Below are 57,671 nucleotides of genomic sequence, written 5' to 3' on the forward strand. Positions count from 1 at the left end.
GGCCGGGGCCGCGGTGACCGGCGCACCGGCGGCGCCGGCGGCATCGGTCGGCCGTGCGGTGGCGGCCGCGGTGGTCGGGGCGGCGGCGGCCCGGGCGCGAGGGGTGCCGGCGGCCGGGGCTGTCGGGGCCTGGCCGCCGGCGGCGGCCGTGGTCGTGGTCGTGGTCGTGGTCGTGGTCGTGCCGGTAGTGACGGCCGCTTCGGTGGTGCCGGCGGCGGCCTGCGGAGTGCCGGAGGTGGTCGGCCCGCAGGCGGCGACCCCGGCGAGGGCGAGGGTGAGGAGGGCGGGGCCGACGGCCCTGCCCATGGAGCTTTTGAACACGCGGCGTCATGTTACTGACGGGGAATAAGTTTGTCGAAGACAGGCCAAGCAGGGTAAAAGACGCAGGTCAGACCAGCCGGGCCACGGGCAGCGGAGCTCCCGGCAGCGGGCCCACCACGGCGTCCGCCGCCAGCTCGGCCAGGTACCGGGAGCGGGGCACCGGCTCGGCGCCGAGGCTGCGGATGTGCGGACTGTCCCACTGGGCGTCGAGCAGCCGCCCGCCGGCCGCGCCGAAGCGCGCCCCGAGGTCGGCGACGGCGACACGGGCGGCGTCGGGGCGGCGGTGGAACATCGAGTCGAGGCTGAGGACGGGCCCGGCGGCGACGCCGAACACCCCGCCGATCAGCTCCTCGCCCTCCCACACCTCGCCGCTGTGGGCGGCCCCGAGCACATGCAGCTGCTCCAGTGCGGCCCGTAACTCCGCTGTCAGCCAGGCTGGTTGGCGGCCCTCGGCACAGCGGGCCAGCACCTCGCCGAAGGCCCGGTCGGCGCTGGTCCACCACTGCGGCCGGTGGCGCAGCCGCCGGGCGAGGCGACTGCCGAGCCGGACGCCGTCGGGCGGCAGGACGGGCCGGGGGTCGGGCGACCACCAGGCCAGCGCGTACGGGTCGTCCCCGCCGGGCAGCAGCACCACCTCGCCCGCCTCGACGGCCTGTTCGTAGCGCGCCTCGTTGTAGGCGCCGGCGTACTCGTCCGCCGCGGGCATCGGGAACAGGCCCCGACGGTACGCCGCCAGCAGGTCCGACGCGCCGAGGCCGGCGCCGAACGCCACCGGCCCGCCCCCGGGCCCCCGTTGGACGTCCAGCCCGTCGAAGGGGCTCATGCCGGCGGCCCGAGGAAGCCCTCCGCCGCCAGCCGCCCCAGGTAGTGGTCGAGCAGGCCGGCGTCGACGGCGGGCAGGTCGATCCCGCTGCCGGCGAGCGCGGCATCGGTGTTGGCGCGGTCGAACAGCGGGAAGACGGGCCGGAAGTACAGCTCACTGATCGACAGCGCCGATCCGGGGGCGCGGTCGACGAACAGCGGGACGAACGGCGTGACGGGGTGGGCGGGGTGCCCGGCGGCGAACCGGACCAGGCCCTGCACCCAGTCACCGTACGGGAGTTCGGCGATCGGGTGGCCCCGGGCCCGAAGCCGTTCGGCGAGGTCGGCGAGGGCGGCGGGGCGCGGCGAGGTGAGGTGGTAGACCTCGCCGTCGGCGGGGGCGTGGGCGGCGATGTGGGCGACGGCGCGCGCGAAGCGGTCGGCCGGGACGAAGTCGAGCGGCAGCAGCACGTCCGGGCAGGTGCCGCTGTCCGCCAGGTACGCGATGAGCGCGCAGATCTCGGTGCCGGTGTTCATCACGCCGGTGGCGAGGTCCCCGGTGACGTCGTTGGTGCGCAGCACGGTGACCGGGAGCCCGGCGGCGGCCGCCTCGTGCAGCAGTTGTTCGGCGACCCACTTGCTCTCGACGTAGCCGACGCCGAGCCGGTCGGGGTGGGCGAGCGGGGTCCGTTCGGTGACCTCGCGGACGCCGGCCGCGCCGAAGCCGGCCAGCACGGCGAGGGTGGACAGGTAGTGCACGGGCACGCCCCGGCTGAGCCCGGCGAGGCGGATGATCTCGCGGGTGCCGCCGACGTTGGGCGCGCGCAGCTGGTGGTACGGATAGAGGAAGTTGACCTGCCCGCCGAGGTGGTGGACGGCGTCCAAAGTCCCTGCCAGCCCCTCGAACTGACGTTGCGTCAGCCCGAGCCTGGGTGCGGCGAGGTCCCCGACCAACGGCACCACCCGGGTGTCGGTGAGGTCGTGCCGCAGGAAGCGCTGCTGGGCGGCGCGCAGGCGTTCCAGCGCGTGCTCCTCGTCGGGGGCGCGGACCAGGCAGTGGATCCGGGCCCGGGTGGTGGCGAGCAGGGCGTGCAGCAGGTGGGCGCCGCAGAAGCCGGTGGCGCCGGTGAGCAGGATCTCGGCGGGTTCGGCGCGGCTGGGCGCCGGGCTCCAGGACTGCTGGACGGGGTGGGCGAGCCGGGCTTCGGCGGCCCAGTCGACGGCGGTCTCGGCGGAGCCGGGGCTGGGGCTGGGACCGGCGCGGGCGGTGCGGGCGGCCTGGACGGCGGCCGCGAAGGCGCGCAGGGTGGCGTCGCGCAGCAGGGCGCGGGTGAGGGCGCGGACGCGGGTGACGTCGAGACCGAGCATGATCCGGGCGCGGGCGAGCATCTCCATGGCCAGCAGCGAGTTGCCGCCGAGCGCGAAGAAGTCGTCGGCGGGGCCGACGTCCTCGACGCCGAGCAGTTCGGCCCACAGCTGCCCGATGACGTCCTCGACGGCTCCCCCGCCGCCCGCCGCCCCGGTGCCGCCCGCGTCGGCCCGTCCCGGGGTGCGCGGCTCGGCGTGCGGCAGCCGGCGGCGGTCGACCTTTCCGGCCGGGGTGAGCGGCATGCGGTCCAGCGCCACGAAGGCGGCCGGGAGCATGTACTCCGGCAGCCGTTCGGCCAGGTAGGCACGGAGCCGGTCGCGGCGGGCCCCGGCACCGGCCGCGGCGTCGGCGTGGTCGGCGAGCGTGTAGTAGGCGGTGAGCGCGCGGCCCCCGTCGGGGTCGCCGCCGTCGGCGGCGACGCGGGCCTGCCGGACGTCGGGGTGGGCGGCGAGGGCCGCCTCGATCTCGGCGGGGTCGACGCGGTGGCCGAGCACCTTCACCTGGTCGTCGAAGCGGCCGAGGATCTCCAGCTGCCCGTCGGCCCGCCAGCGCCCGGCGTCGCCGGTGCGGTACATCCGCTCGCCGGGCACCGGCGCGTACGGGTCGGGGACGAAGGCCTCGGCGGTCGCCGCGGGGGCGCGCCAGTAGCCCCGGGCGAGGCCGGGCCCGCCGAGGTGGATCTCGCCCTTCTCGCCGGGCCGTACGGGGGACAGCCGGGCGTCCAGGACGTGCACCCGCACGCCGGGCAGCGGGCGGCCGATCGGCACCGGCGCGGCCGGGCCGCCCGGGCCGGCGGCGTCCAGCAGGGCGGGGGTGACCTCGCAGAGCGTGGAGGTGACGGCGGCCTCGGTGACCCCGTAGGCGTTGACCAGCCGGACGCCGGGCAGCCGGTCCAGGCAGCTGCGGCAGTCGTCGGCGTGCACGACGTCCCCGCCGACGACGACCAGCCGCAGCCCCTCCGGGCCGGGCCCGCCGGGCGGGAGCAGCGTGAGCACGTGGTGCCAGTAGGCGGGGGTGAGGTCGGCGACGGCGAGGCCGAGTCCGCGCATCCGGTGGACGAGTTCGGTGGGCGCCCAGGTGCGGCCGCCGCCGAGGACGAGGGTGGCCCCGGCGAGCAGGGTCGCGAAGACCTGCTCCAGTGCGGTGTCGAAGCCGAGCGCGGCGAGTTGCAGCACGCGTTCGCCGGGGGCGAGGCCGTAGGCGTGGACGACCCGGTCGAGGGTGAACACCAGGGCGCGGTGGGTGACGGGGACGCCCTTGGGGGTGCCGGTGGTGCCGGAGGTGTAGATCAGGTAGGCGAGGTCGTCGGGCCCGGCACCGTCGGGCTCACCGGCGCCGTCGGGCCCGCCCGCACCGTCCACGCCGTCCACGCCGTCCACCGGCAGCGGCTCGACGCCCGGCAGCGCCCCGCCCTCGGTGACCGCCACCCGCGCCCCGCTGTCCTCGACCAGCCGGGCCAGGCGCCGCGCCGGGTACGCCGGGTCCAGCGGCAGCAGCGCCGCGCCCGCCTTCAGTACGCCGAGCCAGGCGACGACCAGGCCCGCGCCGCGTTCGAGGCAGACCGGCACCACCTCCTCGGGGCCGACCCCGCGGGCCCGCAGCGCCCGCGCCAGGCGGTCGCTGCGCCGGTCCAGCTCGCGGTAGCTCAGCGTGGCGTCGTCTGCGGCGACGGCGACCGCGTCCGGGTGCTGCGCGGCGCGGGAGCGCAGCAGTCCGTGCACGGTGCCGCCGCCGCCCGCGGCCCGCCCGCGGCCGCGCTCCCCGGGGGAGCCGAGCCCGGGGAAGCCGAGCCCGGGCGGGCGCCATTCGCGGGCCACGTGGGCCCGGCAGTCGTCGCGGCCGGCCGGCCCGTACACCAGGTGCCAGCCGCCCGGCACGGTCAAGTCGCCGGGCCAGATCGCGTACTGACCGCTGTCGTTGCGAACCACGGCGTGACGCCCGGAGTTCACATCCGTTCGTACGCCCTGTGCGCTGTCTGCTGCGTCGTCCACCGGCTTGACCTCGTGCTGTGGCGGCAGTTTCCTGGGAGGTGCGACATTTCCGACTATACGCACTCAGGGCACAGGACGAACGTCCGATCGCAACCCGACCGGACGCGACGCTGCCGTGTGCCCGTCAGCCCGGGACGAGACGACCCCGCGACCGCCGAGACCCGTCCTCGCCCGAACTCCCCCGTCCCACCGGCCGGGTGGCGACGCGGAGGAGGTAGCCCCGTTGACACGTCGGCGACAACGCCTGATGGTCTGTTACCTGCTGTGGATGGTGCTGTTCACCGGCGTCTACTACATCAACCCCTCGCAGCGGATCATCTGGTGGACGGGCATCGGACTCGGCAGCAGCGCGGCCATCGTGGCCGGCGTCCGCCTCAACCGCCCCGCGCACGCGCTGTTCTGGTACGTGCTGGCGCTCGCCAACCTGAGCTTCACCGCGGGCGAGGTCGTCCAGGTCGTCCAGACCCAGTTCCTGCACCTCCACAACCCGTTCCCGTCCGTCGCCGACGGCTTCTACCTGGCCGAGTTCGTGCTGTACGCGGCCGGCGTGCTCGGCTTCATCCGCTGGCGCACGGCCCGTCAGGACCGCGCCGGCCTGCTCGACGCGCTGATCCTCACCATGGGCCTGGCGCTGCTCGCCTGGATCTACCTGATCCTCCCGTACGCCCGCAACCCCGACCTCTCCTGGTTCCAGAAGGCCGTCTCGATCGGCTACCCGCTCGGCGACGTGGTCGTCCTCGCCCTGCTGCTGCGGCTGCTGACCCCGCGCGGCGGCACCAGCCGGGCGCTGCAACTGCTCACCGTCGGCACCGCCGGCATGCTGGTCGCGGACACCCTGTACGGGCTGATCCAGCTGCACGGCAACTGGCACATCGGCACCCCCGTCGACTTCGGCTGGGCCGCCTTCTACACCGCCTGGGGCGCGGCCGCGCTGCACCCGTCCATGGTCGAGCTGACCAGACCCGTCCCCACCCAGCAACCCGACCTGAGCGCCGGTCGCCTCGCCCTGCTCACCCTGGCCTCGCTGATCGCCCCGGCGATCCTGATCATCGAGTCGCTGAACGGCAACACCAGCAACGCCGGCGTGATCGGCGCCTTCTCCGCCCTCCTGTACCTGCTGGTGCTGGCCCGGCTGGCGGTCGTCGTGGTCGCCCGCCGGCAGGCGATCGCCCGCGAGCGGGCCCTGCGCGAGGCCGGCGCCAGACTCACCGCGGCCGTCACCGTCGAGGAGGTCGCGGACGCCGTCCAGGCCACCGCCTCCACCCTGATGCCCACCGAGCCCGGGCACGTCGCCCTGCTCGCCGTCACCGAGGCCGGCGTCCTGCACGTGCGGCACGCCGAACGCGGCGCCGCCCAGCACCACCTCGGCCCCGTCACCGACTCCGACGAGGCGCTCGCCCTCGCCGCCTACCGGGAGACCCGGCTGCTGCCCGTCGAGGACATCGGCAGCGACCTCGCCGCCCGCCTCGACGGCATGCCCTCCGCCCTGCTGTGCCCGCTCACCCTCGACGAGCGCCCCTCCGGCGACCCGCTGATCGGCGCGCTCATCGTCACCGGCACCGCGCAGGAGCTCACCAGCCTGTGGGGCTCGCTGGAGATCCTGGCCGCGCAGGCCGCGCTGGCCGTCGAACGGGTCGTGCTGAGCCAGGAGGTCAACCGCCGCAACAGCGAGCTGTACTTCCGCACCCTGGTGCAGAACGCCAGCGACGTCATCCTGATCCTGGACGCCGACGACGGCGTCCGCTACGCCTCCTCCTCCGCCGAACGGGTCCTCGGCTACCCCAGCCTGGACGGCACCCTGCTCACCGAGCTCGTCCCGCCCGAGGACAGCCGGGCCGTCGGCAAGGCGCTGGCCCGGATGCGCGGCCCGGTGGACGCCGCCCCGGTGCACGCGCCGGAGCACTCGCCGCCGCACTCGCCGACGGGCGAACCGCTGCACTCGCCGACACGCGAACCGCTGCGCGAACAGCCCCGTGAGCACTGGCGGCTGCTGCGGCAGGACCGGACCCCGATCGAGGCCGAGGTCCGCTTCAACGACCTGCGCGCCGACCCGACGGTCGGCGGCCTGGTGCTCACCCTGCGCGACGTGACCGAGCAGCGCCGGATGGAGCGCGAACTCACCCACCGGGCCTTCCACGACTCCCTCACCGGCCTCGCCAACCGGGTGTTGTTCCTGGACCGGGTCGGCCACGCGCTGTCCCGCGGCGAGCGCAGCGGCGCCGTCACCGGGGTGCTCTTCCTCGACCTCGACGACTTCAAGGTGGTCAACGACACCCAGGGGCACGCCGTCGGCGACGAACTGCTGATCGCCGTCTCGCTGCGGGTCTCCACCGCGCTGCGCAGCTCGGACACCGCCGCCCGGCTCGGCGGCGACGAGTTCGCCGTCCTGGTCGAGGACGCGCTGCGCCCGGCCGACGTGGACGCCATCGCGGACACCGTGCTGACGGTGTTCGCAGAACCGTTCAGGCTGAGCGCGGGCGCCGTCCGGGTGACGGCCAGCATCGGCGTCGCCACCACCGAGGACAGCGTGGACGCGGCCGAACTGCTCACCCACGCCGACCTCGCGCTCTACTCCGCCAAGGCGGCCGGCCGCCGCCAGTGGCGCCACTACCAGCCCGCCCTCCAGACCGGGCTGGTGGAGCGGCACGAGCTGAACGAGAACCTGGACGCGGCGATCGCCGAATCCTCCTTCCAGCTGTACTACCAGCCGATCGTCGACCTGCGCACCGGTGACCTGGTCGCCTTCGAGGCGCTCGTCCGCTGGCCGCACCAGCGGCGCGGCATGGTGCTGCCCGACGAGTTCATCGCCCTCGCCGAGGAGAGCGGCCAGATCGTCCCCCTCGGCGCCTGGGTCCTGGAACGCGCCGCCCAGGAGGCCGCCGCCTGGCACGCCGCCAGCTCCGCCGACCGCGCCGCCGCCGGCCTCCCCCCGCTGCGGGTCAACGTCAACGTCTCCGCCCGCCAGTTCCGCGACGCCGGCTTCGTCGACGTCGTCCGCGGCGCCCTGCGCAGCTCCGGCATCGACCCGCACACCCTCGTCCTCGAACTCACCGAATCCGTCCTGATGCGCCGCGACGACCGCGTCCACGCCGACATGGCCACCCTCGGCGACCTCGGCGTCGGCATCGCCATCGACGACTTCGGCACCGGCTACTCCTCGCTCTCCTACCTGCGCGAGTTCCCGATCTCCATCCTCAAGATCGACAAGTCCTTCATCGACGGCCTCGGCCTCTCCCCGCAGCAGTACGCCCTCGTCGAAGGCATCACCCGCATCGCCGACACCCTCGGCGTCCGGGTCATCGCCGAAGGCATCGAACACCCCGAACAGCGCGACCTCCTCGCCGCCATGGGCTGCCCGCTCGGCCAGGGCTACCTCTTCGCCCACCCCATGACCGCCCCGCAGGCCCGCGCCCTCGTCGGCGGCACCGCGCACGAACCGGCCTGACCCCCGGTCGCAGGGCCGCGCCTCAGGCCCACGCCTCAGGCCCACGCCTCAGGCCCACGCCTCAGGCCCACGCCCAGCGGATGCCCGCGACCCCGGGCCCCAGCGCGGTCGCCACCACGTGCGCCAGGTGGTGGCTGTCCAGGGTGAGGTCGGCCAGGCTGTCGTCCGGACCCTCCGAGTCACTCGCCGTGAACCACTGGCACTGCACCGGGAGTTCGCCCGGATCGAAGCGCACCCGCAGGACGTAGTGGTCCGCCGGGAAGCGGAAGGCCGCACGGTAGCGGCAGCACTCGGCCGCGCTGTGCGGGCGCACCTCGAAGGAGAACACCTGGGTCTCGGAGCAGTGCAGCGAGCGGTCGAACAGCAGCTCCGCGAGCACCACCCGGGCCACCGGATCCCGGCGCACCCGGCCCAGCCGGCAGCTGTCCCCCGCCACGATCTCGACGGCCCCCTCGTCCACCCCCTCGTCGCAGTCGTAGATCAGCAGCGCCCGGTCGACCCCGTCCTGACGGGCCCGGACCGCCACCATCGAACTGAGCGCCGCCAGTTCACGACGCGGCCCGACCGTCACCGTCGCGTACTCGGTGACCACCTGGAGCTTCCCGGCCGCCGGGCTGTCCAGATCCGCGAGCAGCCCGCCCAGATCACCGGGGGTGCGCACCATCTGCGGGTACGGGCGGGGCCCGCCGCCGTCGCGGTCCGCCCCGCCGCGCGGCCGCGGCGCACCCAGCAGGGCGGTGAGCGCGTGCGCCGGCAGCCCGAGGATCTCCTCCAGCGCGGCCACCACCCGTAACGACTCCGGGCGCTCCGGCCGGCGCAGCCCGCGCTGCCAGTAGCTCAGGGTCGTGACGGCGATCCGCAGTCCGCGCTCGGCCAGCCGGCTGCGCAGCCGCTCCAGCGGCAGCCCGCGGGCCTCGATCGCGGTGCGCAGCGCGAGGCCGAAGGGCCCGCTCCGCAGCGCGGCCAGCACGGCGGCGCTCTCCGGGGCAGCACCGGGCGGCGGTTCCTGACGACTGGCCATCGGGGCTCCCGGGGCTACTGGCCCGGCCGGCGCGCGGCGGCGGCGGGGCCGAGGGGACACGGCGGCGGTGCGGGGGGCGAAGGGTGCGGACGGCGGCGGTACGGAGGGAGGGGGACGCGGTACGGGGGGACGCGGCGCGCTGTGAAATTACCGGCTTACCCCGGCCGCGTCCATATCCGGGAGCCCCGCTCCCGGCCACCCGTCTGCGGCGCAGCACCTCCGCCGCACCGCCCCTCTTCACAGCCCCGTTCACAGCACCGCCCGCTCCCCTCCGGGGGGTCTGGGAGCGGCCCGGCGGGCTGCCTACGCTTCCTAGCAACCCCGGTCCGGGCCCGCCGCGTCGGCCGCGCGGCAACCCCCCACACAGCACACCCCCACACAAGGCACACCCCAGGGCGGCGCCGGGTGCACACGGAGCCGCCCGTGCCCCCGCACGAAGGAGTTCCCCCATGAGCGGACCCATCCGTGGGTCGTCCCTGCGCGCCGCACTGGCCGCGCTGTGCGTGCTGGCCGCCGTCGTGACCACCGGCGCCGGCACCGCCGCGGCCTCCCCCCAGGCCGCCGCCGGCAGTTCCCAGACCTTCGCCGCCGGTTCCCGGCTCAACATCTCCATGCAGGCGCAGGAGCAGGACCAGTGGTGCTGGGCCGCCTCCGGCAACACCATCGCCACCTTCCTCGGCCACGGCACCGACCAGAACTCGTTCTGCGACCTCGCCTACGGCCAGGACACCTCGTACCAGTGCCCCAACCAGCCCGGCCAGCTCTCCTGGGTGCAGAACGCACTCTCCGCACTCGGGGTGTCCCCCGGTCAGGAGACCGGCGCCCTGTCCTTCAACACCATCGTCAGCGAGATCAACGCGGGCCGGCCGATCGAGACCGGCATCTCCTGGCTGGCCGGCGGCGGGCACGCCCAGGTCATCTACGGCTACGACCAGAGCAACAAGTCGATCTACTGGGGCGACCCGTGGCCCAGCAGCAACCGCTACAACCTGGCGTCGTACAGCTACTACGCCGGCTACAACGGCCAGTTCAACTGGAACGACTCGCTGTACCGGATCGGGGCGTGACACGATGACGCACTTCCGCGCCCCGCGCGCCCTCGCCGCCATCGCCCTCGCCGGCAGCGGACTGCTCGCCGCCGCCCCCGCCCTCGCCGCCACCCCGGCCACGGCAGTCGGCGTCCCGTCCGCCCCGTCCGCGGCCGACGTCACCGCGGCCGCCGCGGCGGCGAAGGCCGCCCCCGTCGTGCAGACCCTCGGCGGGTTCTTCGCCCACGGCTCCGGCCAGGGCTCCTCCGACGCCCGCCAGGCGCAGGCCGCCGCCCCGGCCCGGGTGGTCGGCGACACCGTCCCCGTGTACTACCTCAACCCGGACTTCGTCGCGGCGGCCTCCGCCGGGGCGCCGGTCGCGAAGTTCGCGTTCATGGCGACCGAGGCCGACGCGGCCGACGGCCGCAAGGCCTCGGTGTGGACGGCCCCCGACCCGCACGACAGCGGGTCCTGGGCCGAGATCAACATAGCCTCCGGCAGCGACGAGACCGACCACGCCGCCGCCGCGGCAGCACTGGGCCGGGGCGCCGTCGCCTTCGAGGAACCGCAGATCCGGGCCTGGTACGCCCTGGTCGACGGCCAGGTACGGCCGCTCAACCCGGACGCGGTCCGGTCCGTGGGCGACGCGGGCATCACCCTCGCCCAGTACCAGCAGGTGGTCCACGACCGGTACGCCGACAAGCTGCCCGGCACCGACTACGCCAAGGCGCACCTGCTCGGCGGCTTCGACCGGGGAACGGCCCCCGTCGCGGCGCCGGCCGGCGACTCCACCCCGACCGCCGCCCTGCTCACCGGGGCGGGCACCCTCCTCGCCGCCCTCGGACTCGGCACCGCGCTGCTGCGCCGCCGCCGGGCGGGCCGCAGCACCGCCTGACGGCACCGCCGTTCGGCTTCCACACTGCGAACGGCGCTGACGGCGGGGCACCTTCGGGTGTCCCGCCGTCGGCGGTTTGCGACGGAAAGCCCGCACGGTAATTGACGGCACATCAATTCTTAATTCACGACCATCCGGGCCCTTTCGCGCACGCGATCGGGGTCCCTCTTCGCATCTCGGACACCTCGCCCACCTGGGGTGATGTCATCGAAATGACTCCATTTCTCACGACTCCTCAGCGTAGGCGATCTGTTACGCAATCGTCATCCTGATTGGTCGCTGGGAGTCAGCTGGGGGTGAGAGATTGTGCTTCGGCTTCGATCGAGCCATTCAAAACAATGCATATCTCTTGAGAGAGTCTTTGATGAAACGACGGTCTCGGGCCTCGTCCGCTTTTGCGGGCGGGGCCTTCTCTACGCGTCGGATGCGCCCCGTATCAGCGCTCCTGACGCTCGGCCTGCTGGTGCAGGCCGGTGTGGTGGTGGACGCGGTGACGGCCGCTCCGGCCACCGCCGCACCCTCACCCGCCACTCCGCCCGCCGCTCCGGCCACCGAGGCACCTGACGAGGCTTCGGCGCTGCTCTCGGCCCGGCTGCAGAAGCGGCGGATCGAGGTCACCAACGCCCGGACGGAGTTCACCACCCTGTGGGCGAACCCGGACGGCACGCTGACCTCCGACCGCTCCACCGGGCCGATCCGGATGAAGGTCGGCGAGGCCTGGGTGCCCGTCGACACCACGCTGGTGCAGACCCCGGACGGCAAGGTGGCGCCGAAGGCGCACCCGGGCGGGGTGGTCTTCGAGGGCGGCGACGCCGGGGTGACGGTCGGCGACAGCCTGCCGGGCACCGCGATACCGACGGCCGCACCGAGCACTGCTCCGGCCACGGCTCCGAGCGCCGCGGCCACCACTGCGCCGGCCACTGCGCCGGCGACGTCGCCCAGTGCGATACCGACGGCCCCCGCTTCCGCGTCCCCGTCGTCGTCCCCGTCGTCGTCCCCGTCGTCGTCTCCGTCCGCCTCGGCTTCGGCTTCGGCTTCGGCTTCGACCTCGGCTTCGGCTTCGGCTTCGGCTTCGGCTTCGGCTTCGGCCGACGCGAACCGGGCCTCCCGCAGCGGTGCCCGCGCCGCCGCCCCGGCCGCCGACCCGCAGTCCACCCCGGCCGCCCCGGTCCCCGCCGAGCGCGAGCTGGTCAAGATCGGCTCCGGTGAGCAGCAGGTCAAGTTCGGCTGGCTGGGCAAGCTGCCCAAGCCCAAGCTGGAGGGCAACAAGGCGACTTACGTCAACGCCCGCCCTGGCGTCGACCTGGTGCTGGAGGCCACCCGGACCGGCTTCGAGCAGTTCCTGATCGTCAAGGACCGCTCCGCCATCGCCCAGACCGGCACGATGACGATCCCGCTGGACACCACCGGGCTCACCGTCTCGCCGCAGCAGGACGGTTCGATCCAGCTGCTCGACAAGGCGACCGGCAAGAGCGCGGTCAAGATCCCGGCCCCCGTCATGTGGGACGCCGCGATCGACCCGGCCTCGCAGGAGCACCTGAACCGCGGCCCGGTGACGATGGAGGTGCGCGGCCAGGGCGCGGACACCGAGCTGGTGTTCACCCCGGACGCCGCCTTCCTCGCCGACCCGAAGACCCAGTTCCCGGTCACCATCGACCCGGTGGTGGACGTCGACACCACGTTCGACACCTACGTCCAGACCAACGAGAACATCGACGCCTCTGCGTCGACGGACCTCAAGCTGGGCAGCTACGACGGCAAGGTCGTGGCCCGGTCGTTCCTCACCGTCCCGGGCGGGTCGTTCAACGGCAAGCAGATCCTGGGCGCCACGCTCAACCTCGCCAACTACCACTCCTCGTCCTGCGTCCCGAAGCAGTGGGAGGTCTGGAACGCGCCCGGCGCGGCCTGGTGGACCCGTTGGGGCAACCAGCCCGCGATGGAGAAGAAGTGGGCCACCTCGAACGACACGTACGACGTGGCGAACGACGGTGACAACCACGACTGCTACGCCCCGGACGGCACGTTCTGGGCCAAGGCCGACGTCACCGAGATGATCCGGTACTTCGCCGGGTTCGGCTACAACGACTACGGGTTCGCCCTCAAGGCGGCCGACGAGTCGAGCAACCTGTCCTGGAAGAAGTTCAGCTCCGCCGAGGGCTACTGGCCTCCGTACCTCTCGATCACCTACAACACCGTCCCGGCCACCCCGGCGACGGTGGAGGTGCAGCCCTCGCAGCAGGGCAACCCCCGCTACACCTCGGACGCGAACCCGCGCTTCCAGGTGCAGGCGGCCGACCCCGACGGCGACCCGCTGAAGGTCTACCTGGACCTGTGGCGCGGCGGCACGTTCCTCGGCAGCATCGTCCGGGACACCCCGAACGGTGCGATCGCGACCGTCCGCCCCTCCGACTACGGCATCGCCAAGCTCGACGAGGGCGTGCAGTACTCGATCTGGGCCATGCTCGACGACGGCAAGTCCCGTTCCGGCTGGGTCGGCACCAACGTCATCGCCGACACCGTCAAGCCCGGTACGCCGTTCGTGAGTTCGGCGGAATACCCGGCGGACGGGCTGTGGCACGGCACCGCCAACCAGGCCGGGTCGTTCACCTTCTCCCCTGCCCCCGGCACCGACGACACCGCCGCCTACGTCTACACCCTGGACGGCGGCACCCCGGTGACGGTCGCCGCGACCGGCGCGCTGACCACGTCGATCACGCCGACCACCGAGGGCCGGCGCGTGCTCAGCGTGCAGTCCAAGGACCGCGCGGGCAACCTGTCCCCGCCCGCGACGTACACCTTCCAGGTCGGCCAGGCGGGCATGAGCTCGCCGGTCAACGGCACCCAGTCCGCGAAGCGCGTCAAGCTCGCGGTCGACGCGCAGGCGCAATTCCAGCGCGTCGTCTACCAGTACCGCCGTGGCCCCGGCGCCGCGGAGTACAACGTCCCGCGCACCAACCTGACCAAGGCGGACAACACCGCGGTCACCGAGGACAAGCCGCGGCTCGCGGACCTCGGCCCGCACGCCAACTGGAGCGTCCTCGACACGCTCGGCCAGGTCGGCGGCGTCGTCCAGGTCCGCGCCCTCCTCTTCCCCGAGGACGGCTCCGGCAACGGCTACGCCACCGTCTGGAACACCATCACGGTCGACCGCAACGCCGACGGCGCAGCCGGCACCGGCATCGGTCCCGGCTCGGTCAACCTGCTCACCGGTGACTACTCGACCGACGTCACCGACGCCAACGAGTTCGCCATGTCGGTGGCCCGCACCACCTCCTCTCGGGACACCGGCCGCGGCTGGCAGCCCCAGGGCGAGCGCCTCACGCTGAACCAGCGCCAGGTCGGCACCGACCTGACCGGCTTCACCGCCGGCCAGGCGACGCTGTCCCGCTCCACGGTCCGCGGCCACGACAACTCGCCCGACTCGCTCCTGGTCGTCCCGGCCGGCTCCGGCTGGGGCTCCTTCGCCGCGCTCGGCCCCGAGTACACGCTCGGCCAGGGCATGCAGCCCGGCAAGACCTACCGCCTCACCGGCTGGATCTACGTCCCCGGCGCGACCGGCCTGGACAACCCGCTGGCCAATCGCGGCCTGCGGATGGTCGGCGTCTACCGCACCCCGGCCGGCTACGGCGAGACCGCTTCTCCGAAGGCGTCGTTCACCGACGGCTGGCAGCAGCTGACGCTGGACCTGACGGTGCCCAAGGACGCCACCGAGGCCTGGTTCCGCCTCTACAACGGCAACACCGCCGACAGCGGCAAGGAGGTCTTCTTCGACGACCTGTCGCTGAAGGAGATCGTCGCCCCGTTCGGCCCGCAGTGGTCCGGCGGCCCGAACGCGGGCACCGGCTCGGACTACCGGGCGCTGTCGTTCCCGCAGTCCGACCTGGTCGAGATCAAGGGCAACGACGACAGCTCGCTGACCTTCGCCAAGGGCACCGACGGGACCTTCTTCCCCGAGCCCGGCGCCGAGTCGATGACCCTCAAGGCCGTACCCGCGAAGTCGGGTTCGATGCTGCTGTCCTCGTCCGGGCAGTGCCTGGAGGTGCCGAACGGCTCGGCCGGCAACGGCGCCAGGCTCCAGCCGGCCGCCTGTACCGGTGCGTCGAACCAGCAGTGGACCCGCGGCGACGACCTGACCCTGCGCCTGCTCGGCTACTGCCTGGACAACCCCTGGGGCCAGACCGGCAACGCCACCCCGCTCACCCTGTGGGGCTGCAACGGCGGTGACAACCAGCAGTGGGAGGTGCGTACCGACGGCACGGTCATGAACCGCCACTCGGGCCAGTGCCTCGACGCCGACAAGGGTGCGTCGATCTGGGTCTGCTGGGCCGGGCCGAACCAGGTCTGGGACGTCCAGACCTCCGGCACCACCTACGAGCTGAGCGAGCTGGACGGCTCGAAGACCGTCTTCGCCCGCCAGGCCGGTTCGAACATCTACCAGGTGGTCAGCGAGACGGGGGCGGAAGCCGCGTCGACCACCCGCTACCAGTACGACACCACTGACGGCCGCTCGCTGGTCAAGCGCATCATCCCGGCCGTCGAGCCGGGCGTCGACGACGTCAACGGCTGCACCGTCGACCCGCTGCCGCGCGGCTGCGAGGTGATGGAGTACGACTACGCGAAGGCCACCACCGCCACTTCTTCGGCCCCGGGTGACTACCTGGACCGGGTGCGGGGCGTGAAGGTCTGGTCGTGGAACCCCGCCACCTCCAAGCAGGAGGCCGTCGAGGTCGTGCACTACGTGTACGACGACCGTGGCCGCCTGGCTCAGGTGTGGGACCCGCGTCTGGCCACCCCGCTGAAGACCGCGTACAGCTACGACGACGCCGGCCGGGTCACCCGGATCGGCGCTGCCGGTGAGCTGCCGTGGAACTTCGACTACGGCAAGGCCTCAGCCGATCAGGACCCGGGCCGTCTCCTCAAGGTCCGCCGCGGCACGCTCGCGCCGGGCAGCAAGGACCAGGTCAACGGCGAGATCGCGACCAACGTCGTGTACGAGGTGCCGCTGACCCGCGGCGCGGGCGGCCCGTACGACCTGTCCGGTGCGGACGTGGCCAAGTGGGCGCAGACCGATGCGCCGACCGACGCCACCGGCGTGTTCGGCCCCGAGGACGACCCCGGCACCAACACCGCCTCGGCGGCGAAGCCCGGCCCGGACGGCTACAAGCCGGCCGGTGTCCACTACCTCAACGCCTCCGGCAGCGAGGTCAACACCGCGACACCGTCGGTCACCCCGGGCGGTGACATCGACACCAAGGAGTACGACCGCTACGGCCACGTCGTCCGCGCCCTGGAGGCCACCAACCGCTCCATCGCGCTCGGCACGCACCCGGACGCGGACAAGATCGCAGCCGAACTGAACCTCACCACGGCCGACTCCGCGACCCGGGCACGCCTGCTGGACTCCCGCACCGTCTTCACGGCAGACGGCCTGGACGTGGCGGAGACGCTCGGTCCGGTTTACCGCGCGTCGCTCGCCGAGCAGGTCAACGGCCAGACCAACCCGGTCGTCGTCACGGCCGAGGCCGAGAAGCTGCCGCAGCTCGGGACCAACACCAAGGTCCAGATCGACAACGACTGCTGCGGCGTCACCTGGTCCGGCGGCGCTCACCTGAGCATTCGCGGCACGACGGCGGGCGCGTTCGACGCGATGCGCGTCACCGTTCCCGAGGAGGGCGAGTACGTCCTCTCCGGCCAGCTGACCAAGAACAGCGACCACGGCGTCATCCAGTGGGCGATCGACGGCAAGGACGTCGGCCAGCGGATCGACACCTACAGCGCCAGCGCTGCGGTGGCCCCGTACACCACCGGCGCACCCGTGAAGCTGACGCGCGGCGACCACGAGCTGAAGCTCACCGTTGTCGACACCAACGCGGCCAGCGGCGGCGAGCGGTTCCACACCGGCATCGACACCGTCACCCTCACCAAGGCGACGGTCAACCCGACCCTGGCCGCCGGGACTTCGGTCGTCGCCCGCGACCACAACACCAACACCTACGACGAAGGGAAGCCCGACGGCCAGGCCTACCACCTGGTCACCACTGCCACCGACGGCGCCCGCATCGACGGCTACGCCGACGACGTCGAGCTGCGCGTCACCAAGACCGGCTACGACACGCCGATCGGCGGCACCTCCGGCTGGACGCTCAAGCTGCCCACCGCGGTCACCACCGACGCCCTCGGCACCAAGCCCACCTCGACGGTGAAGTACAACGCCTCCGGACGCGCGCTGGAGTCCCGCAAGCCCGGCTCGAACGGTGCCGACGCCGGAACGGTGAAGTCGGTGTTCTACGCCGCCGGAGCCAACCCGGACGACGCCGCGTGCGCCAACCGTCCCGAGTGGGCGGGCCTGCCCTGCGTCACGATGCCGGGTGGCGCGATCACCGGATCCGACGACACGCGGATGCCGACCACCCTGCCGGTCAAGCGGGTCACCCGCTACTCGGCGTTCAACGAGCCCGAGGAGACCACCGAGACCAACGCGGGCAAGAGCCGAAAGACCGTCACCGTCCACGACGGGCTGGACCGGGTCGTCTCGACCGAGATCACCTCGGACGAGGGCAAGCCGCTGCCGAAGGTCACCGTCGAATACGACCCGGCCACCGGCGACGCGGTGAAGACCACCTCCAGCGGCAAGTCCCTGACCAGGGTCATGGACCAGCTGGGCCGACTGATCTCCTACACGGACGCCGACGGCGCCACCACCACCTCGGAGTTCGACAAGTTCGGCAAGCCGGTGAAGCTGAGCGACCCGACCGGGTCCACCAGCTACACCTACGACCGCGCGAAGGAGCCGCGCGGATTCCTCACCTCCGTCACGGACAGCGTGGCGGGCGAGTTCACCGCCAAGTACGGCACGAGCGGTCAGCTCGTCGAGCAGACCTACCCCGGCGGCATCGTCCGCAAGGACACTTTCAACGCCGTGGGTGTGGCCACCGGCCGTACTTACACCCGCAGTTCCGACAACACCGTGGTCTGGGCCCAGACCTCGGACATCTCCACCCAGGGCCAGGTGGCCAAGGACACCAGCTCCACCGCCACCCGCTCCTACCAGTACGACCGGCTCGGCCGGCTGGTGAAGGCCGAACAGACCACGGTCGCGGCCGGCTGCGTCACCCGGCAGTACGCCTTCGACGCCCACTCCAACCGCCTGTCCAAGCAGACCTCCCCGCGCGGGGCGGCCGGCGAGTGCAGCACGGCCGGGGCCACGGCGGAGAACCACACCTACGACAGCGCCGACCGGCTCACCGACGCCGGCTTCGTCTACGACGCCTTCGGGCGCACCGTGAAGACGGCCACCGGCGCGACCAACACCTACTGGGCGAACGACCGCGTCGCCGCCCAGGAGAAGGGGGACACCAAGCAGGAGTGGGCCGTCGACGCCGCCCACCGCCTCACCGGGTTCACCACCAGCAAGAAGCAGGCCGACGGAACCTGGGCCAACGCCACGTCGAAGCTGAACCACTACGGCGACGACTCGGACGAGGTCCGCTGGACCGTCGAGGACACCGCCCAGGGCACCCTGACCCGCAACGTCTCGGGCCCGGACACCGACCTGGTCGCCACCACCGGCAAGACCGGTGACGTCCAGCTCCAACTGACCAACCTGTTCGGCTCGGTCGTCGTCACCACCGACACCGCGCTCACCAAGCCGGTGGTGCTCGACTTCGACGAGTTCGGCATCCCGCAGGACGGCCAGGCCAACGCCCGCTACGGCTGGCTCGGCGGCAAGCAGCGCTCCGCCGAGGCCCAGGACGGCGACATCCTCATGGGTGCCCGCCTCTACAGCCCGACCCTCGGCCGCTTCCTCCAGATCGACCCGGTGCCCGGCGGCAACGCCAGCCCGTACGACTACTGCACCGGCGACCCGATCAACTGCACCGACCTCGACGGCAACTGGGGCATCAAGAGCTTCCTGAAGAAGACGGTCGAGGTCGTCGCCAAGGTCGCCGAAGTGGCCGCCTACATCCCCGGCCCGATCGGCACCATAGCGGCCGTGGTCTCCTCGGTCTCCTACGCGGCCACCGGGAACACGGCCAAGGCTGCCGAGATGGCGGTCGTGGCAGTGGCGCAGGTCGTCGGAGCAGGCGCCGCGGCGGGGGCTGCATTCGCAGCCGTCAAGGCCGTTTCCGCAACGCGCAAGGTGGCTAAGGCTGCTGCCTGGGCGGCCACCAAGGCGAAGGTCAAATACACCGAGAAGCTGTTTCTCAGCAAGACCTTCGGAGGAAGGTCGGAGAGATTCGGCAACGTGAGTATGACTGCCTTCAAGAAGGGCGAGCAGAAGCTCGGCCTCAGGGAGCCCGGCAAGGCCGGTCGGTACAATAGTGGAAACAAGGACACCAGGTGGGCCGCCGGTTGGTCGGTCCACAAGCGTGATGGCGACAAGGTCTATCGAGCCGTCTTCAGGATCAAGACGCCCATCCCCAAGCTGCGGAAGATCGACGCCCTCTGGGGCCCCCGCATCGGGAAGCACGCGTTCAAGCACCACTGGTAACTGCAAGGAACGACAGAGTCGGGCATATCGATGAGGGGTCGCATTGGAAATCGAGGAGATGGCCGCGAGGATCTCGGCCGCCGGATCGTCCCGGGAAGTGATTTCCGACTTCCTGCCGATCTCGGTCGACATCGATCAGGATGATCCGATGGTCACCGTGCGCCTCGGTGGCGCCTTGGACATCGACCTGCGCCCCGTAGGGGACTGGTCCCGTTACGGGTTCTTCTGCGACGGCTTCTCGTTCGAGGAAATGCCGGCCGAGTCGGCGGTCTCCGCAGTGCTGTCAATCGCACTGGGGGATGCCAGCGTCAGGACCACCGGGAAATGGATCTTCCGGGAACGGGTCTTGGAGTTCGATATCGATGGAGAGCAGTGGCGGGCGTTCCGGCCGCTGTCTCACGAGACGCCGCTTTGGGAGCAGATCATCGGCAAGTAGAAAAGAAGATGTCTAGCTAGCGTTCGAGTGGCCCGCCGTCCTTTCGGCGGGCCACTCTGCGTGGTCCGGCCCCTCCCGGATGTCGACCGGGACGCAACCGGTCCGGCTCCCGAACACACAGCGGGTCGATAGCCTGGGATGGGAGGTGGGTTGGGTGGGACGGGAAGAATTGCCCCCGGGGTGCTCGGTGGAGGATCTCGTGGCGGCGGCCCATCGGTCCGGGCGGTTCGCCGGGATCGAGGCGGTCGAGGTCGCGGCCGAGCCGAGGCTGGTCGACCTCCATCTGGAGGCCCTGTCCGGGCACGAGTATCTGGTGATGTTGAGGGAAGACCTCGGCGAAGCCAGAGTTCTCTACGAGGACTACGTGTTCGACGGCGTCCCCGCCCATCGGGTCCTGGATTTCGTGGACCTGGTGGCACGGGGTGAGGTCGACCTCTCGCCCACGCGGTTCGGGCGGCAACTGGTCCTGCGGGTGTCCCTACCCGAAGGGACCTGGGCCGATCGGCGCCGATTCGCCGACGATCTCTCGGATTGGGAGAAGAGCGTCATCGAACGTCGCTGACGGTGGGAGCGGACATGCACCAGCCGCAGGGGCCCTGCCCGTCCTGAGCCCCTCACGACTCCACGTTCAGCGCCCGGGAGAGGGCGGTGAGGAGGGGGAGGGTGGGGGCGGCGTGGCCGGCTTCGATGGCGCGGATCTGGGCGTCGGTGAGGTCGGCGCGCTTGGCGAGGTCCGCGATGGAGAGGCCGAGGGCGGTGCGGCGCTCGCGGACGGCGCGGGCGAGGGCGCCGGCCGGGTCGCCGTCCGGGTGGGCGGGGAAGTCCTCGATCAGTGGGCGCGCGCGGTTCACCGGACCTCCTCATTGCCGGGCGGGGGCGCACAGCCTGACACGTGATCACAGCGGGAAGTGCGAAGCGGCGGTCAAGGATTCTTGACCGCCGCTTTGTCGTCCGGCCACTTGACTCGCTACTTGACGGGGTGCGGGTGGCCGAGGTGGGGGAAGACGGGGAGGACGTCGGTGTGCGGGGGGATGTGGTCGCTGGTGATCTTGCCGCCGGAGACCATGGTGAGGCGGGCCGAGGTCACGTCGTCGACGAGGGTGCGGCCGTTGGGGTAGGCGGCGGGGCGGGAGCGGTCGTAGCGGAGGATGTCCGGGAGGACGAGCTTCAAGGTCTCGGTGGCGGCGGCGGTGGTGTAGTCCCCGGTGTGCTGGAGGACGGCCGTCCAGGCCTCGCGGTAGGTGTCCCAGTCGTCGGCCGGCTCACCCGCGTTGTACGCGTCCTTCACCTCCTCCTTGTTGAAGTAGGCGGTGAGGGAGGGGTGCGCGCCACGGTCGACGGAGACGAGCCGGCCGTCCTGGCGGAGGCTGACCCGGGCCCAGACGCCGATCGTCGGGTCGGGGCCGAGGTCGGTGTCGGGGACTTCGAGGGCGATGCCGAAGACGTTGGCGTCGGCCATGGCGTCCTTGCCGGTCCAGGTGAAGTCGTTGACGATCCCTTCGAGGTCGGCGAAGAAGGGATCGCTGCGCAGGCCGACGGAGAGCTTGCGGCCGTTCGCCTCGATGACGTCGGGCGCGTCCCCGAAGGCGACCGGGGCTTCGGAGAACAGGACGTCCCCGGTGGGCTCGTGCTTCTGCGCGGCGGCGCCGGTCGCCCGGTGGACGGTGACGGTCTGGGCACCGGTGTGGGTGGGGGCGGAGAAGGTGAAGGAGTAGGCGACGTCGGCGCGGTGGTCCCCGTCGGTGTCGATGTTGATGCGGTACACGGCGTCGGGGTGGAACTCGGCCGCCTGGGTGGGGGCGTAGGGGTTCGCGTTCATGATCAGGACGGTCCGGCCGGGCGCATCGGCGGCCGGGAAGGCGAACACGTCGGTCAGGTCGAGCCGCGAGTCGCCTCGGGGCGAGCGGAGGTTGGGGCCGCTGAGGTGATGGGACATGGGACCGTTGGTAGCAGCCCCCACCCGACACCGGCCCGACGACACCCGCATTCCACCCGCCCGTCCGCCGATTGGCCGTCATCTCCCGACGGAACGCCGACGCCGAATCAGACCTCGGCGGCTGCGGCGAACGCCACGAACGCCTGCCACGCGGTCGGCTCGAACGCCAACTGCGGGCCGCCCTTGTCCTTGGAGTCACGCACGTGGACGACGCCGGGCGTCTCGGCGACCTCGACGCACTGAGCTTCCTCGTTCGTGCTGTAGCTGCTCTTGAACCAGTCCAGCTCGGCCATGCTTACCGCTCTCCCAGAATCTGCTCGATCAGGGCCAGGGACTCCCTCAGCCCCAAAGCCTGAGCCCGGATGCTGCTGTACCGTGCGGCCATCCGATCCAGGCCGGCCTACGGGCCAACCTTCCGCATTCGGGGCAGCGTGCTGAGTGCTCACCGAATCCATGGTCGGCGCATGTCCAGGGCACCGTGGTCTTCCCCGGGCCGACGGAGGCCCCCTCGGACGTCCGAGCCGCTACGCCCAGGGCATCACCGCTACTCGGTATTTGACTTGGCGTCAATTTATCAGCAGTGCACTGTACTTGAGTTTCGATGGGCTTCATTACGCCACGCCGCTTCACCATCGCGGAGCGCGGCTTCGCGCTTCACTCCCGCCTCACCACCGCTGCGCGCCGGGGCACCGCCCCTTCAACGAGCGGAGTGGGAAGTCCGGCCCGCCGACTTCCCACTCCTCACGCCGAAACCGCACGCCGTCAGCCCTCGGCCCGCACGCCGCCGCCGCCGAACACCGCCTTGATGAGCCGGTCCAGCGCCTTGGGGAACTCCTGTGCCGGGTCGGATGCGGAGTCGCCGGTGGTGAGCCCGGCGGTCAGGGTCTTGCTGCCGTCGGGTGCGCCGATCATCAGGGCCCCGTAGCCGCCGGGGGCGCCGCCGTTGTGGTGGACGATGGTGCCGCCGTCGGGGCCGAGGTCCTGGATGAACAGGCCCAGGCCGTAACCGAGCATCCCGTGCGGCGTGCGCATCTCGTCCAGCAGGGGGGCGGGCAGGAGCTTGCCGCCCAGGAGTGCGGCGAAGAACGTGTGGAGGTCCCGGGTGGTCGAGATCAGGTCGCCGGCGCCGACCAGGAGGGAGAGGTTCTGGCGGGCGACGTCGACCACCTTCCACTGGTCGCCGTCCTGGTAGCGGTAGTAGCCGTGGGCGTGCGGCGCGGGGAGCTCCGGCGAGTCGCCCGGCACCACGGTGTCCCGCAGTCCGAGCGGCCGAAGGATCCGCCGCTGCATCTCCTCGGCGTACGGGCGGCCGGCGGCCTGCTCGATCAGGAGCACGGCCAGCGTGTAATTGGTGTTGGAGTAGCTCTGGTCGGTGCCCGGCTCGAACCGTGCCGGCTTGGACAGGGCGAACTGCACGAGCTCCTCGGGCCGGTAGCTGTGGAACCGGTTGTCCACCCACTCCTTGCCCATCGCGGGGATCCCCGGTACGAACGTCCCGTCGGGTTCGAGGTCGCCGGTGTAGCTGGCCAGGCCGCTGGTGTGCTGGAGCAGCATCCGCACGGTGATCCGCCGGTCCAGCCCGAACTGCGGCAGGTGGTCGGCCACCGGGGTGTCCAGCCCGGTCGCGCCGTCGGCCACCAGGTGCAGCACCAGGGTCGCGACGAAGGTCTTGGTGGTGCTGCCCACCCAGAACTTCCCGTCCACCGACGGCTTCGCGGCCTCGCCCAGCTTGCGCACCCCGGCGCTGCCGACCCACTCCCCGTGCTCGTCGTGCACGCGCAGCTGTATCCCGGCGAAACCGGCGTCGACGAACTCCTGGATGGCTTGCTGGAGCTCCGGGCGGTCCTGACCTGCGGCGTCCTCGACGGCGATCTCGGCGGCGTGGCGGGATTCACTCATGGTTGTTCCTTGTCTCGCGATCGGAGTGTGCGGGTGCGGGCTGGGGCTCGGGCCGGGGCTGGGGCTGGGGCTTCAGAGGCTGCGGGCGGTGATGTCGCCGTAGGCGGTGGTCGCGTGGATGCTCAGGCCGGCGGCGGCGCCGTCGGTGTTCTTGAGCGTGTTGTGGATCCGGCCGTAGGTGGTGCCGGCGTCCAGGGAGGCGGAGACGCCGCGGGCGGCGCCGACGGACACGTCGCCGGCCTCGGTGCGCAGCGTGATCGTGCCGTGCACGGCTTCGGTGATGTGGATGTCGCCCTTGGCGGTGGTGATCTCGGCGGGGCCGTCGAGGCGGCCGACGGAGATGTCGCCGGCGAGGACTGCGAGGTGGGCGCCGGCGGTCTCGTCGAGCTTGACCGAGGCCTGCGCGCCTTCGAAGGTGACGTCGCCGAGGCGTCCGACGCCCCGGAGTTCGGCGCTGGCCGTCTTCGCCTGGATGCGGGAGCCGGCGGGCAGTTGGACGGTCACCTCGACGGTGCCGGACTGGCCGAGGATCCGGTTCTCGGCCGCCGCCGCCTCGATCCGCAGGACGCCGTCGGCGTATTCGACGGTGGTCCGCTCCGCCGCCTTCACGTCGCGGCTCTTCGAGGCGTCGGCGGGCAGGACCTCGACCGTGGTGTCGGCCCGGTCGGCGGCGATGAGCCGGATGCGCCCGGCGGGGATGTCGAGGACGGCGGAGACCGGGGCGGGGGTGGCGAACTTCTGCATGATGCTCTCCTGTGGCTCGTTCTTTCTGACAACGGAAACGCTACGTTGCCTTCACGCTTCACGGCAACAGGCGCGTTGCGCATAATCAGCATCATCGCAGGTCAGAATCTCATTATCGTTGCAACAGTTACGGATTTAACGCAACGTCAGTCACGTCGCCCGTTGCATTGGATTGAGCGTGAACGCTATGCGCCACCCCGCCCCGGCACGCCGCCGCATCAGCCCACGGATGTAAACCCCCGGGCCAATGCGCGCCGCCGCACCGTCATCCGGTGGTCGGATGTGGCCGGGTACGCCGCGATGACAGCCTTCCGTTCAGGTGCACGGAGATCCATCGGACGGTCCGTCAGGGGCGCTTCCCTGGCGGACCGGTGTCGAACGACGGCCGCACCTGCGAAGACCGTGCGCCTCGGCCCGGTTCTGTCCAGCACACCCAGGGAGGGCCCATGACCACCACGCCGTTCACGAGCCGACACGCCATGACGCGCCGCCGCCTGCTGGGGGCCGCACTGGCCGCCGGGGCCGCCGGGGCGGCCGCACCGCTCGCCCTCGCCCACCCCGCGTGGGCTGCGGGCGGGGCCACCACCCCCGGGACCGCCACCCCCGGGTCCGCCACCACCCCCACCGGCGGCCCGGCGCGGCTCACCCTGCCCGAGCCCACCGGGCCGCACCCCGTGGGCACCGTCCCGCTGCACCTGCTCGACGCCTCCCGCCCGGACCCGCTGGCCGGCCCGGGCCGGTTCCGCGAGCTGATGGCGAGCGTCTGGTACCCCGCCCGCGAGGCCGGGGAGTACCCGCTCGCGCCCTGGATGGCCGACGGCGCACTGCGGGCGTTCCTCGCGGACACGGGCTTCGCCATCGACCCCGCCCTCGCCCCGCTCACCTCCGGCCGCGTGGGCGCCCCGGTCCACCGCGCGGGCCGCCGCCTGCCCGTCGTCGTCTACTCGCACGGCGCGCACAGCCACCGCGCCGACCACACCGTGATGGTCCAGGAACTCGCCAGCCACGGCTACGTGGTGGTCACCGTCGACCACACCCGCGACGCGATCACCGAGTTCCCCGACGGCCTGGTCCTCACCCCGGACCGGAGCATCCCGATGGGGCCGAAGGACTTCGCCGCGGACATCCGCTTCCTCCTCGACCAGGTCGACGCCCTCGCCGCCGGGCGCAACCCCGACACCGACGGCAGGCCGCTGCCCGCCGGCCTGCTGCACGCCCTCGACCCGGACCGGATCGGCATGTTCGGCTGGTCCAAGGGCGGCACGGCCACCGCCTACACCATGCTCGCCGACCGGCGCGTCCGCGCCGGGCTGAGCCTGGACGGCCCGATGCAGCCGACCATCACCACCGACCTGGACCGGCCGTTCATGATGATGACCGCCGCGTTCACCCGGGCCGGCCAGCCGGCCGTCGCCGAGTTCTGGCCGCACCTGCGCGGCTGGCGGCTCGACGTCCAGGCCCAGGGCGCCGTGCACGTCTCGTACGGCGACGACCAGGTGCTGATCCCGCAGGCCGCCAAGCTCCTCGGCCTGACCGACGAACAGGTCCGGGACATGATCGGCACCCTCGACCCGGTCCGCGCGGTGAAGATCCAGCAGGCGTACCCAGTGGCCTTCTTCGACCTGCACCTGCGGCACCGCCCCAGCCGCCTCCTCGACGGGCCGTCCGCGGCCTTCCCCGAGGTGACGTACCTGCCCTGAGACGCCGCCCTGAGACGCTGCACCAAGACGTCGCCCCGCGACGTTGCTCCACGACGCTGCACCGAGGCGCTGCTCCGAGACCGTGGCGGCCGACCCCTCCCCGGGGTCGGCCGCTACGGCGTTTCGGCCCGGATCTCATCCAGCGACTCCCGCAGCACCCCCTTGGCCCGAGTGAACCAGTCGGCGATCACCGCGGTCTCGTCCGGCGTGTAGTCGGCGAACAGCGCGCCGATCCGCTCGTAGAACGGGCCGTAGACCTGGAGGATGCGCTGCTGCGCGTCCTCCGCCATCACCACGCGGACGCGCCGACGGTCGGCCGGGTCGGCCTCGCGGCGGGCGTAGCCGGTCTTCTCCAGTCGGTTGAGCACGCCGGTCACGGCGCCGGTGGTCAGCTGCGCGCGCTCGGCGAGGTCGCCGGCGGCCAGCGGCTCCCCGGCCATCGCGGCCTCGATGACGAAGCCGAGGCAGGTCAGGTCGGTGACGTTGAGGCCGAGCCGGGCGGCGATGTCCTGCTGGCCGAACTGCGCCAGCGCGATCATCCGGTCCATCGCGTAGAGCGCCTGCTCGGGCGTCGCCCGGGGGCGCGGCTTGCCCTTCACTCGATATCTCCTTAGCATCTAAGTTACTTAGCTCGTGAGATAAACGGCCGACCCGTCCATCCCGACCCGCCCATCACACCAAACGAGGAGCAATGAGCGCACACGGCGACCACGACATGGGGCACACCATCGCCGGCTGGACCGGCTCCGTCATCGCGATCCTCGGCTTCACCGTCGCGGGCGCGGCCCTCGTCCTCGGCTCGGCCGCCGGGCTCTGGGCCGGCGGGATCCTCACCGCCCTCGGCGCGCTCGCCAGCTGGCTGCTCCACCTCGCCGGCTGGGGCAAGCCCACCGGCCCGCGCCCGCCCGCCCACCGGCACTGGCGCACCCCCGACCCGGCCGGCCGCCGGGGCCACCCCCACTGCCTCGGCTGCCGCCTCGCCGGCCGCACCCCGGCCCCGATCCGGGCGCGGGCCCCGGTTCGAAACCGGCGGCGCATCAGCGCCTGACCGGCCGACACCGCCGGCTCCGCACCCGCCCGATACAGCCCACGCCGCGGCCCCCGTCGGGCTGCCTGCCCGACGGGGGCCGTCGCGTCGTCCGGCTCAGACCGAGGTGCCCTGGGTGACGGGGGCCGTGGCGGTGGGCGGGGTGGTGCTGCCGGCGGTGGCGCCGAGGGCGCGCTGGACCTTGGCGACAGCGGCGCGGTACTGGAAGGAGGCCAGCTGGGAGGAGTCGCCGCCGCGCTGGAAGAAGCCGAAGGCCATGCCGACGGTGCCGAAGCGCTCGACGCCGACGAAGGCGTTCAGCTGGACGCCGGCCAGGGTGCCGTCGAGGCGGACGGCGGGCGCGTCCTGGCGGTCGCCGAGGGTGACCGGGGTGACGGTGAAGGTCACCGAGTCGTTGGTGCCGGCGCTGAAGGTGATGGTGTGGCAGCTCTTGAGGGCCGCGGTGGCGGCGTCGAAGTCGGTGGTGAGCTTTCCCGCGTCCTCGGCGGTGAGGGACTCGGTCACCATCGGGTTGCCGCCCGGGCCGTCCAGTTCGGCCTCGGCGTGCGGGGTCTCGGGGCCGGGGACGCCGGTGTGCATGTTGATCAGGTCGCTGAGGGCGTCGCAGCCGTTGGCCGGGGACGGCATCGTACTGGGGCCGGCGCTGGGGCTGGCCGTGCTGGGGACCTGGGTGAAGCCTGGGCCGACGTCGTCGACGGTGAGCAGGGCCGCGGTGAGTTGCTCGGAGGTGGGCAGGCCCTGGGCGGGCTGGCCGGGCGTCGCGGCCGCGGCGAGGTGGGCCGGGCCCAAGGCGACCGCCGCGGCGAGGGCGGCGGCGGCGAGGGCGTGGAGCGGCTTCGGGTGGGACATGCGGGCCCCCCGGTCGAGAGTGCGGGCAGGGACAGGCACCAGTGTCCCACCGGGCCTGATACGGGGCTCGCGGGCGCGGATCGCCGCAGGTCAGGCCCCCTGGTCCGGCTGGTCCGGCGGAAGCGGTCCGGGGGTTTCGAGCGCTTCGAGCGCTTCGAGCGCTTCGAGGGTTTCGGGGGTTTCGGGGGTTTCGGGGGTTTCGGGGGTTTCGAGCGCTTCGAGGGTTTCGAGGGTTTCGGTGAGCCACTGCACCCAGAAGGCCTCCAGTCCGATGCCCGCCCGCAGCACGGCGTGCTGGAGGCGGTTCTCCCCGGCCGTCGTCTCGGCCGGGAAGTCGTGCCGCTCGATCTCCCGGTAGTCGTCCAACTGCGCGCGGTGCAGCGCCAGGTGCCGCCGCACCTCGGCCGCCAGGCCGTCCGTACCGACCACCGCGGCGGCGCGCAGCCGTAGCAGCAGCGGTTCGCGGACGGCGCGCGGCGCGGCGCCCTCGGCCGTCCAGCGGGCGAGTTCGGCGCGGCCCTCGGGCAGGACCTCGTACTCCTTCTTCTGTCCGCGGACGGGGCCGGACGGCTGGAGGGCCCGGATCTGTCCGGAGGCCTCCAGCCGGCCCAGTTCGCGGTAGATCTGCTGGTGGGTGGCGGGCCAGAAGAAGCCGATCGACTTGTCGAAGCGCCGGGTCAGCTCCAGCCCCGAGGACGGTTTCTCCAGCAGGGCGGTGAGGATGGCGTGCGGCAGCGACATGCCGTCGATCCTAGGGCGTGCCCAAGGCGTGCCCAGGTCCTGTCCGGCCGAACAGGACCCAGCGCGCAAGGAAGGGTCAGATCGCGGCGGCCAGTTCGGTGCCCTGCTTGATGGCCCGCTTGGCGTCGAGTTCGGCGGCGACGTCGGCGCCGCCGATCAGGTGGGCCTCCAGGCCGCGCTCGCGCAGCGCCTCGTACAGGTCGCGGCGCGGCTCCTGGCCGGTGCAGAGCACCACGGTGTCCACGGGCAGCAGTTGGCGCTCGCCGTCGACGGTGAAGTGCAGGCCGGCGTCGTCGATCAGGTCGTACGTCGCGCCGGCGACCATGGTGACGCCGCGGTGCCGGAGTTCGGTGCGGTGGATCCAGCCGGTGGTCTTGCCGAGCCCGGCCCCGACCTTGCTGGTCTTGCGCTGGAGCAGGTGGACGGCGCGCGGCGGTGCGGGCCGCTCGGGGCGGCGCAGTCCGCCGCGCTCGCGGTACTCCGGGTCGATGCCCCACTTGGCCTGGAACACGGCCGGGTCGAGGCTGGCCGCGTCGCCCGGGTCGGTGAGGAAGCCGGCCACGTCGAAGCCGATGCCGCCCGCGCCGAGGATGGCGACCCGCTCGCCGACGGGGGCGCCGCCGCGCAGGACGTCGAGGTAGCCGAGCACGCTGGGGTGGTCAACTCCTGGGAGGTCGGCGGGGGTTCGCGGGGTGACGCCGGTGGCGAGGACGAGTTCGTCGAAGTTCTCGGCGGCGAGCTGCTCGGCGGTGGCGGTGGTGCCGAGGCGCTGGGTGACGGCCAACTCGGCGAGCCGGGTGCGGTAGTAGCGCAGCGTCTCGTCGAACTCCTCCTTGCCGGGCACGAGTCGGGCGGTGTTCAGCTGCCCGCCGATCGCCGCGGCGGAGTCGAACAGGGTGACGTCGTGGCCGCGTTCGGCGGCGGAGACGGCGAAGGCGAGCCCGGCCGGTCCGGCTCCGACGACGCCGATGCGCTTGCGCAACCTGGTGGGCGCGAGCACGAGTTCGGTCTCGTGGCAGGCGCGCGGGTTGACCAGGCAGGAGGTGATCAGGCCGCTGAAGGTGTGGTCGAGGCAGGCCTGGTTGCAGCCGATGCAGGTGTTGATGGCGTCGGCGCGGCCGTCTTCCGCCTTGGCGACGAAGTCGGCGTCGGCGAGCAGCGGGCGGGCCAGCGAGACCAGGTCGGCGCAGCCGTCGGCGAGCAACTGCTCGGCGATTTCCGGGGTGTTGATGCGGTTGGTGGTGACCAGCGGGATGCCGACCGTGCCCATCACCTTCCTGGTCGCCCAGGCGAAGGCGCCGCGCGGCACGGAGGTGGCGATGGTGGGGATGCGGGCCTCGTGCCAGCCGATGCCGGTGTTGATGATGGTCGCCCCGGCGGCCTCGACGGCCTGGGCGAGGCGGACGACCTCGTCGAGGGTGGAGCCGCCGGGCACCAGGTCGAGCATGGAGAGGCGGTAGACGATGATGAAGTCCTCGCCGATCCGCTCGCGGACGCGGCGGACGATCTCCACCGGGAAGCGCATCCGGCGCTCGTACGGGCCGCCCCACTCGTCCTCGCGCCGGTTGGTGGCGGCGACGACGAACTCGTTGATCAGGTAGCCCTCGGAGCCCATGACCTCGACGCCGTCGTACCCGGCGCGGCGGGCGAGTTCGGCGCAGCGGACGAAGTCCTCGATGGTCTGCTCGACCTGTGCGGCGGTGAGCTCGTGCGGGACGAAGGGGCTGATCGGGGCCTGGAGGGCGCTGGGGGCGACGAGGTCGCGGTGGTAGGCGTAGCGGCCGAAGTGCAGGATCTGCAGGGCGATCTTCCCGCCGGCGGCGTGCACGGCGTCGGTGACGACGCGGTGGCGGTCGGCTTCGGCCTCGGTGGTGAGCATCGCGCCGCCCTCCCAGGGGCGCCCGGCCTCGTTGGGGGCGATGCCGCCGGTGACGATGAGGCCGACGCCGCCGCGGGCCCGTTCGGCGTAGAAGGCGGCCATCCGCCGGTAGCCGTCGGGGGCCTCCTCCAGGCCGACGTGCATGGAGCCCATGACGACGCGGTTGGGCAGGGTGGTGAAGCCGAGGTCGAGCGGGCTGAGCAGGTGCGGGTAGCGGCTGCTGCCGGGGGTGGTGCTCATCGACGTCTCCTGGGGGCGGCGGGGGTCGTTGTTACCGCAGGGTAGGGGACGGTGGCTCGATGTGCAACTAGTTGCATAACGGGGTCGCGGGCCGGGGCCCCGCGCTCTGCCGGTTCCCACCAACTCGCGGACATGATCCGCGTATTGTCAGATCGATAGTGTGGGCAGCTGGGAGAGGACCGCCATGCGGGATAGCTCGATAGCCGTGATCGGCGGCAGCATCGCCGGAAGCGCCTTCGCCGGGGCCGCCGCCCGGCTGGGAGCGGACCGGATCGTGGTCCTGGAACGCAGCGAGGGCCAGCTGGAGGACCGCGGCGTCGGGATCTGCATCAACGACGACCGCTTCGACGAACTGGTCCGCGCCGGCCACCTCCACGACGGCGTCCGCCGCCACCGCCTCACCGTCCGCCGCTGGGTCACCCGGGAGACGGCCGAGGACCGCGGCGGCGACGGACCGGACGGGCGCGGGCGGGTGCTCTGGAACCAGCCGATGCCGTTCCACTCCCACCACTGGGCCGTCCTCTGGCAGGCCCTGCGCGAACGCACCCCCGACCGGATCGAGTTCCGGCAAGGCCACACCGTCACTGCGGCCGGCGCCGACCAGGACGGCGCCTGGACGGCCGGCCCCGACGGCACCCGCGAACCGTACGACCTGGTGATCGGCGCCGACGGCTACCGCTCGGTGGTCCGCGCGGCGGTCTGCCCGCAGGCCCGGCCCGACTACGCCGGGTACGTGTGCTGGCGCGGCAGCTACGACGCCGCACTGCTGGCGGAGCTGCCCGGCGGGTCCGCGGCCTGGCCGGAGGACGAGTGCGCCACCGTCTGCTACCCCGGCGGCCAGGTCGTGATCTACCGCATCCCCGGGCTCACCCCCGGCAGCACCCAGGTGAACTGGGTCTTCTACGCGCCCACTCCCGCCTGGCTGCGCCTCGACGGCCCGACCAGCATCCCGGCGGGCACCCTCACCGACGGGCAGCTGGACGACCTGCGCCGGCTCGCCGAACGGCACCTGCCGCCGTACTGGGCCGCCCTGGTCACCCTCACCCCGCGCGAGCGGACCTTCCTCCAGCCCGTCTACGACCTGGAGACCCCGCGCCGCACGGCCGGCCGGCTGCTCCTCGGCGGGGACGCGGCCACCGTCGTCCGCCCGCACAACACCAGCGGCGCGGTGAAGGCCTTGCAGGACGCGCACGCCTTCGAGCAGGCCGGGCGGGCCGCCGCCGCGCACGGCGACTCCTGGCCGTCCGTGCTGGCCGCGTACGACCAGGAGCGGGGCGTGGTCGGGCGGGAGCTGGTGGAACTGGGCCGACGGCTCGGCCGGGAGCAGGTCGCCGCCGCACCGGACTGGTCGACCATGGACGAGCCGGGGATGGTCGCCTGGTGGCACGGCCAGCTCACCGGCAGCGGGGGTTTCGGCGGCCACGCCCTCGGGCGTCCCGAGTGAGCGTGGGCCGCACAGGCCCGTGGCCGCCGAAACCCCGTCAGATCACCTGCTGCGATCAGACGTTGACGCCGTAGTCGGTCGCGATGCCGCGCAGACCGGAGGCGTAACCCTGCCCTATGGCGCGGAACTTCCACTCCGCGCCGTTGCGGTACAGCTCACCGAAGACCATCGCGGTCTCGGTGGACGCGTCCTCGCTGAGGTCGTAACGGGCGATCTCCTGGCCGTTGGCCTGGTTCAGCACCCGGATGAACGCGTTGCGGACCTGCCCGAAGCTCTGCAGCCGGGCGTCGGCGTCGTAGATCGACACCGGGAAGACCACCTTCGCCACGTCGGCCGGCACCCGCGCCAGGTCGACCTTGATCTGCTCGTCGTCGCCGTCGCCGCCACCGGTCAGGTTGTCGCCGCTGTGCTCGACCGAACCATCGGGGCTGCGCAGGTTGTTGAAGAAGACGAAGTGCTGGTCCGAGACCACCTTGCCGAGCGCGTTGCAGAGCAGCGCGCTGGCGTCCAGGTCGTAGTCGGCGCCAGTGGTGGTGCGCACGTCCCAGCCGAGACCCACGATCACGGCGCTCAGACCGGGCGCCTCCTTGCTCAGCGAGACGTTGCCGCCCTTGGCCAGCGAAACTCCCACAATGCCCTCCTCGATCTCTCCCTGCGGACGAATCTACAACACTGTAGAGATCACGGGAATCCACCTGCGGTCGGGGCCCACCCCGGGGATTTCTCAGGGGCTCCACCGGGAACCACCCGCCGCCCCGGCCGCCGCACCCGCCGGGCCGAGACCCGGTGGCCACCCTAGACTGGCGGTGGATCCCCTGGTCCGCCCCGACCGGCGGCCCCCGCGCGGGAGGTTCCCCATGCGCCAGCGGTACAGCTTCCACTTCGACCAGGCCGGGCACTCGGTCACCGTCAACGTCCGCTCCGGCTGGATCACCGAGACCGAGCTGCTGGTGGACGGCAAGGAATGCGCCTTCCACCGCGTCCACGGGCACGGCGTCTACCCGCTGACGCTCGCCGCCCAACTCGCCGAGGAGCCGCCGCTGCCGCTCTCGGTACGGCTGGACCGCACGGGCGCGGCCGAGCACCCGTACTCCTGCGTCCTGGAGGTCGCGGGAGCCGAGCACCCGATGCCGGAGCGCGCGGCGCGCTGAGCGCCATCTCCCGGGCGACTTGCCCGCTACAGTCGCTGCGCCACGATCTCCTCGATCGCCTTCCGGGCCCGCTCGGCGTCCTCGGCGACCAGACCGATCCTGGTCCGGCGGTCGAGCACGTCGGCGACGTCCAGCGCGCCCTCGTGCGTGACGGCGTAGGCGACCTCGGCGCGCGTCACGTCCAGGCCTTCCGCGATCGACGTCAACTCCCCGGCGGCCACCACCTCCTGGGACGATCCGCCGTAGCGGGCGAGCAGCGAGCCGGGCACGGCGCCCGCCGGGAGCGGACGGCTGTCCCGGTGGGTCGGGGCCCCGACCAGCGGCAGGCGGGCCGTCCAGCAGGCCCGGGCCGGCAGGCCGCGCAGCCGGACGGCGGCGTCCACCGCGTCCTCGGCCATCCGCCGGTAGGTGGTGAGCTTGCCGCCGACCACCGTGACCAGCCCGGACGGCGACTCCAGCACCGCGTGCTCCCGGGAGATGTCGGCGGTGCTGCCGCCCCCGGTGTCGATCAGCGGCCGCAGCCCCGCGTACGCGCCGCGCACGTCCGCCCTGGTCAGCGCGGTGCTCAGGGCGGCGTTGACGGTGTCGAGCAGGAAGGCGAGCTCCCTCTCGGCGGGCTGCGGCTCGTCCGGGATCGGACCGGGCGCGTCCTCGTCGGTCAGCCCGATCGCCACCCGGCCGAGCTGCTGGGGCAGCGCGAAGACGAAGCGGCTGGTCGAACCGGGCACCGGCACGGTGAGCGCCGCGGTCGGGTGGCCGAGCGCGGCGGCGTCCACCAGGAGGTGGGTGCCCCGGCTGGGGCGCAGCCTGATCGACGGGTCCACCTCGCCCGCCCAGACGCCGGTGGCGTTGACCACCGCGCCGGCCTCGACGGTCAGCGACTGCCCGGTGACGGTGTCGGTGAGCCGGGCGCAGCCGCCCGTCACGGACTCCGCCCGCACCCTGGTCAGCACGGTGGCGCCGTACTGCGCCGCGGTCCGCGCCAGCGCCACCACCAGCCGGGCGTCGTCCACGAGTTGGCCGTCGTGCGCGACCAGCGCGCCGGACAGTCCGGCGGTCCGCACGCCCGGCACCAGCTGCCGCGTCCGCGCGGCGCCGATCCGGCGCACCCGGGGCAGCAGCGCGCCCGGCGTCCCGGCACCGAGCCGCAGCGCGTCCCCGGCGTGGAAGCCCACCCGGATCAGCGAGGCCTGCCCGGGGCGCAGCAACCCCGGGAGCAGCGGCACCAGTTGGGGCAGCGCGCGGATCAGGTGCGGGGCGGTGCGGGTCATCAGCACGCCGCGCTCGATCGCGCTCTCCCGGGCCACCCCGATCCGCCCGGAGGCGAGGTAGCGCAGGCCGCCGTGCACCAGCTTGGAGCTCCAGCGGCTGGTGCCGAACGCCAGGTCGCGGGACTCGACCAGCACCGTGCGCAGCCCGCGCGAGGCGGCGTCCAGGGCCACCCCGGCGCCGGTGACTCCGCCGCCGATCACCAGCAGGTCGACCCGCGGGCGGTCCCCCAGCGCTTCGAGTTCCGCCCGGCGCCGGCCGGCGTCGAGTCGGCTGGAGCCGGCGTAAGGAGCGGCGGAGCGAGCGGCGGAGGATCCGGCGGGCGTCGAGGTCATGGCGCGAGGTATCCGTTCAGTGCTCTGGTCAGTTCGCGCCGCCAGGCGGCCTCCGGCAGCAGGGAGGCGACCATGCGGTGCGACTGGACGGTGGACTGGGCGATCAGCAGGACCATGGCGGCCAGTTCGACCGGCTCCCCTGACCGGATCGAACCGTGCGCCTGCCCCTGTTCGATGCCGGCCCGCAGCGCCTCCAGCAGGCCGCGCTGGCTGGTGCCGAGCCGCTCGACGACGTATTCCAGCAGCAGGTCGGAGTCGGCGGAGCGCAGCAGCGCGCCGAGCACCGGGTGGTCCCGCAGCCGGACGGCCACCTCGACGACCCCGTCGACGAAGGCCTCCCGGCCGATCGGGGCGCCGTCGCCCCCGAGGGTCAGGGCGACGCCCTCCCGGGTGGCCCGGATCTCCCGGGTGAGCAGGGCGCCGATCACCGCCCGGACGTCCGGCCAGCGCCGGTAGACGGTCGGCCGGCTGACCCCGGCGCGGCGGGCGATCTCCGCCAACTGCGTTCGGCGCACGCCGAGATGGACGATCAGGTCGGCGGCGGCGTCCAGGATCGCGTCGTCGGTGCTGCGCGCGGGACTGCCAGGGGGCTCGGCGTTACTACTTGACATGATGTGTGAAACTGTAACGCATGGCATCTGAGACGCAAGCGGGACCGGCCGGCGCCGCGCTGCCGCTCCCCCCGATGAAGTGGGACGCCTGGGGCGACCCGGCCCTCGCCAAGGAGCTGTCCGCGGACATCAAGGGACTGCTCGCCGCCGCCCTCGGCGTCACCGGCGACGCCACCCCCGGACCGGCCGCCGACGAGGTCGTCCTGCACCCCTCGCGGATCGCCGCCGACGACCTCAAGGCCCTCGCCGCCGCCGTCGGCGAGACCAACGTCAGCGCCGCCGACGCCGACCGGCTCCCCCGCGCCGGCGGCAAGTCCACCCCCGACCTGCTGCGCCGCCGCAGCCGCGACCCCCAGGACGCGCCCGACGCCGTCGTGCTGCCCGGCGACGAGCAGGAGATCGCCGCCGTCCTCGCGCTCTGCGCCGAACGCCGCATCGCCGTCGTCCCGTTCGGCGGCGGCACCAGCGTCGTCGGCGGCCTCGACCCCGAACGCGGCGGCCTCACCGCCGTCATCTCGCTCGACCTGCGCCGCCTCGACCGGCTCCACGACCTCGACGAGACCTCCGGCGAGGCCGTCCTCGGCGCCGGCCTCACCGGCCCCGCCGCCGAGGCCCTGCTCGCCGAGCGCGGCTACGAACTCGGCCACTACCCGCAGAGCTTCCGCTACGCCACCCTCGGCGGCTTCGCCGCCACCCGCTCCTCCGGCCAGGACTCGGCCGGCCACGGGCGCTTCGACGAGATGGTCCGCGGTCTGCGCGTCGTCACCCCCGCCGGTGTGCTCGACCTCGGCCGCGCCCCCGCCTCCGCCGCCGGCCCCGACCTGCGCGAGCTCTTCCTCGGCTCCGAAGGCACCCTCGGCGTCATCACCGCCGTCCGCCTGCGCGTTCACCCGCTGCCCGCCGTCAAGGCCTACGAGGCCTGGAGCCTGCCCGACTTCGCCACCGGCAGCGCCGCCCTGCGCGCCGTCGAACAGGCCGGCACCGGCCCCACCGTCATCCGGCTCTCCGACGAGGCCGAGACGATGGTCAACCTCGCCACGACCGAACAGATCGGCGGCGCCCCCGCCATCACCGGCTGCCTCGCCGTCACCGTCTTCGAAGGCACCGCCGAACAGGTCGCCACCCGCCACCGGCTCACCCGCGACACCCTGCTCGCCACCGGCGCCACCTCTGTCGGCGAGGCCCCCGCCCGGGCCTGGGAACACGGCCGCTTCAACGCCCCCTACCTGCGGGACTCCCTGCTCGGCGCCGGCGCCCTCTGCGAAACCCTGGAGACCGCGACCAGTTGGAGCCGGCTCCCGCAGCTGCGGACCGCCGTCACCGAGGCCCTCACCACCGCCCTGCCCGGCGCCCTCGTCCTCTGCCACATCTCGCACGTCTACCCGACCGGCGCCTCGCTCTACTTCACCGTCGTCGCCGCCCTCGGCGAGGACCCGCTCACCCGGTGGGCCGCCGCCAAGCGCGCCGCCGGCGACGCCATCGTCACCGCCGGCGGCACCATCACCCACCACCACGCCGTCGGCGCCGACCACCGGCCCTGGATGAGCGACGAGATCGGCGAGCTCGGCGTGCGCATCCTGCGCGCCGTCAAGGCCGAACTCGACCCGGCGGGCATCCTCAACCCCGGCAAGCTGATCCCGTGACCGGCGGTCCGCGAGCCATCAGGCGAGTGGCCGTCCTCAGCAACCCGGGGGCGGGCGCCGCCCCCGCCGCGCCCGCCGCCCACCGGGCCGTCGCCCGTCTGCACGCCCTCGGCCTCCAGGTCGACCGGCACGCCGGCCGCGACCCCGAGGACGCCGTCCGCCTCGCCCGCCGGGCCGTGGCGGACGGCGTCGACGCCGTCGTGGCCGTCGGCGGCGACGGCATGGTCAACCTCGCGCTCCAGGCCGTCGCCGGCACCGCCGTCCCGCTCGGCGTGATACCCGCCGGCACCGGCAACGACCACGCCCGTGCCTACGGAGTCCCGCTCGCCACCCCCGAAGCCGCCGCCGACGTCGTCGCCGCCGGACGCACCAGGACCGTCGACCTCGGCCTGGTCACCGCCGCCGACGGCACCACCCGCTGGTACGGCTCCGTCCTCGCCACCGGCTTCGACTCGCTGGTCAGCGACCGTGCCAACCGCCTGCGCTGGCCCCGCGGCCGGATGCGCTACAACCTGGCCATCCTCGCCGAGTTCGCCAACCTGCGCCCGCTGCCCTTCCGCATCACCCTCGCCGACGGCACCGTCATCGAACGCGACCTCACCCTGGCCGCCGTCGGCAACACCCGCAGCTACGGCGGCGGCATGCTCATCTGCCCCGACGCCCTCCCGGACGACGGCCTCCTCGACCTCACCCTCGTCGCCGCCATGCCCCGGCTGCGCATCGCCCGCTTCTTCCCCACCCTCTTCAAGGGCACCCACACCACCCACCCCGAAGTCACCACCCACCGCACCGCATCCCTGCGGATCGACTCCCCCGCCATCACCGCCTACGCCGACGGCGAGTTCATCGCGGCCCTCCCCGTCGACGTGAGCGCCGCCCCCGGCGCCCTCCACCTCCTGGTGCCGTGACCCACCCGTCTCCCCGTCGGAGCCGCGAGCCTCACCCGGTCAGGCGGCGGCGCCAGAGGAGCGGGCGGATCTCTATCGCATGGGAGGGGTCGGCGTTCCAGCGGGCGGGCAGGCCGGCCTCGGTGAGCGCGGCGGCCACCTCGTGACCGATGGCGGTGGTGGTCAGCGGGGAGGCGTCGAAGCCGCCGTAGCGGAGGGCGAGGCCGTGGCCGGCGGCGGCGGAGTCGGTGGACTGGGTATGGAAGTAGACGTAGCCGCGGGCGTCCGGCGCCCCGGCGGCGGCGATCTCGGCGTCGCCGCAGGAACCGCAGCAGCTGAAGTGCTCCCGGGCGGTGATGCCGGCCTCCGCCAGGGCGGCGAAGGCCCGGGTGAGGCGTTCCGGGTCGGTCTCGCCGATCCAGCCGGTCTGCTCGCCGACGCGCTCCAGCCAGAGCCGGTCGGCCAGTTGCTCAGCCTGGTCGCGGGAGGGCGGGCGGTGGTCGCCGGAGACCAGGTGGTCCTCGGCGAGTTCGGCGAGCTCGGCGCGGGTGGTGTAGCCACCGGCCAGGGTGAGGCGCAGCCGGTCGTGCAACTGTCGCAGGTCCTCGGCCGGCAGGTCGAGCGGCGGGGCGGGCTCGGACTGCGGGCCCAGGTCGAGCGGCTGCCAGTCCAGGCCGTCGCCCCAGCCCGGCTCGTGCCGCGCCCAGTCCGTCATCGCGGCGATGACCGCCTCGGGACCGTCGGTGCGCACCTCGAAGTGCCGGGCGGCGGAGCCGTCGCGGTGTTCGAGCGTGTACTCGCCGCCTTCGGCGTGCCACACCTGGATGAAGACGTCCGGCAGGTCCGGTATCCGCTGGGCGACCAGGAAGCGGTCGCCCTTCGCGCCGATCCGCCGCACCAGCCGCGCCAACTCGGCCGCCTCCACCCGGAGGTGGCGCGTCCCGTCGTTCTCCTGCACCCCGATCGCCAGCATGTGGATCACCCAACCACACGCCACTGACAACGGCGCCGAGCCGCGGGACGCGCCTGTCGTCAGGCTGTTCCCGGCTCGTTCCCGGCCCGCCGTCAGCCCGCCCGCTGCTCGCGGCGGAGGCGGAACAGCACGTTGGGCCGCAGCGGGCCCTCGGGGGCGGTCGGGTCCTCGAAGTCGTCGGCGGGGTCGGACGTCATGCCGAGGCGGCGCATGACGGCCTGCGAGCGGTGGTTGGTCGCGGTGGTGACGGCGAGGATCTCGGGGAGGCCGAGGGCGTCGAAGCCGTGGGCGAGGACGGCGCGGGCCGCCTCGGTCGCGTAGCCGTGGCCCCAGGCGGCGCGGGCGAGGCGCCAGCCGATCTCGACGCCGGTGAAGGGCAGGCCCTCGTCGACCTCGTCGAGGCCGGCCAGGCCGACGAACTCGCCGGTGGCGCGCACCTCGACGGCCAGCCAGCCGTATCCGCGCACCGCGGTCTCGGCCTCGAAGCGCGCCACCGAGGCGTCGCACTGCTCGCGGGTGAGGACGTCCCCGAGGTGCTCGCGGACTTCGGGGTCGGCGTTCATCGCGGCCCAGGGTGCGAGGTCGGTGTCCCGCCAGGGGCGCAGGAGCAGGCGGTCGGTGCGCAGTTCGGTCATGCGGGCCAGCCAATGCCGACCGCGCCCGCCGGGGCAACCCGTTTTCCGCACCCCCGCACCCCTGCCCCCGGGGGCGCGCCGTGCTCAGACGCCCGGGGTCGCGGCGATCCGGCCGGCGTCGATCGCGGCGACCAGTTCGGCGTGGTCGAGCGCCGTCTGGTCGGCGTACCGGACGGAGAAGTCGGCGATCGCCTCGGCGAAGGCGTCCGCGCCGCCCAGGTAGCCGGCGATGGCGAGGCGGTCGCCGGTGCGCGCGTGGGCGCGGGCGAGGGTGCGGCCGCACAGGTCGGCGTAGGCGCGCAGGCCGGACGGGGCCAGGTCGGCGACCTCGACCGAGCCCTTCATGTCGCGCAGTTGGCGGCCGTAGAAGTGGCGCCCGGCGGGGCCGACGGTCCAGCCGAGGAAGATGTCGCCGGCGGCCTGCATGAGGTGCTGGCCGGTGACGACACGGCGCCCGCCGCGGTGGACGGAGACCTCGGCGTCGACCCGGGTGGGCGGCAGGTGGTCCTCCAGGACGGACCGCCCGGCCTCCTTGAGCTGGAGGAACAGCGGGTCGCGGGTGTCCCGGCCCTCCAGCAGGACGATGTAGCAGCGGGTGCCGACGCTGCCGACACCGACGACCTTCATCGCCGCGTCGACGAAGCGGTAGCGGTCGAGGAGGACGCGACGGTCCTCGGCGAGGGCGGCCCGGTAGTCGCTGAACACCTTGCCGATGTCGCGCAGTTCGTTCTTCTTCAGCGGTTCGACGAGCGGTGGCGCGCTGATGATGCGCCGCTGCCCGTCGCGTTCCTCGGTGAGCTTGCCGAAGGCGTGCAGGCTGGTGCGGCGGCGGGCCTGGGCGAGGTCGGCCTCGGCGCGCTTGCGCTGCCGGGGTTTGCGGAGCAGCGCCAGCAGGTCGCCGGCGTCGATCCGGGAGTACCAGACGTCGAGTTCGCCGAGCCCGGCGAGGCGGCGCATGGCGGTGGCGTAGCCCTGGACGGCGGTGCGGGCGGCGCGGTGGGCGCGGTCCTCGTCCTGTCCGTGGTCGCGGGCGGCGACGGCGATGCTGGCGGCCAGCCGTTTGACGTCCCACTCGAAGGGGCCGGGGTGGGTCTCGTCGAAGTCGTTGACGTCGAAGAGCAGGGCGCGTTCCGGCGAGGCGAACAAGCCGAAGTTCACCAGGTGGGCGTCGCCGCAGAGTTGGACGGTGAGGCCGGTGTCGGGGACGGCGCCGAGGTCGGCGGCCATGACGGCGGCGGCGCCGCGCAGGTAGGTGAAGGGGGTGTCGGCCATCCGCCCGTAGCGGATCGGCAGCAGCCGGGCGACCCGGCCCTCGCCCTGGCGCACCAGCACCTCGACCGGGTCGGGCCGGTCGGCGGCGGGGATCCACCGCCCGTGGGCGGAGCGGGAGACGCGGTCACGGGCGGCCCGGCCGTGCCGGCGGCGTTCGGCGGGGGTGGTCATGCGCGGCTCCTCGGTCGGCGGGACGGCGGGGACGGCGGGGAGACGAAACGGCGAAACGGCGGGCGGGGTGCGTCTCCCCGCGACGCTAGGCCACGAGTGCCGGAACGCGCACCGCGCGCCCTCCGGCACTCGGCCGACCGGATGAAGCCCGCCGGACGAAGCCCCCCGGCCCCCGGCTCACTGCACGGTGAAGTCCGCCATCATCGCCATGTCCTCGTGCTCCAGGTTGTGGCAGTGCATCATGTACGTCCCCTGGTAGTCGGTGAAGCGCACCAGGACCTCGACCGCCTCGGCCGGGCGCAGGTCGACGGTGTCCTTCCAGCCGCCGTCGTACGGGCCCGGGTCGCGGCCGTTGCGGCTGAGCACCTGGAACTGGTTGAGGTGGACGTGGACGGGGTGGTGCAGGTCGGAGGTGAAGCGCCACCGCTCGGTGCTGCCGAGGGCGGGCCGGGCGAGGTCGTGGCCGGGCCGGTACAGGTCGCCGTTGATGGTCCAGCCGTAGCTGCCGCTGCGCCGGAAGATGAACTTGCGGGTGACGTCGACGGCGGAGGCGTCCAGTTCCTCGACCGCGGACAGCTTGTCGGGCACGGTCGAGTCGTCGCCGACCTTCTTGCCGGAGACGTCGAAGCGCATCACCTCCGCCGTACGGCCGCTGCCGAAGAGGTTGAGCAGGCGCACCGAGGTGCCCGGGGCGTAGCGGGAGAAGTCGACGACGATGTCGAAGCGCTCGGCGGGGGCGATCTCCAGCACGTCGTGGGCGATCGGGGCGGCGAGCAGGCCGCCGTCGGAGCCGATCTGGACGAGGGCGTCGCCGCCGGAGGGCTGCGGGTCGAGCCGGAGCCGGTAGGGGCGGGCGTTGGAGGCGTTGAGCAGACGCAGCCGGTAGCGGGCGCGGTCGACGTCGAGGCGGGGCCAGGGGGCGCCGTTGACGAGGATGACGTCGCCGAGGACGCCGTTCATGTAGTCGTCGGTGACGCCGGGCGAGGCGAGGTCCTCGTCGATGGCGGGGTAGCGGAAGGAGCCGTCCTCGGTGAAGGAGCGGTCGGCGAGCATCAGCGGGAGGTCGCGGTCGCCGCGCGGCAGCGGCAGGGCGCTCTCCTCGTCGTCGTGGACGAGGTGGAAGCCGGCCAGGCCGCGCCAGACGCCGGGGCCGGTGAAGCCCATCCGGTGGTCGTGGTACCAGAGGGTGGCGGCGCGCTGCTTGCCCGGGTAGGTGTGGGTGCGCTCGCCCTCCGCGGTGCGCCCGGCCTCGTGGCCCATCCCCGCCATGCCGGGCATGTCGGACATCCCCGGCATGCCCGCCGCCCTCTGGCCCGCGCCGGAGGAGCCGACCGGCAGCAGCAGGTCGACGGGGTAGCCGTCGCTGTCGGCCGGGGTGTGGCCGCCGTGCAGGTGGACCACGGACGGCACCGGCAGCTCGTTGCGGTGCTTGACCACCGCCGCCCGGCCGGACCGGGTGACCACCGTCGGCCCGGGGAAGGTGCCGCCGTACGTCCAGGCCTCGGTCCTGACGCCGGGCAGGATCTCCAGCTCGGCGACCCGCTGGGTGATCTCGTAGTAGTCGGCCGTCGCGTCGGTGCGCACCGGCTGGAGCACCGCGGGCACCGGCAGCGGCACCTGGAACGGCTCGGGCAGGTCGAGGCCGCTGCTGAGCAGCCGGCCGGGGTGGCCCTCGGCGAACAGCCGGGCGGCGGCGGGGCCGGCGACGGCGGCCAGCGCGCCCGCGCCGAGGACGGAGGCGCCGACGCCCAGGAACCGTCGACGGTTCACTTGGACACCTCCAGCGGCCCGCCGGGGCGCGGCAGGCGTCCGCTGCCGTCCGGCTCGGGCAGGTGGTCCGCGCGGGCGGGCAGCGGCAGCCGCCAGGCGCCGACCAGCCCGAACAGGACCCCGCTGACCAGCAGCACCCCGAGGGTGACGTGCACGCTGATCGACCGCGCGTAGCCGGCCGCGATCTGGCCGACGACGGCGACGGTCAGCACGGCGGTGGTCCACAGCGGCCAGAGCGGGCCGCGGCCGGGCCGGCGCACCAGCGCGGCCGCCACCAGTTGGCAGAGGACCACGGTGGCCAGCGTCATCGCGTTGCCCTCGTGGTCCTTGAGGGACTCGTAGGTGCCGTTGAGGAAGCTGCCGGCCAGCATGACCTGGAGCAGGGCCAGGACCGCCAGGGTGGTCGCGGTGATGCGCAGCAGGATCAGCGGCCAGCGGGGCGCGGCGGCCGCGGGAGGACTGCTCATGTCGGGCTACTCTCTGCTTCGGCGGGTCGGGCGGGTCCGACGGGGCGGGCGAGAGCGTAGCTGATCCGACATCACGATCAGCTCCAATAAAGGGGTTTGGACTTTCCCGGCTACCCCATTGCGCCTACTCGGCCCGGCTTTTGTCACCCGTACGAGCGAGGCTCTGGTGCGCCCGTCCAGCGATCCTCAAGCAGGTGCCGTGACCAGCCCGAAGGGCCCCTTCCGGCGGTACCGGACGGGGCCCTTCGGGCTTTTCACGGGCCTCGGCTACTGCCGGGCGGCGCCCAGCGCCACCGGGCGGGTGCGCAGCAGGGCCCGGGCGGGCAGCCCGGTCGCGCCGAGGCAGAGCAGGACGGCTCCGGCGGCCAGCGGCAGGGCGAGCGCCGGCGGGATGTACGGGGAGGAGTTGGCGACGCCCCGGGCGATCGGGACGAGGGCGATCCAGGCGATCCCCCCGCCGATCACCAGGCCGGTCGCGGCGACCAGCAGCGCCTCCCAGCGCATCATGCCGCGCACCTGGCGCCGGGTGGTGCCGGCCAGTCGGAGCAGGGCGACCTCGCGGCGCCGGTCGAGGACGGTCATCACCAGGGTGTTGACGGCGGTGACGGCGGCGAACCCGCCGAGCACGCCGGCCATCACGGTGTTGGCCCAGGCGTTCAGCTCCATCATCTTGTCGGACTGGGCGACGAATCCGGCCCGGTCGGTCACGGTCGCCCCGCCGGGGCCCGCGAGGCCCGCCAGCGCGGCCGCCACCGCCGTACGGTCGGCGCCCGGCGCGTCGGCGACCAGCACCTGGCTGTCGTACCCGGCGGTGACGTGCCCGGCGACGACCGCCCGGGGCAGCAGCACCTGGCCGAAGCCGAGCCCGCGGTCGTAGACGGCGACCACGGCGGGCTGCACCGGGGTGCCGTCGCCGAGCCGCAGCGGCACCCGGTCGCCGACCTTGACGTCCAGGGCGTCGGCCAGCGTGGCGTCCAGGGCGACGGTGTCGGCGGCGCGGCCCAGGTCGGCGAGCGAACCGCTGCGCACGCCCAGGTCGAGCACCCGGGACAGCCGGGCCGGGTCGCCGTCGACGCCGAGCGCGGTGGCGGAGCCGAGCTGCATGTCGTGGGTGTACACGGCGGCGGTGCGCAGCACGCCGACCGCGGCGTCCACACCGGGCACCTTGGCGGCCCGGGCGGCGGTGCCCGCGGGCAGGCCGGGGCCGGTGGAGCCGATCACGTGGTCGGCGACGATGCCGTCCCGCACGTTCGCGCCGGTGGCGTGGCTGATGGTGCTCTGGAGGAACAGCAGGGTGCCGCAGAAGGCGGTGACCAGCACGATCGGGGTGATCGCGGAGGCCAGCCGGCGGGCGTTGGCTCGGGTGTTGTCGGCGGCCAGCGAGCCGGGGGCGCCGCCGGCCCGCAGCGGGGCGCCGAACACCGCGGCGGCGACCCGCGCCACCCAGGGGCCGAGCAGCGCGACGGCCAGCATGAAGCACATGACCACGCCGAGCGCGGTGTTGGCGGCGTTGATGCCGTCCAGGGCGGCCGCGAAGGCGGCGGCCACCACGCCGCCGACGGCGAAGAGCAGCCCGAAGACGGTCCGCACCACGCCGGGGTGGCCCGGTTCGACGGCGGCCGCGCCGAGCGCCTGACCGGGGCGCAGCTTGGCGGGGCGGCGGGCGGCCAGGAAGCCGGCGGTCAGCGCGGCGAGGGTGCAGATGAGGACGGCGGCGAGCATCGGCAGCGGGCCGACGTCCAGCCGCACGCCCTGCGGCACGGCGCCGCGCGAGGTCAGTTCGTCGAACCACCAGCGGGCCAGGGCCAGTCCGGGCAGGATGCCGAGCGCCCCGGCGACCGGCGCGACCAGCATCGCCTCGGTGGCGATGGTGCGGCGGATCTGCCGCGGGGTGGCGCCGATGGCGCGCAGCAGGGCGAACTCGCGGGCGCGCTGGCCGGTGGCCAGGGCGACGGTGCTCATCACGACGAAGATCGCGGTCATGGTGGCGTAGCCGCCGAAGCTGCCGCCGAGCCCCATCAGCAGGGTGCGGGCCTCGCCGATGGCGGGCTGTTCGACGGTGCCGCGGCCGCCGCCGGTGAAGACCTTGGCGCCGCCGCTCTCGGCCTTGGCCTCCAGGCCGATGGCCGGGGTGCCGGCGGCCTTGGTGTCCACGGCCTTGGTGCCGGGGGCCTGGGCGTCGAGGGCCTGGCGGACCTGCGCGACCAGCGCGGCGCGGTCCACGCCCTCGCGCGGCTGGACGGCGATCGCGTCGATCCGGCCGGGGTGGCCGGAGAGGCGGTCGGCGGTGGCGTCGGCGAACCAGGCGGTGGGGCCGGCCGACTGGGCGGCGGCCAGGCCGGAGACCCGGTAGTCGCCGGTGCCGCCGGGGGCGGTGAGGGTGAGCTTCGCGCCGGGCGCGAGGTGGGCGGCGCGCGCCGTGTCGGCGTCCAGCACCACCTCGTCGGCGCCGGGCGCACGGCCCTCGACCAGTTGGTCGGCCGGGCCGGCGATGCCGAGCGCGGCGAAGCCCCGGCCGGTCAGGGCGGGGGTGCCGGCGCCGGCCGGCAGCGGAAAGGCGCTGTCCGGGCGGGCCGCGGCGACCCCGGGCAGTGCGGCGATCCGGCCCACCAGGGCGGCGTCCGTCCGGGCCCGCTCGGGGGTGGTCTGCTCCCTGGTCTCGGTGTCGCGGCCGACCTTGGCGGTGATCCGCACCATCGGGTCGGCCGCGACCACCACCGGGGTGCCCGCGTACCGCTGCGGTGCGACGCTCGCGGTCAGTCCGGTCTGCAGCAGCACGCCGCAGGCCACCACCACGGCGGCGCCCAGCAGCAGGGCGACCAGGGTGCCCACGAAGGAGGCGGGTCGAAAGCGCACCGAGGCGCGCGCCAGTCCGTTGCTCATGCCCCTGCCCCGTTCCACTCGTCGATCGGTCCACGCCACCCGTTCACGCCGCGACCCCCACCGGGCGGGCGGTGAGCGAGACCATCCGGTCGGCGACGGCCTGCGCCTGCGGGTGGTGCAGCTCGTCGACGAGCGCGCCGCCGGCCAGGAACAGCGCCCGGTCGGCGAACGAGGCCGCCACCGGGTCGTGGGTCACCATGACCACCGTCGCGCCCAGGTCGTCCACGGCGCGCCGCAGCAGGCCCAGCACCTCGTGCGCGGTGCGGGTGTCCAGCGCGCCGGTCGGCTCGTCGGCGAACACCACGTCCGGGTCGGTGATCAGCGCGCGGGCGATCGCCACCCGCTGCTGCTGGCCGCCGGAGAGCTGGCCGGGCCGCCGCTTGGCGTGCTCGCCGAGGCCGACCTGGGCCAGCAGCTCCCGGGCCCGGGCGCGATCCTGGCGCTCGCCCGCCAGCCGCTGCGGGAGCAGCACGTTCTGCTCCACCGTCAGCGAGGGCAGCAGGTTGAAGGACTGGAAGATGAAGCCGATCCGGCTACGGCGCAGCTTGGTGAGCCGGTCCTCGCTCAGCCGGGTGATGTCCTCGCCGCCGAGGCGGATCTCCCCCTGGTCGGGCTTGTCCAGGCCCGCCGCGCACTGCAGGAAGGTCGACTTGCCGGAGCCGGACGGGCCCATCACGGCGGTGAAGGTGCCCCGGGCCAGCGCCAGGTCGATCCCGCGCAGCGCGTGCACGGTCTCGGCGCCGCGGCCGTAGGTGCGGCGCACCCCGCGCAGCTCGATCGCCGGACGGGCGCCCTGCTCGGTGTACGGGCCGCCGCCGTACGCCCCCGTCGCGTACGGTCCGGCGGCGTGCGGTCCGGCGGCGTACGGCTCGGTCGATGGGCGGTCGTGGCGGCGTGCCATGGGTGGGCCTTCCTTCGGGGATCGTCGGTGGTCGTCGACGGGTTCCACGTTAGAAAAGGCCAGGCCGGCGGACCATGGAGGCCGCTGGCGGACCGGGGGTGGGGATATCCCCACCCCCCTCCGGGGGCCTGCGGGCCGGCGCCGGGCGGGCTCACACCGGGTCGGCGGCGATCTCCCCGTAGGCGGTGGCGAGTTCGGCGAGCACGGGGTGCGCCGGGTCGAAGGCCGTACCGTCGACCGCGGCCAGCGGCCGGACGCCGACACCCGCGTTCACCGCGAACGCCGCCGTGAAGCGGCCCAGCCCGGACGCGTCCACCCGCTCGCGCGACTGCGGCCCGCCGTACGCGCCGGCCAGCAGCGCGGCGGTCACCCCGGGCAGGCTCGGGCCGTCCGGCCAGACCAGTCGGCGGCCGTCGAGGAAGCCGACGTTCCAGGTGGCGCCCTCGACCACCCCGCCGCCGTCCGGCTCCACCAGCAACACGTCGTCGTAGCCGTCGAGTTGGGCCCGCCTGCGGTGGTGGACCAGGCCGAACAGGCCGACGTGCTTCACCTCCGGCAGCTCCCGCCGGTACCCGACCGTGCGCACCCGCAGCGGGGCCGGCGCGGCCACCGCCGCCGGGCGGGTGGTCAGCAGCAGCCGCGGCGCCGCCGGGCCGCCGGGGCGCTCCAGGCCGAGCTCCGGGTCGTACACCGTCACCCGGACGATCACCGGCGCGCCGCCGGCGGGCAGCACCGCGCGGATCCGCTCCCGCACCGCCGCCCGGTCCAACTCGGCGGCGAACAGCACCCCGCAGTCCCGGAGCAGCCGGTCCAGGTGCAGCGCCAGGCCCCGGACCCGGCCCGCCTCGACGCGCAGGGTGGTGAAGTGCCCATAGTTCAGCAGCCCCAGTGCGGCCAGCCGCGCCGGGTCGGCCGGCACGCCGTCGATCTCGATCTCAGCCATCCCCCGAGTCTGCCAGCCCCGGCGCCGCCGCCACCGGGGCCTCCGCTCTCGGCGCCGGGGGCGGGGTCGGCGCCGCCGGGGCCTGGGTCGCCGCCGGGCGGTACGGGCTGACCACCTGGCGGCCCGCCGCCAGGGCCAGCTGCTCGAAGTGCTCGATCTTGTAGGCCAGCCCCTCCGGCTCCCCGGCGTCCGACCACCGCCACGCCTCCGCCCACCACTGCGGGCCGCGCACCAGCGGCCGGCCCGCGAGCGCCAGATGCAGCGCCAGGGTCGAACGCGCGTACTCGTGCACCCAGCCGTCGGCCGCCCGGTAGTCGGGCGTCTCGTCGAGCCGCAGCCAGCGGCCCTCGCAGCCGGCGGCGAGCATCGGCACCCAGCCCCAGCCCCGGTCCGCGACCAGCAGGTGCAGCCAGCCGCCCTCCTCGCACACCCGGTACGGCGGGAGCTGCGGCATCCGGGCCAGGGCCAGCGAACGCTTCCAGCCGACCACCCAGAGGCCGCGGCGCAGGTAGTAGCGGACGGCGTGCTGCCAGGACCAGTGCGCCTCCAGCCGGAAGCCGGGCAGGCCCTCCGCGGCGGCCGCCGCGTACACCTCGTCCAGCGCCCCGGCGGCCAGCCCCCGGCCGCGCGCCTCCGGAAGCAAGTAGAGGGAGGAGACGGCGAGTTGGCCGGGCCCCTTGGTCCAGTTGTCCACCGCCACCGTGCCGGCCGCGGCGCCGCCCTCGTCCAGCACCCAGTAGCGGCGCCGGTAGAGCTCGCCGCCGGGCCACTCCCGGCCGCTCTCCCCCAGCCGCTCGCGCCACCGGCGCTCGGCCTCCGGCGTCAGCGCGTCCGGGGCCACCAGCTCCCCCAGCTCGCCCTCCACCAGGGACGTCAAGTCCCAGAGGGCGAACCGCCGTTCGTCCCCCTCGGCGACCGCCCGCAGCCGCGGCCCCGCCGCCAGCCGGTCCTGCGCCCGCTCCACCGCCGCATCCCACGACCTCACCACGCCGACACGATAGCGGGAGCGCGGGCACTTTCCGTAATCCGACGAACACCGAACGTCAGATCGGATGCGAAGGTCTCCGGGCGAAGGCCCCGACGGATGGTAGGGGAAACCCGACCAGAGGACTCGACCTGACCGTGATGACCAGGCTGACCTGCGACGATGCAATGAACGGGTGATGAATCGGCACGACTCCCCGGACCCGCGACCGCTGCCGGCCGGCCCTGGTGCCAGCGCCTTCTCCGACACCGAACCGAGGTCTCACCCGCCCATGGGCAGCACACTCATCGTCACCAACGACTTCCCGCCCCGCCAAGGCGGCATCGAAACCTTCGTCCACGCCCTGGCCACCCGGCTGCCCCACTCCGACGTCGTGGTCTACACCTCCGCCGAACCGGGCGCCGATCGGCACGACGCCGCCCTCCCCTTCCCGGTGATCCGCGACCGGACCCGCACCCTGCTGCCCACCGCCCGGGCCACCCGCCGCGCCGCCGAGATCGCCCGCGCCCACGGCTGCGACCGGGTCTGGTTCGGCGCCGCCGCCCCGCTCGCCGCGATGGCCCCCGGCCTGCTCCGCCAGGCCGACGGCATCCAACGCACCGTCGCCACCACCCACGGCCACGAGATCTGGTGGGCCCGGACCCCCGGCGCCCGCCGCCTGCTGCGCCGGATAGGCCGCAGCATCGACGTCGTCACCTACCTCGGCGAGTACACCCGCGCCCGGATCGCCCCCGCCCTCGGCCCGGACGCCCAACTGGCGCGCCTCGTCCCGGGCGTGGACCCGGACCGCTTCCGGCCCGGCGCCGCCGGCGCCCGGCGGGCCCGCACCGGGCCGGTGATCCTCTGCGTCGCCCGGCTCGTCCCGCGCAAGGGGCAGGACGTCCTGATCCGCGCCCTGCCGGCGATCCGCCGGGCCGTCCCCGGCACCGTCCTCGTCCTCGTCGGCCAGGGCCCGTACGAGGACCGCCTGCGCGCGCTCGCCCACCGGTGCACCGAGCCCGGCAGCGTCGAATTCGCCGGCGGCCTCGACCACGCGGCCACCGCCGCCCACTACGCCGAGGCCGACGTCTTCGCCATGCCGTGCCGTACCCGCCGGGCGGGCCTCGAAGCCGAAGGCCTCGGCATCGTCTACCTCGAAGCGGCCGCCGCCGCCCTACCCGTCGTCGCCGGCCGATCCGGCGGCGCCCCCGACACCGTCCTCGACGGCGTCACCGGCACCGTCGTCGACGGGCGCGACCCGGCCGACGTGGCCGCCGCCCTCACCCGTCTCCTCCTCGCCCCGCCGGCGGACCGCGCCCGGATGGGCACCGCCGGCCGCGACTGGGCCACCACCCACTGGTCCTGGACCGCCTCCGCCCACCGCCTCGCCCACCTGCTCGACCCCACCCGGTCCGTTCCGGATGCCCTCGCCGGACTCGCCTGACACTTTCGGACGCGCCAACATCGCTTTGTTCAAAGGGAGTTCGAGCCACAATGACACCCACTCACCGACATGCGGGCGATCATCGAGTCAGGGGGGGCGATGGCTGTCGAATGCGCCCGCAGGATGCGCCTTCAGCGCGCGAAGTTCCTTACGCGCAGCAGGCGCACCCTTTTTCATCATATGAATATTTGCCTTCCGTTTTTCAATCTGACCAAACCGTGGAAACCCCAGGAGTAGAGCCGAAATCACGAGGAGGTGGGCACCATGGTGGAGGTCGAACGATTGCTGGCCGACTGCCTCCAGGACGCTCGCGACATTCCGTGGGGAACGGTACCGGTCGATTCCGCGGGCCCCGAATACGAGGCCGCGCGCCGCGCGTTCCTGACGGCCGGGCTGTCCGCGCTGCGCGACGACAGGCCCGAGGACGGCTGGGTGCAGATCAACCTCGCACCGGGCCCGGCCACTTGGCACCGGACGTACCGCGCCGTCGCGGACACGGCCCGCGACCTGATCGCCGCCGGCGCGGCGCGCTCCTTCTTCTTCATGCACAAACCGCCCGGGCTGCGGGTCCGGTTCGAGGCGGGCCGGTCCGATGTCGGGGCACTGCGCGAGGAACTGACCCGCCGTCTCCGCACGGTGGACGGACAGCCGCAACCGCCGCTGTGCGGACGGTACGAGCCGGAGACCTACCTCTTCGGCGGCCCGCGATCGATGCGGCACGTCCACGACCTGTTCACGGTGGACTCCCTGGCCTGGCTCGATCACCACGACACCGTCGCGGCGCCGGGCCGACCGGAGGCGGTCGCGGACTGGCGGTTGTCCCTGTACCTCCTCGGTGAACTCCTCGACGGCCTCGGCATCGTCGGCTGGGAGCACCGCGGGGTCTGGCAGGTGCTCCAGGACGACGCCGGCCGCAGGCTGGGCACCGACCCGGACGAGGACACCCGGCGCGCCGCCGCGGGCATCCTCGCGGCCTGGCGGGCCGACGGACAGAGCCTGCTCGCTCCGCTGCCGCCGCACCGGCGGGCGGCGGTCGAGGTGCACGGGGACGCCGTGCGCCGGGCCGCCGAGCGCTGGCGCACCGGCTACTTCGAGTCCGGCGAGGCGGTGATCGGCCCGCGCCGCGCCGCCGCCCACTACGTCGTCTTCCACTGGAACCGGGGGCGGCTCTCCCTGGCCCGGCAGAGCCTGCTGACCCACGCGCTCACCGGTGACGGGAGGTCCTGACGTGTCCGAGGACCGGGAACTGGGCGCCGCGGCACTGCTCCGCGTGGCCGGCATGCCCTTGGCGGCGTGGGCGGCGGCGGGCAACCCGGAGCTGTTCGCACAGGTCGCCGACCACGCCCGGCGGGACGAACGGCGGGCGGAGCACGCCCGCCAACTGGCCGGGCAGCTGGGCACCTTGGTCGTGCCGCACCCCGCCCTCACCGCCGCCGACCGCCGCGCCGTGCTGGCCGTGCGCCGTCGGCTGCACTCCGGCGCCGCACCGGGCCCGGCCGACTGCGGGCTGCTGGGGCGGCTGCCCGCCGCCCACGGCCTCGTCGCGGACGCCGCACGGCTGTCCGGCGAAGCCGAGTCGGCGGCCGCCGCCCTGCGGCGGCTGGAGGCCGCGGTGGCGGCCGAGCGCGAGCGCGTGGGCGCTCTGGGCTGGTCCCTGGTGTGCGCGTCGCCCGTCATGCGGGCCTTCCTGGACGAGGTGGAGCCCGGAGCCGCCGCAGACGTGGCCGGCCGGCTGGCCGCGGGCGAGTCCTGGAGCGGGAAGCGGCTGCGCAAACGGGCGGCGTACGTGTGGCGGGCGCTCGGTAGGGCCGCGGCGAAGACCACCCCGCGCGGCTGGGTCGGCCAGGTCACCCTGCTGCCGGTCACCCCGGCGGGCGCGAACGGCGGCGGGAACAGTGGCGGGAGCGGTGGCTGGGCCGACGGCCCCCTGCTGCGGCTCGTCCCGCCCGGTACGGCCCTCGGCGAGGTGGCGGCCGAGGCCGTGGAGAACGTCCACGGCGTGCGGGCCCGGCTCGGCGCCCTGGACCTGCGGGCGGCGGACCCGGCCACGGTGCTGGCCCTGGCTCCGCTGCACTTCCCCCAGCCGGCGGGCACCGCACCGGGCGCCGGTGTCCTGCGCTGCTGGGTGACCGACCCGCACGACCGGGGCCGGTTGCGGCAGGTCGACCTGCGGCGCTCCCTCCCCCTGGATCACGTGCTGGCCCAACTGGCCGACGGCCCGCGCCCGTTGGGCGACCTCGAAGCGGCTCTGCTGGGCACGGCCGCGACCGGGGCGGCGGCTTCCGCTCCCACGGTGCTGCGCGGCTTCCTCGCGCACCTGCTCGGACTCGGCGTGCTCCAGGCCTGCGCGGCCCCGCGCCGCCGCACCACGGGCTGGCTCGCCGCCGAGGACGTCCGCGCACGCGGCACCCTTCCGCAACCGGCGCCGGCACCGGCACCGCTTCCAGCACCGCTTCCAGCACCTGCACCCGCACCTGCGCCGAGCACCGATTCCGCTGTACCCGCACCCGCGCTCCGTACCACCGGCTCCGCCGCCCCCGCCGACGACTCCCGGCCGTGGTTCACCGACTCCTACCGCACCATAGCCTCGGCCGTCTCCGGAGCAGCCGCCCGCCAGGTGCAGCAGGGCCTCGGCACCGCCGCCCGCGTGGCGTGGCTGCGGGAAGCCGACCGGCTCGCGGGGCCGGACCCGCACCGGCTGCCGGCGGAGCTCGCGGAGCTCACCGAACGGCCGTGCCCGCTCGGAGAGATCCTCGCGCGCCACCTACCCGACGGCAGCTGCCCGCCGCCACCGCCGAAGCCCCCACGCCGGTACGCGGGCTGGCACCCCGCCGAGACCTCCGGTTCCGGTTACGCGAGGCTGCTGGCCCACCTGTCCGCCCGGGCCGGCGGCGGACCGGTGGACCTGGACGACGACCTGCTGGACACGCTCGGGGCGCCCCCGGCCGCAACCGCGCTGCCGCCCTGGCCCCTGGACTGCCTGCTGCGTCCGCTGCCGGGCCCCGGCCCGGTCGCGGTACTGGAGACCGCCTCACCGGCGGGCGTGCTGGACGCCCGGTTCGCCGACGCGCTCCACACCCTGCACGGCGGCTACGACAACCTCCGGAGCTACCGGGCCTTCCTCGCCTCCGTCGAGCGGCTGTCCGGGGCGCGCTTCGTCGAACTGCTGGTGCCGCCGCTGGCCGGACGCGCCGCCAACGCCGTCCGGCGGCCGGTCATCACCGGCTGGTGGACGGGCGATCCCGATCCCCTGCCGTACCAGGGAGCGGACGGCCTGACGGCCCGCTACCTGCCGCTGGAGCGCATCACCCTGCGACGGGTCGGCCCGCGGATCATCGCCGAGGCCGACGGGTGCCGGCTGCTGCCCGTCCACCACGCCACCCGTACGCCCCTGCCCCCGTACGACGTCCTGGTCCGGCTGCTGCTGGCCGCCGGCCACCCGGCGGGCTCGCGCCTGATCCGCCTGGACGGCTTGGCCGAGGCGTTCCCCGACACGGACCGACTGCCCCGGGTGACCGTCGGCGGCGGCGCCCTGGTCATCAGCCCCGCCCTCTGGCGCGTGCCGCCGGCCCTGCTGTGGCGGCCCGGCGACGGCGACCTGACCAAGGTGCGCGCCCTCGCCGCCCTCGGGCGCTCGGCCGGGCTGCCGCGCTTCGCGTTCGTCCGGGCCGTACCCCAGCCGAAACCGGTTCCCGTGGACTTCGCGGCGCTGACCGCGGTCCCGCTGCTGGAGCGGATCTGCGCGCGCCACCCAGGTGCGGACCTGCTGGTCGAGGAGATGCTCCCCGACCCGGGCGGCCTGCTGCTCCACGACCCCGTGCACGGCGGTGCCGCCGTCGCCGCCCAGCTGCTGCTCCGACTTCCGTTCGACCAGGGCGCCGAGGAACTCGCGGAGCCCGCCGCCGCCGCACTGCGTGGCGAACCCGACGTCCCCGGTGCGCCCGCCCCTCGCGGGCGGGCCACCGGGGCGGTCTCCACCCATCACCGCTCCTGAAGGAGGACAACCATGCCCGACACCACGGCGCTCACCGACCTCGACGCCCTCATCGGCGACCTGGACGCGCGCATCACCGAGACCACCCTGCCGACCCCCGAGGCCAGCAGCGGCGGCTGCAGCGGCGTCTGCACCGTCCTGATCTGCGACACGGTGCTGCTCTGTAGCGGCCTGTTCTGCTGATCTCCCGTCAGGCCGTCCGAGGGCACACCCTCGGACGGCCCACCCGGACAGCGGCCCCTGACTGCCGCCACCACCGGCACTCCGCCCGGCCCCGCCAGGCCGCGAGGGCGGGGTGCCGACCCGTCGTTCCCGAGGAGCCACCGTGCCGCAGCACACCGCGAACGCCGCGAACACCGAGAGCACTGAGAGCACTGAGAGCACCGAGAGCACCGGCACCGCCGTCACCGGACTCGCCGTCCGGCTCCTCGATGCCTGGTCCGCCCGGCCCCGCGAGAGCCCGGCGGTCGCCGAGCACCCCTCCGATCCGGGCGTCCCCGTCCTGGCCGCCCTGCTGCACACCACCGGAGGGCCCGAGGCCGAACGGTCCGCGGCCCGTGCCGTGGCGGTGTGGGCCCGCACCGCCGGCCAGGGGCCGGGCCACTGCGGGCTCTACGACGGCGGACTGGCCGGAACGCTGGCGGGCCTGCGCCTGGGAGCCCTGGTCCACCCGGACCTGCACCGGGCCGCCGACCGGCTCCGCGACCACCTGGTCCGCACCGCGCCGGCCCTCGACTGGCGCTGCGAGCAGGTCGCCTTCCCGGACTACGACCTCATCGTCGGCCCCTCCGGCACCCTGCTCGCCCTGACCACGGGCGCCCGCCCGGCACCGGCCCAACTCGGCCCGTACGCCGACCACCTGGCCCGGCTGTGCGACACCGACGAGCTGCCCCGACTGCGGACGGGGCAGTACGCCGGCCACCCGCACCTGGGCTGGCTCGACGGCCGGATCAACACCGGCACGGGCCACGGCGCCGCAGGAGTCGTCGCCGCACTCACCGCAGCCGTACGCCACCTCGGACCGCACCCCGGCCTGACGCCCGCCCTGCGCCGCGCGACCGGGTGGCTGATGCGGCAGTCCTTCGACGACGCCCGCTCCATCCGCACCTGGGACGGCGCCGGGCTCGACGGCCCGCCGCCCGCCGGAGCGCGCGCCCGCCAGGCCTGGTGCTACGGCACCCCCGGAGTGTCCTGGGCGCTGTGGGACGCGGCCGACGCCACGGGCGACCGGGAGACGGCGGCCTGGGCCGCAGCGGCCTTCGGCACGCTCGCCGACCGGTACGACGAGCGGTTCCACCTCTTCGGCGACCGCGCGACCGACCTGCTGGCCCTGTGCCACGGCGCCTCGGGCGTGCTGGCGGTGGCCGACGCCTTCGCCCACCATGCCGGCCTGCCCGCCGCGGCCGCGCTGAGGGCCCGCCTGCTCGCCCACCTGAGGGCCCGCCTGCCCGAGGTGGAGGCCCTGGGCGCGGAGGGGATGGGCCTGCTCGGGGGCGCGGCCGGCCCGCTGTGCGCCCTGCTCACCGCGGGCCACGACGCCTCCCGGGCCTGGCTGCCCTGTCTCGGTCTGCGCTGAGCCGCCGACGCCCGGCCCGGTGCAGGGCGCGCCCTACGCCGCCCTACGCCGCCCGGAGGTGGGCGAGGACGGCGAGGACGCGGCGGTTGCCCTCCGTGGGGTCGAGGTCGAGCTTCATGAAGATGTTGCCGCAGTGTTTGACCACCGAGGCCTCGGTGATGGTCAGCCGGGTGGCGATCGCCTGGTTGTTGAGGCCCTCGGCCATGAGGGCGAGGACTTCGCGTTCGCGGGGGGTCAGCCGGGTGAGGGGGCGGTCGGCGGACTGCTGGCGCAGCAGGACGCGGACCACGTCGGGGTCGATGACGGTCTCGCCGGCGGCGACCCGGCGCAGGGCGTCGAGGAAGTCGGCGACGTCGCCGACGCGGTCCTTCAGGAGGTAGCCGAGGCCGGCGGGTTGGGCGCCGGCGGCGGCGAGCAGGCGGGTCGCGTACGGGCTCGCGACGTACTGGGAGAGCACCAGGACGGGCAGGCCCGGGTGGCGTTCGCGCAGGTCGAGGGCCGCACGCAGGCCCTCGTCGGAGAAGTCGGGCGGCATCCGGACGTCGGTGATGACGGCGTCGGGCCGTTCGGTGTCGACGGCGGCGGCGAGGGCGCGGGCGTCGCCGACGGCGGCGGTCACCCGGTGGCCGCCGAGGGTGAGGAGTTCGACGAGTCCGGCGCGCAGCAGGACGGCGTCCTCCGCGATCACGACCCTGAGCACGGGACCTCCAGCCGCAGCGTGGTCGGGCCGCCCGTCGGGCTGGTCACCATGAGCCGTCCTTTCAGGAGTGCCACCCGGTCGGCGAGTCCGCGCAGGCCGGCCCCGGCGGCCGGGTCCGCCCCGCCGTGGCCGTCGTCGGTCACCTGGAGCACCAGCCGGCCGTCGGCGATGCGCCCGCTGACGGTGATCGCGGCGGCGCCGCTGTGCTTGGCGGCGTTGGTGAGCGCTTCGGTGACGGTGAAGTAGGCGGTGGTCTCGACGGGGGCGGGCAGCCGGCCGGGGAGGTCGAAGTCGGACCGGACCGGGATGGGGTGGCGCAGCGCGACCTCGGCGACGGCGGCGGCGAGGCCGTGGTCGGTGAGCACCTGGGGGTGGATGCCGCGGACCAGGCCGCGCAGTTGTTCCAGGGCCTGCCGGGCTTCGCCGCGGGCCCGGGCGACGAGGGCGGTGGCCCGGTCGCCGGACTGGGCGCTGCCGTCGCGCAGCGCGTGGTCGGCGAGGCCGAGGGTCATGCTGAGCGCGACGAGCTGCTGTTGGGCGCCGTCGTGCAGGTCGCGTTCGATGCGGCGGCGTTCGGCTTCGAAGGCGTCGGCGAGCCGGGCCCGGGAGCGGGTGAGTTCGAGGACCTGTCGGCCGCTGTCCTCCTCGCGGGGCCCGAGCAGGAGGCGGGCGAGGGCCACCTGGGCGGTGGTCAGCAGGGCCCCGGCGTAGGCGCAGAGGAGGAGTCCGGCGAGCCCGGCGGCGCTGAACGGCAGGGCGGCGAGCGGCCCCGGCACCGCCCGGCCAGGGATGATCATGACGGTT

General features: G+C 74.0%; 43 protein-coding genes and 1 pseudogene (1 of these 44 running past the window's edge). 17 read left to right on the forward strand and 27 right to left on the reverse strand.

Annotated features, from left to right (window positions below):
• From ACFWPI_RS28885 to ACFWPI_RS28895, 3 genes are all read right to left on the reverse strand, one after another.
• On the reverse strand, positions 1-306 hold a 306-nt coding region (locus tag ACFWPI_RS28885; protein ID WP_380425132.1), incomplete at its 3' end, for a hypothetical protein.
• Positions 307-388: 82 nt separating this feature from the next.
• Positions 389-1,144: a leucyl/phenylalanyl-tRNA--protein transferase gene (locus ACFWPI_RS28890; RefSeq protein ID WP_380368797.1), complete on the reverse strand. Its 756-nt coding sequence runs from the start codon at positions 1,142-1,144 to the stop codon at positions 389-391.
• A complete protein-coding gene (locus ACFWPI_RS28895; protein ID WP_380425135.1) occupies positions 1,141-4,545 on the reverse strand; it encodes an amino acid adenylation domain-containing protein in 3,405 nt (1,134 codons plus the stop codon). Before ACFWPI_RS28895 ends, ACFWPI_RS28890 begins: the two co-directional genes overlap by 4 nt.
• Before the next feature lie 160 nt (positions 4,546-4,705).
• Here ACFWPI_RS28895 and ACFWPI_RS28900 point away from each other — a divergent pair, with 160 nt between their 5' ends.
• On the forward strand, positions 4,706-7,927 hold the full coding sequence (locus tag ACFWPI_RS28900) for an EAL domain-containing protein (protein WP_380368794.1): 3,222 nt from the start codon (positions 4,706-4,708) through the stop codon (positions 7,925-7,927).
• A gap of 61 nt (positions 7,928-7,988) precedes the next feature.
• Here the strand turns inward: ACFWPI_RS28900 and ACFWPI_RS28905 are convergent, their stop codons facing one another.
• Positions 7,989-8,948 carry a helix-turn-helix domain-containing protein gene (locus tag ACFWPI_RS28905; protein WP_380368791.1) on the reverse strand — a complete coding sequence of 320 codons (960 nt, stop codon included), beginning with the start codon at positions 8,946-8,948 and terminating at the stop codon, positions 7,989-7,991.
• A gap of 449 nt (positions 8,949-9,397) precedes the next feature.
• Here ACFWPI_RS28905 and ACFWPI_RS28910 point away from each other — a divergent pair, with 449 nt between their 5' ends.
• The 5 genes from ACFWPI_RS28910 (at position 9,398) to ACFWPI_RS28930 (ending at position 20,360) form a co-directional block, all read left to right on the forward strand.
• A complete protein-coding gene (locus ACFWPI_RS28910) occupies positions 9,398-10,015 on the forward strand; it encodes a papain-like cysteine protease family protein (protein ID WP_380368788.1) in 618 nt (205 codons plus the stop codon).
• Positions 10,016-10,019: 4 nt separating this feature from the next.
• The gene (locus ACFWPI_RS28915; RefSeq protein WP_380368785.1) at positions 10,020-10,871 is read left to right on the forward strand and encodes a hypothetical protein; all 852 of its coding nucleotides are present in this window, start codon (positions 10,020-10,022) and stop codon (positions 10,869-10,871) included.
• Positions 10,872-11,295: 424 nt separating this feature from the next.
• Entirely contained in the window at positions 11,296-19,362 is an 8,067-nt protein-coding gene (locus tag ACFWPI_RS28920) for a ricin-type beta-trefoil lectin domain protein (RefSeq protein WP_380368782.1), read from the forward strand.
• A 43-nt stretch (positions 19,363-19,405) separates the two neighbouring features.
• The gene (locus ACFWPI_RS28925) at positions 19,406-19,798 is read left to right on the forward strand and encodes a hypothetical protein (RefSeq protein WP_380368779.1); all 393 of its coding nucleotides are present in this window, start codon (positions 19,406-19,408) and stop codon (positions 19,796-19,798) included.
• A gap of 187 nt (positions 19,799-19,985) precedes the next feature.
• Positions 19,986-20,360: a hypothetical protein gene (locus ACFWPI_RS28930; RefSeq protein ID WP_380335823.1), complete on the forward strand. Its 375-nt coding sequence runs from the start codon at positions 19,986-19,988 to the stop codon at positions 20,358-20,360.
• 52 nt (positions 20,361-20,412) lie between these two features.
• Here the strand turns inward: ACFWPI_RS28930 and ACFWPI_RS28935 are convergent, their stop codons facing one another.
• The 5 genes from ACFWPI_RS28935 to ACFWPI_RS28955 form a co-directional block, all read right to left on the reverse strand.
• Positions 20,413-20,649: a helix-turn-helix transcriptional regulator gene (locus tag ACFWPI_RS28935; protein WP_380368776.1), complete on the reverse strand. Its 237-nt coding sequence runs from the start codon at positions 20,647-20,649 to the stop codon at positions 20,413-20,415.
• A gap of 116 nt (positions 20,650-20,765) precedes the next feature.
• A complete protein-coding gene (locus ACFWPI_RS28940; RefSeq protein WP_380335817.1) occupies positions 20,766-21,734 on the reverse strand; it encodes a DUF4331 family protein in 969 nt (322 codons plus the stop codon).
• A 107-nt stretch (positions 21,735-21,841) separates the two neighbouring features.
• A complete protein-coding gene (locus ACFWPI_RS28945; RefSeq protein ID WP_380368772.1) occupies positions 21,842-22,027 on the reverse strand; it encodes a DUF397 domain-containing protein in 186 nt (61 codons plus the stop codon).
• 469 nt (positions 22,028-22,496) lie between these two features.
• Complete coding sequence (locus tag ACFWPI_RS28950; RefSeq protein WP_380368770.1) at positions 22,497-23,633, reverse strand: serine hydrolase domain-containing protein; 1,137 nt, start codon at positions 23,631-23,633, stop codon at positions 22,497-22,499.
• Positions 23,634-23,705: 72 nt separating this feature from the next.
• Complete coding sequence (locus tag ACFWPI_RS28955) at positions 23,706-24,377, reverse strand: DUF4097 family beta strand repeat-containing protein (RefSeq protein ID WP_380335806.1); 672 nt, start codon at positions 24,375-24,377, stop codon at positions 23,706-23,708.
• Positions 24,378-24,823: 446 nt separating this feature from the next.
• Here ACFWPI_RS28955 and ACFWPI_RS28960 point away from each other — a divergent pair, with 446 nt between their 5' ends.
• Entirely contained in the window at positions 24,824-26,077 is a 1,254-nt protein-coding gene (locus ACFWPI_RS28960; protein ID WP_380368767.1) for an alpha/beta hydrolase family protein, read from the forward strand.
• Between the two features lie 113 nt (positions 26,078-26,190).
• On the opposite strand, the gene ACFWPI_RS28965 is transcribed toward ACFWPI_RS28960, so the two are convergent.
• Positions 26,191-26,676, reverse strand: a complete 486-nt coding sequence (locus ACFWPI_RS28965) for a MarR family transcriptional regulator (RefSeq protein ID WP_063349774.1) — start codon at positions 26,674-26,676, stop codon at positions 26,191-26,193.
• Between the two features lie 92 nt (positions 26,677-26,768).
• Between ACFWPI_RS28965 and ACFWPI_RS28970 the strand changes: the two genes are divergently transcribed.
• Entirely contained in the window at positions 26,769-27,125 is a 357-nt protein-coding gene (locus ACFWPI_RS28970; RefSeq protein ID WP_380368764.1) for an HGxxPAAW family protein, read from the forward strand.
• A gap of 96 nt (positions 27,126-27,221) precedes the next feature.
• On the opposite strand, the gene ACFWPI_RS28975 is transcribed toward ACFWPI_RS28970, so the two are convergent.
• From ACFWPI_RS28975 to ACFWPI_RS28985, 3 genes and pseudogenes are all read right to left on the reverse strand, one after another.
• Positions 27,222-27,974: a hypothetical protein gene (locus ACFWPI_RS28975; protein WP_380368761.1), complete on the reverse strand. Its 753-nt coding sequence runs from the start codon at positions 27,972-27,974 to the stop codon at positions 27,222-27,224.
• Positions 27,975-28,184: 210 nt separating this feature from the next.
• Positions 28,185-28,715 (reverse strand): annotated as a pseudogene (locus tag ACFWPI_RS28980) (PadR family transcriptional regulator); the annotation flags it as partial.
• 76 nt (positions 28,716-28,791) lie between these two features.
• On the reverse strand, positions 28,792-30,834 hold the full coding sequence (locus tag ACFWPI_RS28985) for an FAD-dependent oxidoreductase (protein ID WP_380368755.1): 2,043 nt from the start codon (positions 30,832-30,834) through the stop codon (positions 28,792-28,794).
• Positions 30,835-31,018: 184 nt separating this feature from the next.
• Between ACFWPI_RS28985 and ACFWPI_RS28990 the strand changes: the two genes are divergently transcribed.
• Positions 31,019-32,278: an FAD-dependent monooxygenase gene (locus ACFWPI_RS28990; protein ID WP_380368752.1), complete on the forward strand. Its 1,260-nt coding sequence runs from the start codon at positions 31,019-31,021 to the stop codon at positions 32,276-32,278.
• A 55-nt stretch (positions 32,279-32,333) separates the two neighbouring features.
• On the opposite strand, the gene ACFWPI_RS28995 is transcribed toward ACFWPI_RS28990, so the two are convergent.
• Entirely contained in the window at positions 32,334-32,909 is a 576-nt protein-coding gene (locus ACFWPI_RS28995; protein ID WP_063349770.1) for a TerD family protein, read from the reverse strand.
• Positions 32,910-33,135: 226 nt separating this feature from the next.
• Here ACFWPI_RS28995 and ACFWPI_RS29000 point away from each other — a divergent pair, with 226 nt between their 5' ends.
• Entirely contained in the window at positions 33,136-33,429 is a 294-nt protein-coding gene (locus ACFWPI_RS29000) for a hypothetical protein (protein WP_063349769.1), read from the forward strand.
• A gap of 26 nt (positions 33,430-33,455) precedes the next feature.
• Here ACFWPI_RS29000 and ACFWPI_RS29005 read toward each other — a convergent pair whose 3' ends face one another.
• Both ACFWPI_RS29005 and ACFWPI_RS29010 read right to left on the reverse strand, forming a co-directional pair.
• Positions 33,456-35,033, reverse strand: a complete 1,578-nt coding sequence (locus tag ACFWPI_RS29005) for a glycerol-3-phosphate dehydrogenase/oxidase (protein ID WP_380368748.1) — start codon at positions 35,031-35,033, stop codon at positions 33,456-33,458.
• Positions 35,030-35,644, reverse strand: a complete 615-nt coding sequence (locus ACFWPI_RS29010) for a TetR/AcrR family transcriptional regulator (protein ID WP_063349765.1) — start codon at positions 35,642-35,644, stop codon at positions 35,030-35,032. Before ACFWPI_RS29010 ends, ACFWPI_RS29005 begins: the two co-directional genes overlap by 4 nt.
• A gap of 20 nt (positions 35,645-35,664) precedes the next feature.
• Here ACFWPI_RS29010 and ACFWPI_RS29015 point away from each other — a divergent pair, with 20 nt between their 5' ends.
• Together ACFWPI_RS29015 and ACFWPI_RS29020 are read left to right on the forward strand one after the other, a co-directional pair.
• Positions 35,665-37,287: an FAD-binding oxidoreductase gene (locus ACFWPI_RS29015; RefSeq protein WP_380368745.1), complete on the forward strand. Its 1,623-nt coding sequence runs from the start codon at positions 35,665-35,667 to the stop codon at positions 37,285-37,287.
• Positions 37,284-38,195 (forward strand): diacylglycerol kinase, encoded by a 912-nt coding sequence (locus tag ACFWPI_RS29020; RefSeq protein ID WP_380425139.1) that lies wholly within the window; start codon positions 37,284-37,286, stop codon positions 38,193-38,195. The genes ACFWPI_RS29015 and ACFWPI_RS29020 overlap by 4 nt, the downstream gene beginning before the upstream one ends.
• Before the next feature lie 31 nt (positions 38,196-38,226).
• Here ACFWPI_RS29020 and ACFWPI_RS29025 read toward each other — a convergent pair whose 3' ends face one another.
• The 9 genes from ACFWPI_RS29025 to ACFWPI_RS29065 all read right to left on the reverse strand — a co-directional run bounded on the left by ACFWPI_RS29025 (position 38,227) and on the right by ACFWPI_RS29065 (position 49,177).
• Positions 38,227-39,147, reverse strand: a complete 921-nt coding sequence (locus ACFWPI_RS29025; protein ID WP_380378889.1) for a DUF6891 domain-containing protein — start codon at positions 39,145-39,147, stop codon at positions 38,227-38,229.
• A gap of 92 nt (positions 39,148-39,239) precedes the next feature.
• Positions 39,240-39,782, reverse strand: a complete 543-nt coding sequence (locus tag ACFWPI_RS29030; RefSeq protein ID WP_380378890.1) for a GNAT family N-acetyltransferase — start codon at positions 39,780-39,782, stop codon at positions 39,240-39,242.
• 84 nt (positions 39,783-39,866) lie between these two features.
• A complete protein-coding gene (locus tag ACFWPI_RS29035; RefSeq protein WP_380378892.1) occupies positions 39,867-41,225 on the reverse strand; it encodes a DUF2252 domain-containing protein in 1,359 nt (452 codons plus the stop codon).
• A gap of 177 nt (positions 41,226-41,402) precedes the next feature.
• Complete coding sequence (locus ACFWPI_RS29040; protein ID WP_380378894.1) at positions 41,403-42,995, reverse strand: multicopper oxidase family protein; 1,593 nt, start codon at positions 42,993-42,995, stop codon at positions 41,403-41,405.
• On the reverse strand, positions 42,992-43,462 hold the full coding sequence (locus ACFWPI_RS29045; RefSeq protein WP_380378896.1) for a hypothetical protein: 471 nt from the start codon (positions 43,460-43,462) through the stop codon (positions 42,992-42,994). The genes ACFWPI_RS29040 and ACFWPI_RS29045 overlap by 4 nt, the downstream gene beginning before the upstream one ends.
• 267 nt (positions 43,463-43,729) lie before the next feature.
• A complete protein-coding gene (locus ACFWPI_RS29050) occupies positions 43,730-46,345 on the reverse strand; it encodes an FtsX-like permease family protein (protein ID WP_380378898.1) in 2,616 nt (871 codons plus the stop codon).
• Positions 46,346-46,388: 43 nt separating this feature from the next.
• The gene (locus tag ACFWPI_RS29055; protein ID WP_079135965.1) at positions 46,389-47,246 is read right to left on the reverse strand and encodes an ABC transporter ATP-binding protein; all 858 of its coding nucleotides are present in this window, start codon (positions 47,244-47,246) and stop codon (positions 46,389-46,391) included.
• Between the two features lie 151 nt (positions 47,247-47,397).
• The gene (locus tag ACFWPI_RS29060; protein WP_380378900.1) at positions 47,398-48,189 is read right to left on the reverse strand and encodes an aminotransferase class IV; all 792 of its coding nucleotides are present in this window, start codon (positions 48,187-48,189) and stop codon (positions 47,398-47,400) included.
• Positions 48,182-49,177 (reverse strand): GNAT family N-acetyltransferase, encoded by a 996-nt coding sequence (locus tag ACFWPI_RS29065; RefSeq protein ID WP_380378901.1) that lies wholly within the window; start codon positions 49,175-49,177, stop codon positions 48,182-48,184. Before ACFWPI_RS29065 ends, ACFWPI_RS29060 begins: the two co-directional genes overlap by 8 nt.
• Positions 49,178-49,445: 268 nt before the next feature.
• Here ACFWPI_RS29065 and ACFWPI_RS29070 point away from each other — a divergent pair, with 268 nt between their 5' ends.
• The 5 genes from ACFWPI_RS29070 to ACFWPI_RS29090 all read left to right on the forward strand — a co-directional run bounded on the left by ACFWPI_RS29070 (position 49,446) and on the right by ACFWPI_RS29090 (position 56,167).
• Positions 49,446-50,597 carry a glycosyltransferase family 4 protein gene (locus ACFWPI_RS29070; RefSeq protein ID WP_380378903.1) on the forward strand — a complete coding sequence of 384 codons (1,152 nt, stop codon included), beginning with the start codon at positions 49,446-49,448 and terminating at the stop codon, positions 50,595-50,597.
• 264 nt (positions 50,598-50,861) lie between these two features.
• Positions 50,862-51,824 (forward strand): thiopeptide-type bacteriocin biosynthesis protein, encoded by a 963-nt coding sequence (locus ACFWPI_RS29075; RefSeq protein WP_380378905.1) that lies wholly within the window; start codon positions 50,862-50,864, stop codon positions 51,822-51,824.
• 1 nt (position 51,825) lies between these two features.
• Positions 51,826-54,591: a lantibiotic dehydratase gene (locus ACFWPI_RS29080; RefSeq protein ID WP_380378907.1), complete on the forward strand. Its 2,766-nt coding sequence runs from the start codon at positions 51,826-51,828 to the stop codon at positions 54,589-54,591.
• A gap of 12 nt (positions 54,592-54,603) precedes the next feature.
• Positions 54,604-54,774, forward strand: a complete 171-nt coding sequence (locus ACFWPI_RS29085) for a hypothetical protein (protein ID WP_380378909.1) — start codon at positions 54,604-54,606, stop codon at positions 54,772-54,774.
• Between the two features lie 142 nt (positions 54,775-54,916).
• Positions 54,917-56,167: a lanthionine synthetase LanC family protein gene (locus ACFWPI_RS29090; RefSeq protein ID WP_380378911.1), complete on the forward strand. Its 1,251-nt coding sequence runs from the start codon at positions 54,917-54,919 to the stop codon at positions 56,165-56,167.
• 43 nt (positions 56,168-56,210) lie between these two features.
• Here the strand turns inward: ACFWPI_RS29090 and ACFWPI_RS29095 are convergent, their stop codons facing one another.
• Positions 56,211-56,867 (reverse strand): response regulator, encoded by a 657-nt coding sequence (locus tag ACFWPI_RS29095; protein WP_380378913.1) that lies wholly within the window; start codon positions 56,865-56,867, stop codon positions 56,211-56,213.
• On the reverse strand, positions 56,852-57,671 hold the 3' portion of the coding sequence (locus ACFWPI_RS29100) for a sensor domain-containing protein (protein WP_380378914.1). 491 nt of this gene lie beyond the right edge of the window; only the last 820 of its 1,311 coding nucleotides appear in the window; its start codon lies beyond the right edge, outside the window; it ends in the stop codon at positions 56,852-56,854. Before ACFWPI_RS29100 ends, ACFWPI_RS29095 begins: the two co-directional genes overlap by 16 nt.

This window comes from Kitasatospora sp. NPDC058492 (genome assembly GCF_042720685.1).
Lineage (GTDB): Bacteria > Actinomycetota > Actinomycetes > Streptomycetales > Streptomycetaceae > Kitasatospora.

Bases quoted from the DNA above. Each gene is read 5' to 3' on its own strand.
- ACFWPI_RS28890 (WP_380368797.1), bottom strand. From the start codon at position 1,144: ATGAGCCCCTTCGACGGGCTGGACGTCCAACGGGGGCCCGGGGGCGGG.
- ACFWPI_RS28905 (WP_380368791.1), bottom strand. From the start codon at position 8,948: ATGGCCAGTCGTCAGGAACCGCCGCCCGGTGCTGCCCCGGAGAGCGCC.
- ACFWPI_RS28910 (WP_380368788.1), top strand. From the start codon at position 9,398: ATGAGCGGACCCATCCGTGGGTCGTCCCTGCGCGCCGCACTGGCCGCG.
- ACFWPI_RS28915 (WP_380368785.1), top strand. From the start codon at position 10,020: ATGACGCACTTCCGCGCCCCGCGCGCCCTCGCCGCCATCGCCCTCGCC.
- ACFWPI_RS28920 (WP_380368782.1), top strand. From the start codon at position 11,296: ATGCGCCCCGTATCAGCGCTCCTGACGCTCGGCCTGCTGGTGCAGGCC.
- ACFWPI_RS28940 (WP_380335817.1), bottom strand. From the start codon at position 21,734: ATGTCCCATCACCTCAGCGGCCCCAACCTCCGCTCGCCCCGAGGCGAC.
- ACFWPI_RS28945 (WP_380368772.1), bottom strand. From the start codon at position 22,027: ATGGCCGAGCTGGACTGGTTCAAGAGCAGCTACAGCACGAACGAGGAA.
- ACFWPI_RS28950 (WP_380368770.1), bottom strand. From the start codon at position 23,633: ATGAGTGAATCCCGCCACGCCGCCGAGATCGCCGTCGAGGACGCCGCA.
- ACFWPI_RS28955 (WP_380335806.1), bottom strand. From the start codon at position 24,377: ATGCAGAAGTTCGCCACCCCCGCCCCGGTCTCCGCCGTCCTCGACATC.
- ACFWPI_RS28960 (WP_380368767.1), top strand. From the start codon at position 24,824: ATGACCACCACGCCGTTCACGAGCCGACACGCCATGACGCGCCGCCGC.
- ACFWPI_RS28970 (WP_380368764.1), top strand. From the start codon at position 26,769: ATGAGCGCACACGGCGACCACGACATGGGGCACACCATCGCCGGCTGG.
- ACFWPI_RS28975 (WP_380368761.1), bottom strand. From the start codon at position 27,974: ATGTCCCACCCGAAGCCGCTCCACGCCCTCGCCGCCGCCGCCCTCGCC.
- ACFWPI_RS28985 (WP_380368755.1), bottom strand. From the start codon at position 30,834: ATGAGCACCACCCCCGGCAGCAGCCGCTACCCGCACCTGCTCAGCCCG.
- ACFWPI_RS28990 (WP_380368752.1), top strand. From the start codon at position 31,019: ATGCGGGATAGCTCGATAGCCGTGATCGGCGGCAGCATCGCCGGAAGC.
- ACFWPI_RS29000 (WP_063349769.1), top strand. From the start codon at position 33,136: ATGCGCCAGCGGTACAGCTTCCACTTCGACCAGGCCGGGCACTCGGTC.
- ACFWPI_RS29005 (WP_380368748.1), bottom strand. From the start codon at position 35,033: ATGACCTCGACGCCCGCCGGATCCTCCGCCGCTCGCTCCGCCGCTCCT.
- ACFWPI_RS29010 (WP_063349765.1), bottom strand. From the start codon at position 35,644: ATGTCAAGTAGTAACGCCGAGCCCCCTGGCAGTCCCGCGCGCAGCACC.
- ACFWPI_RS29015 (WP_380368745.1), top strand. From the start codon at position 35,665: ATGGCATCTGAGACGCAAGCGGGACCGGCCGGCGCCGCGCTGCCGCTC.
- ACFWPI_RS29025 (WP_380378889.1), bottom strand. From the start codon at position 39,147: ATGCTGGCGATCGGGGTGCAGGAGAACGACGGGACGCGCCACCTCCGG.
- ACFWPI_RS29030 (WP_380378890.1), bottom strand. From the start codon at position 39,782: ATGACCGAACTGCGCACCGACCGCCTGCTCCTGCGCCCCTGGCGGGAC.
- ACFWPI_RS29035 (WP_380378892.1), bottom strand. From the start codon at position 41,225: ATGACCACCCCCGCCGAACGCCGCCGGCACGGCCGGGCCGCCCGTGAC.
- ACFWPI_RS29045 (WP_380378896.1), bottom strand. From the start codon at position 43,462: ATGAGCAGTCCTCCCGCGGCCGCCGCGCCCCGCTGGCCGCTGATCCTG.
- ACFWPI_RS29050 (WP_380378898.1), bottom strand. From the start codon at position 46,345: ATGAGCAACGGACTGGCGCGCGCCTCGGTGCGCTTTCGACCCGCCTCC.
- ACFWPI_RS29055 (WP_079135965.1), bottom strand. From the start codon at position 47,246: ATGGCACGCCGCCACGACCGCCCATCGACCGAGCCGTACGCCGCCGGA.
- ACFWPI_RS29060 (WP_380378900.1), bottom strand. From the start codon at position 48,189: ATGGCTGAGATCGAGATCGACGGCGTGCCGGCCGACCCGGCGCGGCTG.
- ACFWPI_RS29070 (WP_380378903.1), top strand. From the start codon at position 49,446: ATGGGCAGCACACTCATCGTCACCAACGACTTCCCGCCCCGCCAAGGC.
- ACFWPI_RS29075 (WP_380378905.1), top strand. From the start codon at position 50,862: ATGGTGGAGGTCGAACGATTGCTGGCCGACTGCCTCCAGGACGCTCGC.
- ACFWPI_RS29085 (WP_380378909.1), top strand. From the start codon at position 54,604: ATGCCCGACACCACGGCGCTCACCGACCTCGACGCCCTCATCGGCGAC.